This window comes from Psychroserpens sp. S379A (assembly GCF_049800755.1).
Taxonomy (GTDB): Bacteria; Bacteroidota; Bacteroidia; order Flavobacteriales; family Flavobacteriaceae; genus Psychroserpens.
Genome location: NZ_JBNAFQ010000002.1, coordinates 749,727 through 807,397, shown reverse-complemented (window position 1 = coordinate 807,397; position 57,671 = coordinate 749,727). Strand labels below are relative to the sequence as shown.

Here is a 57,671-nt window from a genome sequence, read left to right as displayed (position 1 = left end):
ATACCTCAATCTATTACAATAACAGTTATTATTCGGTTGAACGAGACTTAGTGTCGACGGATTACAAAAAAGTGTCGACGAATGGCTTTACAGATTTTCTAATTCCGCTTGCTTCTTCTTTGGCATGCCTTTAACCACCATATCGTATGAATGGTCAATCAATTCGCAAATGAATTTGGGTTGTAGCTCACCTTTATAAATATATACTGAGTTCCAGTGTTTTTTACTCATATGCCAACCTGCTGTAATACTTTCATATTCTGCTCGTAATTCTTCGGCATAATCTGGATCGCATTTTAAGTTTACATACCCTTCACCAATTTCCCATTTTTCTAAAGGAAAGAGGGCAAACATTTTACCTAACACTTTAAACACAAGTGTATCTTGATCAAAAGGAAAATCATCGGTTACACCTTTTTTACTTAAGCAATATGTTCTAAAATCTTCTATATTCATTTCAACAACTTGTTTTGATTAGCTTCTATTTTTAAAGCCGAATAATCTAAGGTCCAACCAATAGTTTCTACAATAGTTTCAATAAGTAAAATAGATTCTAAGGCTTCCTTTTTTGCAATGTCATACAAGCCACTTTCTGGGACTTTATTCATAATATGATTTTTAGCTTCGTTATGTAACTCCGTTAAATCTGAAGCTTCAAACTTATTGAACATACCATCTTTTTTATCGTAATAATTCAAATCGGTTTCAATAGATAACACTTCGGGTTGCGGAAAATGAAATAATCTAACTGTTTTGGTTTTTGTATCAGATTCTAACTTAATTTTAGACAAGTCAAATCCAACATGCGCTTTGGCATTAATTACAACCAATGCTTTCTTTTTACTCGTTACTAATTTTAAAAAGCGTTCTTTAACATCTTCGTAGTGGTAAATCTCAGCAAAATCACCTTCTACAGTAATAAATTTACAGACTTTTTTAATGCGATCTAATAAAATAACCGATTGCGAATGGGTTCTTTTTTTTATACTGAATTGCCTCACTAAAGTTACAATAGCTAAGGTCACTAATATACTTATGATGACTATAAAAAATGTTTCCATATAATTATGACTTAATCGATAAGATTAGACTTAAAAATTTACGTTTATATTATTAAGCACTTTAAATAATATTGGTTTACTTGGTGAAGCATCATTTTCGAAAGGTGCGATTTGCAGATTCAAAACGTACTCACCATCTTCAACAGTATTTGGCACATAAATCATCTCTGTAATTGTGCAGTCTTTTCTAAGCTTTCCATTAACATTCCAAAACGCTTTATGAGCTTTGAGTTCGCCTTCATCTTTTTCTTTATCGACACTTGGTAAATCGATAAGTAAATGTTTAATTCCTTTTTTAACCAAATAAAATACTGCTTCCTCTTCTAAATAGGTCCAATTGGTATTAGAATATTGCTTGTTCATTTTATCTTGCATGTTAGGCAACGTTCTAATTATAATAGCATCTCGCTTTTTATTGCCTAATGCAAATTGTAATTGCTTTTTTGAAATTACTGTATCATCTCCTAATTGTTCTGCAGCGACTGAAACCACTTCGGCTAAAAAGAAAAATTGTTTTAGGTTTTGATTTATTGAATGAAATGCTTTGGTTATATGTCCAACACATTCGGTATGTGTACCATGAGCATGTGGATTAAACTGAATACTATTAAAGTTTACATCTGCACCTTCAGCAACACTACCAGTCCAACCGTCTAACTGAACAGGTTCAATTTTAGGTTCATCAACATACCATGCATTTACATTTTGTTTAGACGCATGTAAAGGAATTGAAATATCTAAAGGTTTGGTTAAATCTATTTGTAATTTTCTAGAATTGTATTGTATTGTTGTTAGCACTATAAATTAAGTTTAAAAAGTTCTGAAGCAATTCCGTCACATAAAAATTGTCCTTTTTTAGTAACACATAAATGCTCATCATCAATATACAATAAATGTTGATTTATAAAAACTTTGGATTGTTCAATTAGATAATCCTTAAAAACTGTGCCAAAATCTTTTTCTATTTTAGAAAATGAAATTCCCCAAATGGTTCGTAAGCCTGTCATTACATATTCATTGTATTGATCTGTAATGGTTAAGGTTTCGGTTTCTAGAGGAAGGGTTTCACGTTCAATAGCTTTAATATATTTTGAATTGTTAGCCACATTCCAACCACGTTGTTTTCCATTAAATGAATGTGCCGAAGGTCCAATTCCTATATACGATTTGCCTTGCCAATAGGCTGAATTATTTTTACTGAAGTAATCTTCTTTCCCGAAGTTAGATAACTCGTAATGAATAAATCCTTTGGCTTCTAAACTGTCTTTCAAGATATGAAACTGCTCATGAGCTTGCGCATCATCAAGCGCATCAATTAATCCCTTTTTTATAAAACTCTCTAAGGCAGTTTTTGGTTCAACAGTCAATGCATAACTCGAAATATGTGGAATATTAAAAGCCAATGCTGTATCTATATTTTGTTTCCAACGTTCATTGCTTAAACCTGGAATGCCATAAATTAAATCGACTGAAATATTATCGAAATGTTGAGTTGCTTCCTCTAAACATGCTTTAGCTTCACTTGCATTATGTGCACGATTCATGAGTTTTAAGTCATCTTCAAAAAACGATTGAATTCCGATTGATAATCGGTTAATTCCTATGTTTCTATATGAATAGAAAATGGATTTTTCAAAACGACCTCTCGACTGCGCTCGAGGTAACAATTCTGCTTTAATTAAATCATCTGGATTGGCTTCTAGAGTAATTTCTGGAGCCTCAACAACATTATAATTTTCGTAAACCGAATCAATTAAAGTCTTTAATTCTTCATTAGACAATAAAGATGGTGTGCCTCCTCCAAAATATATAGTTTCTACTGTAGTCTTCTTAAATTCATCTTTTCTCAGCTGAATTTCTTTCACTAAAGCATTAACCATTTCATCTCGTTTTTTCAAAGAGGTTGAAAAATGAAAATCGCAATAATGACAGGCTTGCTTACAAAATGGTATGTGAATATAAATGCCGCTCAATTAGGTGTTAGATGATTAGATAGTTAGATGGTTAGATAAATTATTTTTAAAATGTGATTCAATTATTAACAACTCTGTAACTTAATAATAAAAGCTATTTTTTTACACGATCTTCGTTTTGCTTTACAAAACTTGCCCAACCTGAATAACTTTTACCAACTTCAATACGACCTTCGTTATAAAAATGACACACAGCAGCAGCCAAACCATCTGTAGCATCTAAGTTTTTAGGAAGGGTTTTCAATCCTAAAGTACTTTGCAACATTTTTGCGACTTGCTCTTTGCTTGCATTTCCGTTTCCTGTAATGGCCATTTTGATTTTTTTAGGCGAATATTCAGTAATCGGAACTTCACGAGATAAACCTGCTGCCATGGCAACACCTTGTGCTCTACCAAGTTTTAACATACTCTGCACATTTTTTCCGAAGAAAGGAGCTTCAATCGCTATTTCATCTGGATGATAGGTGTCAATTAATTCTACTGTACGTTCAAAAATGAGTTTCAGCTTCAGATAATGATCACTGTATTTTTTTAAATCTAATTCATTTAACTGAAGAAAAGACATTGTTTTTCCTTCAACTTTAATCAATCCAAAACCCATAATTGTGGTTCCAGGATCAATGCCTAATATGATTTTTTCTTTAGTCATGTATTAGCAATAATGGCATCCACTTAAAGAGAATGTAATTCCGAAGGTAATTGTTAACAGGTTTCCGTTAAAGGATCCAAAACCATCAATCACTGGATCAAAATCTTTTCCGAACCCAATAATATATGAGGTATCTGCATATATAGACATGTATTCACTCAAAGCATAATGCACTTCAAGTCCAGCCATCATGTTTAAAAACGATAAGTTATTATCTGAGTAATCTCCTAGTGGTTTTACAAAAGAATAACCTGGACCTGCATGTGCGACCAAACCCATTCGTTGTGGTAAAAAACCAATCATCTCTGTTGGATCATAAACAAATTGCGCATTGATTCTTGTGTAATTGACTTTAAAATCTGGCGAATCTCCATCACTTGAAAATCTGTTAAATCCAAAATCTAATTTGGCTCCAAACTGCTGCTTAAACATATACTGAAAGCCAGCATTAACGGTTGGAAAATTAACCGATTTTGACTCAAACCCTTCTACAAATCCAGATTGAGATGGACTATTTAAGCCAAGAGCAATTTGAGCTTTCCATACATTCGTATCTTTTTGAGCAAAAGAAACTACTGTAAACAATAAGCATACGATAACTAATTTGTGTTTTTGAGTTTTAAAAATGGACATCATATCATTAGAATGGTTTATTTTTACGACAATGCATTTTGGTGGTCTTCCTTACAAAACTAAACAATTCTTTCTTGTACTTATTAAATTAAGTATTGTTGTTGGTGCATTTTATTTTATTTACAAAAAGTTAGTCGAAAACGAAGCATTAGATTTTTCTGATTTTCTTCAGTTTTTAAGAGAAAACCATGTGTTTACATTAAAAAACGTGCTTTTTTTATTGTTTTTAACCATTTTAAACTGGTTTTTTGAAATTTTAAAATGGCAAACTTTAGTGGCAACTATTGAAAAAATAAGCTTCAAAAATGCTCTTGAACAAAGCTTAGGCTCTTTAACAGCATCTTTATTTACTCCAAACCGCATTGGCGAATATGGAGCCAAAGCCATTTACTTTGTTTCTGGAAAACGAAAAAAAATTGTATTCCTAAATTTTCTAAGCAATATGATGCAAATGACTACAACGGTTTTATTTGGCACTATTGGGTTATGGCTATTACATTCAAAATACGATTTGCAAATTGATTATTTCAAAATTTCACGCTTTTTAGTAATCATTTTAATTATTGCTGTATTTACAACATTTGGACTTAAACAGAGTAAATTTAAAATCAAAGGATTTGCGATTGATAAACTGCTTCATTTTTTTAAAGCCATGCCTACTAAAACTAAACTTTTTGGGATGCTGTTATCAATCATGAAGTATGCTGTGTTTTCTTTTCAGTTTTATTATTTGCTACATGTTTTTGGTGTCAATGTGAGCTATTATAATGCCATGATTGTAATTACATCGATGTATTTACTCGCTTCTGTAATTCCTTCGGTATTTATATTTGATGTGATTATAAAAAGTAGCGTTGCTGTGTATTTGTTTTCTGTTGTTGGTGTTAACGATTTTACAACGCTAAGTATTGTAACCATAATGTGGCTGCTTAATTTTGTTTTACCAAGCATCTTCGGAAGTTACCATGTGCTTAACTTTAATTTTCAAAAAGATAATTAATGCTCATCATTACCATCATTATTATTGTTTTATATCTATTTCTCATCGGAAGCTTTGCCGTTGGATTTGATAAAGTTGCGCCTATTGCTTTAGAAGACATTTCGCCTAAAACCAATTTTAGCATTGTTATTCCGTTTCGAAATGAAGCTGAAAATTTGCCTGATTTATTAGATTCTATTTTAACTCTGAATTATCCTAAACATAAATTTGAAATTTTGTTTGTAGATGACCATTCTGAAGATGAATCGATACAACGTATCAGAAGCAAACTAAACAAAACCAACATAGATTTCACGATACTTAACAATGAGGCAGTTTCTGATGCTCCTAAAAAAACAGCCATTACAAAAGCCATATCGAAAGCCAAGTATAATTGGATTGCGACTACAGATGCCGATTGTAAACTACCTAAATACTGGTTAGATGCTTTTGATTGCTTTATTCAAAAAAATGACACAAAATTTATAGTCGCTCCAGTTACTTATCATAATGTTACTTCATTTTTAAAACGGTTTCAGTTACTCGATTTTTTAAGCTTACAAGGTGTTGGGATTGGCAGTTTTGGTTTAAAAAAACCTATGCTTTGCAATGGCGCAAACATTGCTTATTCTAAAGCTTTATTTCTAGAATTAAATGGTTTTGAAGGTAATACTCATATTTCAAGTGGAGATGATATTTTTATGCTCGAAAAAGCAAAGCAAAAATATCCTAAACACATTCATTATTTAAAAAATGAAAACACCATTGTTAAAACATTAGCGCAACCTAATTTTAAAAGTTTGATTTCTCAACGTGTACGTTGGGCTTCAAAAACATCGAGCTACAATAGTCTTTTTGCAAAACTTACAGGAATGATTGTGTTTTTAATGAATGGTTTTCTAGTCTGCGCTCCACTACTTGTATTAGCTAATTTTATAACACTAAAAACTTTGTTGTATACTTTCATTATTAAGTTTTGCATCGACTTCTTATTACTGTTTAAAGCTGCTCGTTTTTTTAATCAAGAGTCCTATTTAGCATCATTTGTTTTTTCAAGTTTTATCTATCCATTCTTTTCTGTTTATGTTGTATTTATATCTGTTTTTAAAGGCTATAAATGGAAAAATCGCAGCTATAACAAATAGTACTTTCTCATTTATTTTTGTTAGCTTTACATGAATTACAACTTAATGTCCTAATGAAAAAGATCATCTATATTTTATGCTTGGTGTTTAGCGTATCATTTCTTCAAGCACAAGAAAATTACACCATTAATGGCGAAACTTTAGAATTAAAAACTGAAGTTGAAGGCAAACTAGATTTACTTTGGAATATTATAGATGGTCAATATCGCTATTTTGTTAGAACCGAAGACAATACCATTACCGAACTAAAAAACACTAAAGCAGATCGAAAATTTCAAGAAGAATATAAAACTTTACTTGAAGAACTCACAAATAATTACGACTCAACAAAACGACTCAACCTTACTTTATTTAGCCTAAAAGAATTTATTGACAACTATAATAGTTCTGTAGATACAACCTATGAGTCTAGTGTAAGTAGAAGTAAATTTCAATTTAGACTTGGTGTTTTTGGAGGTATGACGAACAGTCCGTTTGTTGACAATCCTGATAATAAAACAACACCATTGTTTGGTGCAGAATTAGAAGTATTAGAAGCCAAACGCATTTCGAGACATGCTGTATTTATGCAACTAAAACATGTTTTAGAGCAAGACGATATTAAATATTCTACAACCGAATTATCTTTAGGTTATCGCTTTAGAGTTATTAACAAAGAACGATTTAGTCTTTACGGAAACTGTAAGTTTGCGACACTTAATTTTTCGAGTTCGACTATTGTAAGGGAAATTGATGGTGAAATCACTACCGAAGACGTTAACGAAACAGCTTTTGATGTGCCTTTTATTTTTGGTATTGGAGCAGATATTAATGTGAGTAAAAATAGTTTTATCACTTTAGCTTACAATGAGCTTTTTGCAATATTGATAGATAATCAAGGTAACTTTTCAACCGATTTTTCTATTGGATACAAGTTTAATTTGTAATGCGACTTTCTAATTACAAAACTAACAATCCTGTATTTTCTGAGTTCTTTTGGGACGAGCAACAAAGCTCTAACAAAAAAATGAGTGTTACTGGCATCTTGATTAAATCTCTATGCTGCATACTTACAATTGCTGCTATAACAGCTTATATCTGGAAACTTAATGAAAACGGAATGCCAGTTAAATGGTTTACTCTTGGTGGTATGCTCGCTTCAATTGTTATAAGTATTGTTATTTCTGTTAGACATCATTGGGCTCCAGTTTTGGTTCCAATATATACCATTGCAAAAGGTGTTTTCCTTGGTGGATTTTCTGCATATGCACACGTCCATTTTCCTGAAATGCCTTATCAAGCTATTGGTGTTACTATCGTGACTTTTTTTATCATGCTTCTATTGTACCAAACTAGAGTTATTATTGTGACAAAAAAATTGAGAAGTGTTGTCATTACATCTGCAATAAGTATTATGGCTGTATACTTGATTTCATTAGTATTGAGTTTTTTTGGCATCAAATCTTACATTTGGGGAACGTCTTGGTTTGCTATTATCTTTAATTGTATTGCAGCTATTGTAGCTTCTTTTGCGCTTTTATTAGACTTCGACTACATTGAGCGATATAAACATAAAGCGCCAAAATATAAAGAATGGCTTGCAACTTGGGGACTTTTAGCAACACTTATCTGGCTGTATGTTGAAGTGTTAAGATTGATGCAAAAATTAGCTATTCGATTTTGATAACTACTGGAAAACTAAACTGTGTGGTCACTTGCTGACTTCGTTTTAATGCTGGAAAAATTTTAGGAAGCGAGTCTAAACTTGCGCGTAACAAACTATCTAATTGCGGAATTTGCTGTTTTGTTAAGGCACTACTTTCTATTGAATTTATTGAAAACTGACCTTCTTTATCAATTGTGATTTTTAAATTAATCGTTTCGTTAATAGCTTCGGTAACAACAATGTGGTATTGAGCTAAGTTTGTATTTAAGATATCTCTTAAGGTATGCTCAAAACATTGTTTTTTCGCTTCTTTTTCTAAAGTAGAATCACATGAAATAAACGCAGGATATTCATCAACTTCATTCCAACTAAAGCTTTGCAATTCTTCTTCTAATAAATCTTCGGAATATACTTTTTTCTTGTTGAAATAATCACAAGACATCATATTGATGAACACTAAAAAAACAAGTACACGTTTCATGTTGGTATAACTGAAAGCGAAAAGTACAATTTTTTTAGATATTACAAAGGCTTACTCTTTTTCCTTTAAGAATTTTTCTTCCTTTAATTCTACTATTCGTTGCTTTGCAAAACGAATAAATGGCGATTTAGAATAATCGCTAATAAAATCTTTGTAGGCCTTTATTTTTGAATCAATATCTGCATAATAATGATCTTTGGTCGTTACAATAAAAAACGCTGAAGATAAATTATCTGGATTTTCTTTTAAAGACTGTTTAAATGCATTTATAGCTTCATTGTAACGCTCTTGCCTATTCAATACCATTCCTAATTTTTGATACTCAAAATCTAAAGGTATGTCTTTTAACTTCAAGGCTTTCAGCATATATGTTTCAGCATTTTTATAATCATTAAGTTGCTCGTAATACGTTCCAATCACAAACATTGCATTGGCATCATAAGGATTAAATTTTAAAGCAAGTTTTCGTTGTTCGATAGCCTGTTCATATTCTGATAACTCTGCATAAACAAGACTTAATTTTTCATGTATAAACTCTGAAGATTCTCCTAAATCAATGAGTTTTTGAAACCAAATTTTTGCATCATTATAGTAATCTTGATAATAATAGTTTTGTGCCTTTAAACTAATTAGTTTTACATTAGCAGCATAGCTTTCTAAACCTTTATCGATGTATTGATGTGAAGCTGCATGCTTTCTTTTAATAAGAAAATATTTCGCAATTTTAAATATGGCTTTTTGATGTGTATTATCTAAATCATAAGCCAATCTAAACCGATTCATAGCTGTAGAATCGTTTATTTTTTCGAGAGCCAAACCCATTTCATAATGGTAATTCGGGTTTTGAGAATCAATATTTATCAATTCACTAAAGATTGTAATAGACGCTTCAAACTGCTTTGTTTTTGTCAACAATTTTGCATACTCATATTTAGACAAAGCATCTTCTGGATGTGCTTTTGTATATAGTTTATAATACTGAAGTGCTTGTTGGTAATTGCCAATGGCTACATACGATTTGGCAATATTGTTATAAACTTCATCTTGATTTGAATACGATTTATATGCTGAAATGGCTTTACTATAATTACCATTAAGATATAGACTATCTGCAATAGTTAAAACCGAAGATTGTGCTTCGGTTTTAAAAAATAATATTGCAAACAATACACTAAATACTATTCTCATTAATCTTTTTTATCTGGTGCAACTTGAAACAAAATTGGCAAACTATAAGGAACCGTTACAATTTTACCTTTTTGTAATCCAGGTTTAAATTGAGGTAATAAATTAATGACGCGTATGGCTTCATTTTCTAAATCTGGATGAGGTGCTCTTGCTCTAACTTCAATAACATCACCTTGTGTATCAATTTTAAAAATAACACTAATACGTTGCTTTCCAACTAAACCTAATTGTTTAGCCATGTCTGTATTAAAATTTTTATTGACATGGATTGCTATATTTTCACTCATGCATGCCTTTTGTTCTTCATTGGTAGTTAAATTTTGACAGCCTAGCATTACTGGTACTTGATCGACGACAGCAAATGGCACTTCAATAGATTCTTCAACTTCTATAATTTCAATTTCTTCTTGTAATGCTTTATCGACTTCTTCTTTAAACTCCTTTACACCTGAAGGATCTTGTAGAATTATTTTAGAATTACCATTCATAGAAGCAATCAACAATTTTTTAAAATACGTATCGCGTTCTATCATATCTAATTTATGACGCATTGTTTGTTTTTCTTCTTCAGTCATGTTTCCTAAATCATTGACCAGTAAACGCAATACACCATTTCGACTATTATTCTCCCAAATCTCTTTAGCTTCATTAGTGTGTTTCCAGTCTACATATTCGTCATATGTTCTGCTAAACATTTTTTTCATCGATTCAGAATGTTTAATATCCTCTTGACTGATGTCTTCATCATTTTCAACTTTTCGTTGCATAGAAGTATTAGTGATATATTCAAAATATGCGTTCTGCTTATAATAATCTGATTTTGATAAAATGTACTGCTCTTTATTACCTAAACCGAAATCGAAAATCTTCATAAACCCTTCACCATTTTTGACCATCTCCTGAATCAAGTTATAATATTTCTCCTTTAATGCTTTATCACTTAGTTTAGAATCGTCAACTTGAATGGTCTCTTCTACAACTTCTATTTTTGGTTCTGGTTGTGCATATGATGATGTGTAAATAAGCATTGCACATACCATAGGAAGTAGCAACGCATATTTTATAATATGAATTTGTTTTGACTTTGTTTTACTTAACATAAGAATTCGTTTTTTGATTAAGGATTGTTTAAAGAATGGGTTGACAAATGAGAACTGTTGGGTTTCAAAAACCTGAGCTAGTAAATTATTATAATAGGTTACTTTGTTTTGATGCTTTACTGCTTTAGCATCAGCTATAAACTCATGAAGTTCTGAAATCCTATTTTGATACATATATACTAATGGGTTGAACCAGAATGCAATTCGGAGTAATTCAAAAAAGAGTAAATCTAAAGTATGTTTTTGTTTTACATGAACACTTTCATGTTCTAAAATTGAAGGTTGGTCTTTGGGATGTATTGCTTCGCCTAAAAACACATAATGAAAAAATGAAAATGCCGAAGTACTTTTAAAAAGCGTTACAATAAGCAAATCGTTGCTCCAACGTTTCGGATGTTTATAAAATAAAACCATTAGCTTAACAATCTTATACAACAAGATTAATGATGCTAAACACATACCACTAAACAGTACAATGTTCCAGATTGAAACAGGTTCTGGTTCTATCGAAATTCCTGCAAGATTTGCTATTTCTGGAGTTAAAGTATTTGTTTGCGAGACCTCGCCAATAATTACTTCTGGTAATCGAATAACAAATGCTTCAGGCATTATCGTTTTTATACGTTCTATTTTTATAAAAGGAATTAAAATTGATAATACAGCTGTTATCAAAAGGTAAGCTCTATTCCAATTGAAGAAGGTTTCCTTCCGAAGAAACACATCGTATATGATTAAAAAACCAAGTTGAAATGCAACAACTTGTAATATATAATGTAACATATTATGAGTTGTTTTTATTAATATCTTTTAAGATGGCTTCCATATCTTCAAGGTTAACATCATTTTTCTTTACAAAAAAAGACACCATACTCTTAAAAGAGCCTTGAAAATAATTGTCAACCAAAGTATTTATTGACTGGTTGCTATAATCTTGCTTTTGTACAATAGGGAAATACAAATGACCTTTGCCTTGTTTTTCATAATCAACAAACCCTTTAGATTCTAAAATCCTAACTATTGTTGACACAGTGTTATAAGCGGGTTTGGGTTCTGGCAATTGCGCTATAATATCTTTTACGTTGGCTTTTTGTAGTTGCCAAAGAATTTGCATTATTTCTTCTTCTGCTTTGGTGAGTTGCTTCATAATTCAGTGTTCAGTGTTCAGTGTTCAGTGTTCAGTGTTCAGTGTTCAGTGTTCAGTGTTCAGTGTTCAGTGTTCAGTGTTCAAATATAACTAAAATTTTAGTTTCAACTAATTTTTTAGTTTAATATTGTAACAAAACACATACACTTACGTCTAATTTTATAGAATTTTAATCTTATTATATGGATATATTTTTAACCATACTTGCTGCTTTTTTCATGATTTTAGGAATTATTGGCAGTTTTTTACCTGTCTTACCTGGTCCTTTGACGAGTTGGGTAGGATTACTCATTTTACATCTTACAGATGTTGTACCAATGAATTGGACCTTTTTAATTATCACACTCATTATAGCCATTACAATATGGATTCTTGATTACATCATTCCTGCAATGGGAACAAAACGCTTTGGAGGTAGTAAAGCTGGCATGATTGGAACTTCTTTAGGTTTAATTGTTGGCTTATTATCGCCAATTCCTGGAGGTATTATTATTGGTCCTTTTGTTGGTGCTCTAGTTGGTGAACTAATTAATAAAAGTGAATTTGATAAAGCTCTAAAAGCTGCTTTTGGTTCTTTTTTAGGGTTTTTAGCATCAACATTTATAAAGTTTATTGTGGCATTGGTGTTTTTAGGACTCTTTATTGTAAAAATTATAGAGTATCAAGATGTACTCTTCTAGTCACCACACTATAAAAAGATAAAACCTAACAACTAATGAGAAGAATTGTTAGGTTTTTTTTCTTTGCTATTAATTCAACAAATTACGTTAGAGGGATTAATTAACTTTGTTGACCACACAAATATAAGTTTTGAAATTTACTTTGAGATGCGGAAAAACCGTAAACTTGATGCGGAAAAACCGTACTTTTTAGGTTTTACAAGGGTTTCAAGCTTGTCTTATCTGACAAAAAACCGTAAATAAAACTATTTTTTTTACAAAAACCCTTTTGTTCTGGCTTCCTGAATCAAAGTTTCATCTTTTCCATCTTCAATTGAAAACAACAGTTTGAGTTGCTTTTTTCGTTTTTCGATAGCACTCATAGACAAATTAATATGCTCTGGAAGACTTCTAGTTTTCATTCCTTGAGCTAAGAGGTGTAAAATTTTTCGGTTAACTTCATCGACATAAATTTCATTAATAACCGATTTGTTTAAAAAATTAGTCACAGTACTACTGTAATAAGGAGGATTGATAAGTATATGGTGAAATGCTTCAGCTAATTCGCTAGATGTTAAATCACTTTTTATAAGAAATCCGTCTGGATTTATTTCCTTTACAATGCTATGAATACGATACGATTCATTAAACATGGTAAGTATAATAATCTTAGCATTAGGTAGTATATTCTTAGCTATTTTAGCCAAATCTTCACCAGAAGTGATTCTTCCATCAGACGAAGGTGGTAAGCTAATGTCAAAAAAGCACACATCATAAGGACGTTCGTCGGCAGCTTTTTGCATAAGCAAATTGGCAGCATCACAAGTATTAGCAGTATCGATAACTAATGTTTGGTCTTCCTTTTTTGTTGCCATCAATGTATTTTGGTAACCTTCAATTATGATAGGATGATCGTCAACCATTAAAATATGAATGTGCTGCATTATGGATTGGTTTTATAAGGTATTTCTATATGTATTGTTGTGCCTTTATTTAATTGAGATGAGATATCTACAGTTCCTTGTAAATCATTCACTCTGGCATTAATATTTTTTATTCCTATTCCTTTTTTACTTTTATTAACATCAAATCCTTTACCATCATCTGTAATTGATAATAAAATTACATTATTTTTTAATTCAAAACTAATTCTTACCAATTCAGCATTAGCATGTTTATAAATATTTTGAAGTGATTCTTGAATAATTCGGTAGATATTGATTTTATTTTTATTGGAAACACTTTCCCAGCTCACATCATCTGTAAAATCAAAGTTATATTTAAGTTGATAGGCAGTGGTTTGCTTTTCAATCAATTCGGAAACAATATCCATAAAACCAGAACCTGAAACAAAATCGGTATTTAGATCATGAGAGATTTTTCGAATATCGTCTTCAATGGTTTTTAATTCATTAATATAATTAGATCTATTTTGAATGGCTTCTTTTCCTTCTGAAAAATTTAAACTATCTAGACTTAGACGTGTTCCAAATAAGCGACCTAAAATACCATCATGCATTTCTTGAGAGATTCGTTTTTTCTCATTAGCTCTAGCTTCATCAACTTTATCTTGCTGAGATAACATTAGATTATAAATTTCTTCATTGGCTTTTTGCTGGTCTTTTTCAAATTGAAGCTCTTTATTTTTGGCACGTTGCGTGATAATTATATAGAGTAAAAATAAAGTCACTAAGAGAACCGCTGAGACAATCATTAGCCACATTTTTTGCTGAGAAATACGCTCATTTTCTTCTTCAATCTTATCTGTATCAAATTCAATTCTTGCAAATTTATTATGAACATTGCGCTCTACTTTAAGCAAGCTATCACTTAGTTTAATATGCTCATACAAATATGTCTTTCCTTCTTGACCATCTTTGAGTTTAGACAAAATCCTCAAAGTTTCTAACAATATCTCATTTGATGATATCTCCTTAGCAATTTTATAAGCTTTATTAGCATATTTTAATGAAGAATCTTTCTTCGTGTGAAAATAAAATTTAGACAAATCAATACTTACAGCTAATTTAGTAATATTATCATCTAGACTATCACTAATATGGTAAGCCTCTTTAAACAAACTTTCCATATTATCAATATCATCATCTCCAGCTAAAAACTTGGTAAACGCTAAATTATCAATTACTAAAGGATAAAATGTTGGATCATATTCATGATATTGTTCTTTAATTGAAGCTAAATATGAATATAATTGTAAAGCTTTATCATAGTTTTCGAGTTTTCGGTAAACAAATGCTTTATTATTTAATGAATATATTTCATTGTAAAAACCTTTAGACATCTCAGAAGCAACTTCAATTGCTAGGTTATGGTACTCTAAAGATTTTTCATAATTATCGAGTTTAAGAGAGATTATACCTAATAGGTTATTAAGTATCCAAAGATTGTCAAGATTATCTTCTGTACTAGGTAAATTTTCAAAAATACGAAGAGCTTTAATTGCATTTTCTTCGCTGCCAATATAATCTTTCTCTGTATCTTGAATATCTGCAATATTTAGTAAAATAATAGCCTTCCTTTTTAACTCCTCATCTAAATTGTAGTATTTTAAGGCATTTATGTAGTAATAATACGCACTATCATGCTCTTGATTAGAATGGAAATAAATTGCTAAATTATCGTTAGCAATAGCAATTGAAGTTGAATCATTAATCTTTTGTGCAAGCTCTATATTAGATTTATTAATTTCTAAATATTCATCATACTTCTCTGATGAATAATACAATAAAGAAAGTTGCCTCCTACTTAGTAATATTGTAGAATCAATATTTATTTTTTCTGCAAGCCTGACAGATTCTATACCTAGACGAAGACGTTCCTCTAGTGATAAATTAGATTTTTTTGAGTTTAATCTTAAAGAAATAGCCTTATCTAATTCTCTATTTTTCTTTTGAGCAAAAGATGAAAATGCTATGATGACACATAAAATTAGTACTAAGCTCTTCCTCAAGATTAATCATTTTTGGTTTCTCAATCAAAGTTAGAATAATTTTATTTATTAAATAAAGAAAAGCCCTTATGTTTATAAGGGCTTTAATTTGATATTTATAACTTAGATTAACCGTTTGGTTGTAATTTAGCTTTCTTTTTAGAGTGCGCTAATAAGTCATACTGTTTTTGTGTCTTAAAAGTAGGTTCGTTATTATCTGCTACAGTATCGCTTCTTTGTCCTGAAACTGTTAATAATACTACAGCTAATAATAGAAATGTAATTTTTAGGGTCTTCATGATTTTACTATTTAGGGTTATTAAAATTCTAATTTTGTTAATAATTAAAGCATCAAAAATGCCAGACGAGGGAAGAATGGATTATTAATTTAATTAGGCAAAACAGCCAAAAATTGTAAAAATTTTGAGGGAATTTTAAATGCACAAATGCATTTAAATAATAAAATGGATTAATAAAATTACCTTGATAAGTGATTTAGGGGCTTATGAAGGGCTGTAAACATACTACTTTTTATATCAATTTCATAAAAAAAGACGACGAAAAGCTTAATTTTATCGATTAAATGCAATTTTAATGCTTTTTAATGTTCATTTCTTGTTAATAACTTTAATCTAGATTAGTTGATATTTGGATTAAAAGGTGCAGGATCTTGATTATCTGGAGTGCCATCTAAATCTGAATCTCTTACATCATCTGAAATTACTAATAATTGCCAATGCAATGGCAAATACGTATTCATTACCAAATTATCGTAGTCTGCTGTTGGGCCAGATGCTAAAGTCACAGAAATAAATGTGTTGCCTAAACTTGGCATGAAATGCGTTTGTACAGTTAATAAGGCTGTAAAGTTTCCAAATCTTATCAAACGAGCTCCAGATGTTGTTAAAAATCCAAACTCTGTTGATTGCTGATTTGATGTACAAATTACTTCAGGAGTTGCATTAAAGCCATGAAAAGCCATAACTTGGTTAAGTTCAAACGCGATAACATCATTGATTTGTATTTGACCAACAAATGGACTTGATGGAATATACCTCCATATTACATTATTATCATTTCTAAACACGTTTACACCTATCGTTCCTGTTTGTAAATCTGTTATTTCTTGAGCAGAATACCCTTGAGGCATTGTAAATCCTAAAGCTGGATATTGCGAATGAATGAACTGTTGACCTGGATTAGCAATTGTTGGAATTTGAGCTAAGCCAGTAGGAAGGTTATGAGCACTATCCCAATACACAGCTTGTGGTCCAGCCAAGCCATTACAAATTTGAGAATTAAACTGCTGCAAATTTTGTTGATCATTATTATCGTCATCTTTACTACATGAGCATAATAATGTAATTAATGTGAATAAAAGTATACGATTGATAGTTTTCATAAAGATAGAATTATGGCGTTTATAATACATCGTGACTAAACAAAAATGTCATCCGTTAAGTATTTAATCTTTCCTAATTGTCTTCAATAACAGTTAACCAAATATCCCAAGAACCATTGCTATTAGATATATCACCATCATTTGAATTGGAGCTTCCGATAACAAAAAGACGATTGTCTAAAACAACCACATCTGAAGCACCTTCTGATTCGCTTCCTCCAGCATACAATTCGTCTATTTTAGAGAAATTAGAAGACAGCTTAACAATCCAATAATCGGTTCTGTTTATAACATTACTTGAGGAATATATGTTAGAATTAGAATCGCCAATAATATAAAGTCCAGAATTAGGTAATTCTACTAAGGCTTTTGCAATATCATATCCAGGACCTCCTAAGCTAACTTGAGACGTAATATTAAGAGCGTTATTTAAAGTAAACAACCAAACATCGATTTCACCAAAACTACCACTAGTTACATCATTTCCTGTTCCATTGATGTTAGATAATACCACAAGATTTCCATTATGCAGTTTTTGAATTAATGGAGCGCCATCAGATTCTGGAGAACCATAGGTTCTATCTTCAATCCATCCTCCATTTGCATTGATTTTAAAAATCCAGATATCACCAGGAAGGTAATGATCAACATTTCCATTGGTATCTAATTCCACAGCTACTAATGATCCACCAACTAATAGGTCACCATTATCCATTTCGATAACAGAACTTAATGTTTCATTACCATTAGAACCATATGTACTAGACCATAACAAGTTTCCACTCTCGTTAATTCGGGCAACAATAATATCTGTTGTGGTATTCAAAAAGTTATCCGGAAGCGGTTCGGTAAGTTTAGTTCCAGCAATAATTAAGTCTCCATTAGACGCTTCAATTAAGTCGACAGTTGTATCATTTATATAGTTAGATCCGAGTGTATTACTCCACAAAATATTGCCTTCAGAATCAAGTTTAACAATATACAAATCCATATCCAAGTCATTACCACCAAATTCAGTAAATCCTGCAGCAACAAAATTTCCATCTTGAGTCGCTATAACTTTTTCAAATCCACCAACACCAGAAATTCCTAAATGTTGTTCCCACAAAATCTCAAAATTTTCATCAACACTAACAATGTATGGCTGTTCTTGATTATTAACACCACAAATAATAAAGCCTTCACTATGTTTTACGATATCTATGCCGAACTCATCACCAGCACCACCAATAGAAACTTCATTTATTAAAGTTAAACCATTTAAGTTTTGATTTTCGTCTTCTTGATTATCATCGCTTTTACTACAAGCGAAAAGGAAAGAAATAATTGCTAAAAAAATAATGTATCTAAATGCTTTCATGATAGAAGTTTTATTATCATCGAAGCATGGAAAAATTGTCATCAAAAAAGATTATAAAACAAAAAAGCATCCCGATTTTCTGTTAAGAAAAAAGGAAAGCTTCTCATCGGTAAGCTCTTAATAAGAGACTTACAACTCTAGGATTACTCCTAGAACAACACAACTATTTTCATTGCTTAAAAAAAGCTCTAAAATTTTAGAGCTTCTTTTTTAGCAATTTTTTGCGGTCTGGACGGGACTCGAACCCGCGACCCCCTGCGTGACAGGCAGATATTCTAACCAACTGAACTACCAGACCGTTGCTTTATTGCGAGGGCAAATATACATTCGATTTTTAATATCACAAACCTTTTATTAAAATTTTTGACAAATTTTTTAAATAAATTTTTGCCGCTCTACCATGTAAGTCGTTAATATTTTATCAAACGACTGATTAATGTCTGCTTCAACGTATTTTATTTGATACTGTCCACATTTCAATCTAATGCTCTTAAAGTAATCATTTACAGCGGTTTCATAACCTTCTTTAATCGTATCTGGATACAGATTAATATATTCATTAGTCTCTACATCAATAAATCGTTTTGGCGCATTATCAAAATCAAATTTTAACTCCTTTTCTTTATCAATAACATGAAACAACACTACTTCATGCTTATTATATTTTAAATGTCTTAAAGCTTCAAATAATTTCACATCATCAGTAGAGGTTTGAAACATGTCTGTAAAAAAGAAAATTAAAGAGCGTCTATGGATGTTTTCTGCTATTTGATGTAAGTAGGTATATGTTTCAGTTTGTTTATTCAAAGGTTTTGAAACAACTGTATTACTTAACTGACTTAATAACATTTGATGATGACGTTCACTGCCCTTTTCTGGCGCATAATAATCGTAATCATCACTGTAAATGCTTAAACCAACTGCATCGCGTTGCTTTTTTAATATATGCATCAATGATGCTGAAGCTAAAGCAGAAAATGCAATTTTATTCAGATTTGAAATACTGAAATTCTTCATTTCAGGATAGTGCATTGAACTACTATTATCTACTATAAGATGGCAACGTAAATTGGTTTCATCATCGTAACGCTTCGTGTAAAGCTTATCGGTTTTTGCGTAGAGTTTCCAATCAATATGACGTGTGCTTTCCCCTTGATTGTAAATTTTATGTTCGGCAAATTCAGCAGAAAACCCATGAAACGGACTTTTATGCATTCCAGCTATGAAACCCTCTACAACTTGCTTTGCTAATAGTTCTAGATTTTTAAAACCTCCTGCTTTATTAAGTTCTACTTGTAAATTCATTTTAATAGATATTAGACCGCTTCGCTTTTAAAATTAAGACTTACTGGTACAATGTATAGAAATATTTTCTCTAAATTCTATGACCTTTTATCTAGATGACCTTATCTACAATTCCATAAGCAACAGACTCTTCTGCTCCCATCCAATGATCACGATTAAAATCTTTAATCACCTTGTCAAAATCTTGTCCGCAATTATCAGCCAAAATTTGAGCGCTTAATTCTTTTGTTTTCAAAATTTCCTGAGCTGTAATTTCAATATCACTAGCTTGCCCTCTTGCGCCTCCACTTGGCTGATGAATCATAACTCGAGCATGTGGTTGTATAAAACGTTTTCCTTTGGTACCAACAGACAACAAAATAGAACCCATCGAAGCTGCTAATCCAGTACAAATGGTAGACACATCACTATTTAATGATTTGATACAATCGTACATTGCAAATCCCGATGTTACATAACCTCCTGGACTGTTAATATACAAATGAATGTCTTTGGTCTCCAAAGCATCTAAGTACATCAATCTGTCAATAACATGCTTGGCAGATTTATCGTCAACCATTCCCCAAAGAAACACTTTACGGTCTTCTAGTAATTTACTATCTATTTTATCTTGAGTTTTTGCTTGCTTGCTCATATGTTTTTTACATCTAATGTTAATAATACCTAAAAATAAAAAAAGGTTCACCATAATGGCAAACCTTTTATCATTTCTTTTAGATACTATTCTACAATAAAGAATCTATTGCTTCTGTATACGCATTTTTAGGTGCAACACCTACTTGACGTTGAACCACTTCTCCGTTTTGAAATACCAAAACCGTTGGAATATTACGTACACCATATTTTGCTGCAAACTCTTGGTTAGCATCAACATCTACTTTACCTACGACAGCTTTGCCGTCGTATTCTGTACTGATCTCATCAATGATTGGTCCAACCATTCTACATGGTCCACACCAAGCAGCCCAAAAATCAACCATTACTGGCTTATCACTTTTTAATACTGTTTCTTCAAACGTTGCATCTGTTATTTCTAATGCCATAATTATCTATTATAAATGTGTTTAACTTTAATTTAATACACAAAATTAGTCAAAAATTTTGCCAAACCTTACAATGACAGCATTTGTTTTGATTATGAAGTTATTGAATACTTATATAATCATCTTTGGGGTGTATCACTATGTCGCAAAAGCTCCATAGTGTCAGGCTTTCCGTTATATCTTTTTTTACAAAAAGGATGTCACTTCAATCCTTTACACAATCAAAAAAGCAACCAAAAAGCTGCGTATTAAAATTATTACTGTTATTTTAGCAACCGTAAAGTTGCATATTAATCAAAAAACGAATATTATGAAAGACAGTATCATTAAAGAAAAACTATTTAATCATCCTATTGATAAAGTGTGGAATGCTATTTCAAAAGCCGAAGAAATATCAACGTGGTTCATTCAAGCCGATTTCAAAGCTGAAAAAGGGTATCAGTACACCTTCACTTCTGAACCTAACGAAAAAGGATGCACAACCATTAGCGGAACAGTAAAAGAAGCTAACCCTTATGTATTAGTATATACATGGATTGTTGCTAATACTGAGGTAGAAACCACTGTCACTTGGAAACTTGAACCTGTTGTTGAAGGCACCAAACTTCATCTAGAACATTCAGGAATTTCAAACTATACTGGAGACACAGCTATTGCAATGTTTGAAAGTTTTAATGGAGGCTGGGACAACTGCATCGATGGCTTATTAACTTATCTTAAAGACGAAGTTAATGCAGGATAACATCACCAAATTATTTAAAGCCATTGCAGATCCAACAAGGCGTGAGATATTTCACGCCTTAATTATTGCAAGTTCAACATTGTCGATCTCTCAAATTGCAAATCAGTTTGATATGAGCAGACAAGGCGTTACTAAACATATCAAAACTTTAGAAAAAGCTGGTTTAATTACTTTAAACAACAAAGGTCGCGAACGCTTTTGCTATGCCAATGCAAAACCACTTAGTGAATTAAATAAATGGCTAAAATTCTATGAGCAATTTTGGGATGATTCTTTAGATAATTTAGAAGATTATTTAGACAATAAACCTTCTTAAATTCTCACCTTTTTGTTCTTGAATTGTGGAGCCAAACAAACAACTAATTCAGTTTATAATACACATTTTCATTATCCAATTCGTGCAATAGTTCTTGAGAAATCTTTACTTTCTGTTTTCGGCTAGGTAAGTTCAATTTAATTTCTTCGTCATTGTCATAAATCACAAAATTTAAAGCATGACTCCCTTCATGTATTTTAAATAAACTTTGAAGTCTGGTAATTTGTTCTGCTTTAATTTCTTTAATATTAAGTTGAACCGATAGCTTTTTAGCATAAGTATCCATCACATCATGTAATAACTGAAAGCTATTAAATTGTAATCTCGGATCACTCTTCTTTCCTGTATCACGATTTACCCAACCTTCTCTTACATAACATTTCACATATACAAAACTGTTCTTCACTAAAAAATGTCTAAACTTTAAGTATTCTTCTCCAAAAATTCTAAACTCGTAACTATCTGTATAATCTTCAATCGTAAACAAGGCCCAACCTTTACCCTGTTTACTCACGCGATGCTGAATATCTGTTACAACACCTCCAAAGGTAATTTCTCGGTTAACATAGTTTTCTAACTCATTAAAAAGTGCTAAACTCCCATTACAAAATGTTTTCATTTCGACTTTAAAATCATCTAAGGGATGCCCAGAAATATAAACACCAACCACTTCTTTCTCTTGTGCTAATTTTTCCATTGTTCCCCATTCTTCACAAGGAGGAACAATAGGTTCAGCAATTTGCACTTCACTTGTTGCACCAAACAAACTCACTTGTGCTGAATTCTCATTCTCTTGATGCTTTGCTCCATATTTAATGGCTTTCTCTAAAAATGTAATCCCATCACCATCATCGTGAAAATATTGCGCACGATGTGTATCTCCAAATCCATCAAAACCTCCAGCTAACGCTAAATTTTCAAAGGCTTTTTTATTAGCAGCTCGCAAATCGATTCGTTTTGCTAAATCAAATATCGATTTATAATGACCATCGTCTTTGCGATGTTGCACAATAGTCTTTACAGCACCTTGACCTACACCTTTTATCGCTCCCATTCCAAAACGAACTGCACCATCTTGGTTTACCGAAAATTTGTAATAGGACTCATTTACATCTGGTCCTAAAACATCTAAGCGCATACGCTTACATTCTTCCATAAAGAAAGTCACCTGTTTAATGTCGTTCATGTTATTAGACAATACAGCAGCCATATATTCTGCTGGATAATGCGCTTTGAGATAAGCCGTTTGGTAAGCAATCCATGCATAACAGGTGGAGTGTGATTTATTAAAAGCATAACTTGCAAAAGCCTCCCAATCTTTCCAAACCTTCTCCAAAACTTTAGCATCATGACCATTAGCACTGGCTTGCTCAATAAATTTGGGCTTCATTTTATCCAGTACAGCAATTTGCTTTTTACCCATTGCCTTACGAAGAATATCGGCTTCACCTTTTGTGAAATCGGCTAACTTTTGCGACAATAACATTACTTGCTCTTGATAGACTGTAATTCCGTAGGTTTCTTTGAGGTATTCTTCCATAGCTGGAAGATCATACTCAATAGCTTCGTCACCATGTTTACGACGCGTAAAACTCGGAATGTATTCCATTGGACCAGGACGATACAACGCATTCATTGCAATTAAATCCTCAAAAACTGTTGGCTTCAATTCTCTCAAATGCTTTTGCATTCCTGGAGATTCATATTGAAATACACCAACGGTTTCTCCTTTTTGAAACAACTCATAGGTTTTTTCATCATCTAAAGGAAAGCTTTCTGGATCAAGCTCAATACCATGTTTTGCTTTTACAATTTTAACCGTATCCTTAATTAAGGTTAAGGTTTTTAATCCGAGAAAATCCATCTTCAGCAAACCTGCATCTTCAACAACAGAGTTATCAAACTGCGTCACATACAAATCTGAATCTTTAGCTGTAGCTACTGGAACAAATTTTGTAATATCATCTGGCGTAATAATCACACCACAGGCATGAATTCCAGTATTTCGAACGGAACCTTCAAGCGTTCTTGCCAAGTTAACGGTTTCAGATTCTAAATCACTTCCATCAGCAATATTGAGTAGCTGATTTACTTTTTCTAAATCTTCAGCTCTGAATTTTTTACTCAATTCTTTTTCATCTAAACCAAAAATCTTATTTAGTTTAGACATGGTCGGAATCAACTTAGCAATTCTATCGGCATCAAATAGTGGTAAATCTAAAACTCTGGCAGTATCTCGAATAGAAGATTTTGCTGCCATGGTTCCGTAGGTAATAATTTGTGCCACTTGATTGGCACCATATTTTTCAATCACATACTCCATGACACGACTTCGTCCTTCATCATCAAAATCGATATCGATATCTGGCATACTAATACGATCTGGATTAAGAAAACGCTCAAAAAGTAAATCGTACTTCAACGGATCGATATTGGTTATCCACAAACAATACGCAACTACTGATCCAGCAGCCGAACCACGACCTGGACCAACAGACACATTCATATTTCTAGCCTCGCGAATAAAATCTTCAACGATTAAGAAATAACCTGGATAACCTGTGTTTTCAATAACACTTAGTTCAAAATCCAAGCGTTCAGTAATATCATCAGAAAGCTCTTCACCATAACGTTTTTTTGCACCTTCATAGGTGAGATGTCTTAAATATGCATTTTCACCACGTTTTCCTCCATCGGCTAAATCGGCTTCATCTTTAAATTCTTCAGGAATATCAAACGCTGGTAATAATACATCACGCGCTAACTGAAACGCTTCAACTTTATCAACAACTTCTTGAATATTAGTAATGGCTTCAGGAATATCTCGAAACAAGGCTTTCATTTCTTCCGAAGACTTAAAATAATACTCCTGATTAGGCAAACCATAACGATAACCTCGTCCGCGTCCAATTGGAGTGGCTTGTTTTTCGCCATCTTTTACACACAATAAAATATCGTGTGCATTAGCATCTTCCTGATTACAATAATAGGTATTGTTGGTTGCTATAATTTTGATATCATGCCTTTTAGCCAGTTGAATCAATACTGGATTAACACGATTTTCATCTTCTTGATTGTGTCGCATCAATTCGACATACAAATCGTCACCAAAAGTGTCTTTCCACCAAATCAATGCTTCTTCGGCTTGGTTTTCTCCAACATTTAAGACTTTACTTGGCACTTCACCATAAAGGTTTCCTGTTAAGCAAATGAGGTCTTCTTTGTATTGTTCAATGAGGTCTTTATCAATTCTTGGCAAATAGTAAAATCCGTCAACAAAGGCATGAGACGATAACTTTGCGAGATTGTGATACCCATTTTTATTTTTAGCGATTAAAACAATTTGATAACCATTATCTTTTCGAGATTTATCAGTATGGTCTTCACACACAAAAAACTCACAACCAATAATAGGTTTGATTTCTTTTAAATCTGAAGTTTCGCCTAGTTCAATAGCTTCAGCTAGTTTTGCTTTAACAGATTTGTTATAATTATTTACGGCTTTCACAAAATGAAACGCTCCCATCATATTGGCATGATCGGTTAAGGCTACAGCAGGCATATTTTGTTTAGCTGCCGCATTAACTAAATCTGAAACACTAATGGTAGATTGTAATACTGAAAACTGAGAATGGTTATGAAGATGTACAAAATCGACATCTGCTAAGCCTGAAATATTTTGTTGTATTTCGGCATCTGAAATATCATTAGTTTGAGCCTTTTGAAGTCGCTCATTAATTTTAGCACTTTCCTTCTTGAGATTGATGTGCTTTAGCCCAATTAACTGAATCGTTTGCGGATTCTGGGTATTAAAATTCTGAAAATAATCAGGCTGAACATCGAGTTGTTCTTTTGTGTATTCTCCTAACCGAATCAATTCTAAAAAGCAACGTGTGGTTGCTTCCACATCTGCTGTTGCATTGTGTGCTTCTGCAAAAGGTGTATCAAATAAAAATTGATGTAATTCTGTTAAGGTTGGTAACTTAAACTTTCCGCCTCGACCTCCAGGAATCTTACACAACTCAGCAGTATGTTCTGTACATGTATCTAAAACGGGAAGCTCTTGTAAGTTATTTGCTAAATCTTGTCGAACAAACTCTGCTCCCATGATATTAAGATCAAACTTCACGTTTTGACCAACAACAAATTTGGTTTTAGAAAGTGCAATATTAAACTTCTCTAAAACTTCTTCTAAAGGAACACCTTGCTCTTGAGCTAATTCAGTAGAGATTCCATGAATTTTTTCAGCATCATAAGGAATATTGAAACCTTCAGGTTGTACTAAATAATCTTGATGATCGATACAATTACCCATATCATCATGCAATTGCCATGCAATTTGGATACATCTTGGCCAATTATCAACATCTGTAATTGGAGCATCCCAACGTTTAGGCAAACCAGTAGTTTCGGTATCGAAGATTAAATACATTAGTGTAGAATTGTTTGTTATTTAGCAGTAAAATCTAGCTTATAAAATTACGAAGAAACTCTTCTTTTTTAAAAGGAAGTTATGAACAGTTTTAAACAAAAAAGTCAGCTCAATTGAGCTGACTTAAATTTAAGTTTATATTATCCTAATTATATATTATCTAAATAATCTGGAATACCATCTGTATCTGTATCTACAGCGTCAGAAGGGTCGCCATCCATATTAGGATCTGCATCTTCGTTTGCTGTTAAAATCCCATCACCATCATCATCATTATCTAGATAATCAACATCTCCATCACCATCTGTATCTATAGGATTTCCATCTTCGTCTTTTGCCTCATGTATGGTTAAAACTCCATCACCATCATCATCGTCATCTAAATAATTAGCAATGCCATCACCATCAGAATCGTCATTATCAAGATCTCCATCACCATTAAAATCTTCAAAAAAGTTTGGAACTCCATCACTATCATCATCACCACAATCTAATTCGTCTAATATTAATTGAATGTCTCCATTCGTATCTCCACAAAAATCAATTTGTTCTTGTAAATACAATTGATAATCTAAACAAGCTGAAATGTAATTCCCAATAGTTGCACTATTAAATTCAGCTTCAGCAGTGTTTCTATTATTTACTGCAATCTGACATGGAAAAACACAGGCATTTAAATTATCTATTTCATTTTGTAATGCTCCACCAATATCACCACAATATAGTCTTTGAGTTTCTAAAGCTGCCGCAAGCGCTTCACAAGCCATAATATAATCTGCACTATTCACATAAGTAAGATCAGGTGCAGTTGTAGCATCAAATGCTGCTTGAAGTAATTCTGTTTGTTCTTCAGCATCTACACATGTAAACACCATCGAAGGAAATGATCCTGAAGTTAATGGTACTCTGTAAAATATACCTCCTCCTATTGGATCTTCACCAGTATCATTAGGATTGTCAGGATTTTGCTGCTCTGTTACACCACCAAAGTTAACCACATTTCCATCTTCATCATAAGCATCAAATTCAAACCTTCCTGTAAAAGTATTATTAATAATTTCGTCTAGTTTAATAAAACCATATTCGTTATAAATATCAGAATCAGGTCTGTTATTAGTAGAAAACACTGTTCCATCAGCAGCGATAAATCTACCTTCCATAGATTCAACATCGCCCAAATTATACGTTCCAACAGCAGCCGAAGGTATTCTAAGTATTAATGTTTCTATATTATTTCCTCCAGTAATGGTTAAATACCCATTGCCATCTATAGCAGCATTAAAATATTCAGCACTCCAAAGCACATAATCTTTTGTTCCTTGTATTGCAGGCGTATTAAATTCTACTTCTTCACCACAACTTACAAAAGTGAATACTGTAATAAAAAGTATAGCTAGTCGTTTCATTAGTTTCAATTTTTCTTCCTCTAAAATAAAAATGAGGCACATTTTTTAGGTAAATATAACGTTTTAGAACTTCCAAAAGTATAATAAAATTTCCAAATTACTTAATTTGAAAAAAATGTTCTAATTTAAATAATTGTATTATCTTTGCGCTCTCATTAATAATAGAGGTCGTGAACCTCACTAATTAATTATATATGTCAGTTAAAATTAGATTACAAAGACACGGTAAAAAAGGAAAACCTTATTACTGGATCGTAGCAGCAGATGCGCGTGCTAAAAGAGATGGTAAATTCTTAGAAAAATTAGGAGCTTACAATCCAAACACTAATCCAGCAACTATAGAATTAAATGTTGATGGTGCAGTACAATGGTTACAGAATGGTGCACAACCAACTGATACAGCCAGAGCAATTTTATCTTATAAAGGTGCATTGCTTAAAAACCACTTAGCTGGTGGTATTGCAAAAGGTGCTTTAACAGAAGAGCAAGCAGAAGCTAAATTTAATGCTTGGTTAGAAGAAAAAGCAGCAAAGGTACAAGCTAAAGAAGCAAATTTATCTGAAGCTCAAGCAAAAGCAAAAGCTGAAGCTTTAGCTGCTGAAAAAGCAGTTAATGACGCAAGAATTGCTGCAGCTGCTCCAGTTGTAGAAGAAGCGACTGAAGAAGCTCAAGCAGAAGGTGATGATGCTACTGCTTCAAACGAAGAAGAATAGAAATTTATTTTTATACTTTTAAACTCCGATACAATGTATCGGAGTTTTTTTGTTAATATCCCAAAATATGAAAAAGGAAAATTGTTTCTTTCTTGGTAAAATTGTTAAAAAATACAGCTTCAAAGGTGAGCTATTGGTTAAATTAGATACCGATGAACCTGAACTCTATAAAGACATGGAATCTGTTTTTGTTGAAGTACGACGTAACCTTGTTCCCTTTTTTATTGAATCGTCTCAACTTCATAAATCGGAATTATTACGTATCAAGTTTGAAGATGTAGATACCGAAGAAGATGCAGATGCTTTAATAAAAAGCGAATTGTATTTACCCCTTGAATTCTTACCAAAATTAGACGATGATAAATTTTACTTTCATGAGATTATCGGTTTTAAGGTTGAGGATAAAAACTATGGTCATGTAGGTATTATAAAATCGGTTAACGATTCTACCGCACAATCACTGTTTGAAATAGATAGAAATGGTGTTGAAATTTTAATTCCGATGAATGATGAATTCATTTCCAAAGTAGATAAAGCCAATCAAACCATTTTTGTAAATACTCCTGAAGGACTTATCGATTTGTACCTAGAAGATTAATTTCACGCCTTGTTAAATGAGTTTTAGTAGTATATCATAAATTATGAGATCCTGAATCAAGTTCAGGATAACAAAAAATGAATAAGCCTTTTCAATTCAAACAATTTACAGTAAACCAAGATCAATGTGCCATGAAAATTGGTACAGATGGTGTGTTGTTAGGTGCATGGACGTCGGTTGAAAGTCGTCCTTTTTCAATTTTAGATATTGGAGCTGGCACTGGAATTTTAGCATTAATGTTAGCACAGCGAAGTCAGGCTCAAGTTATTGAAGCCTTAGAAATAGATGATATGACATACGAACAATGTGTTGACAATTTCGAACAGTCTCCTTGGAATGATCGCTTATTTTGCTATCACGCTTCGCTAGAAGAATTTGCCGATGAAATTGAAGACTCATATGATTTAATTATTTGTAATCCGCCTTTCTTTTCTGAAGATTATAAGACCGATAATAAACAACGTGATTTGGCAAGATTTCAAGATGCTATGCCTTTTAAGCATCTTTTAGAAGGTGTTGCCTTCTTACTTTCTGAAAACGGACTCTTTTCAGTAATTATTCCTTTTTCTGAAGAAGAACATTTTAAACATCTAGCCTCGCAAGTACAACTTTTTCCTAAACGAATTACACGTGTAAAAGGCAATCCTACTTCAGAAACTAAACGAAGTCTTCTTGAATTTAGTTTTTTTAAAACTGAAACTGAAACCACTGAAATTACAATTGAAACCTCTCGTCATCAATATACTCAAGATTACATTAATTTGACAAAGGATTTTTATTTGAAAATGTAGTTTTAAGAAAACGATTTCGTTATTTTTGACACATAATTTGTATTTAAAAACAATAAAAATCACCAAATGACTCGAGCTAAGCGACAGCATTTGACAGATTCAAAATAATAAACTTTAGCAAATGAAACCAGATTTATTCGAAGCACCAGATTATTATAACCTAGACGAATTACTTTCCGATGAACATAAACTAGTACGTGATGCTGCCAGAGATTGGGTAAAACGTGATGTTTCACCTATTATTGAAGAGTATGCTCAAAAAGCAGAATTCCCTGAACAAATTATTGGTGGATTAGCCGAAATTGGAGCCTTTGGGCCTTACATTCCTGTAGAATATGGAGGTGCTGGATTAGACCAAATTTCTTACGGACTCATCATGCAAGAAATAGAACGTGGTGATTCTGGTGTAAGAAGTACTGCTTCGGTACAATCGTCTTTAGTGATGTATCCTATTTGGAAATATGGAACCGAAGAACAACGCCAAAAATTCTTACCTAAATTAGCTTCTGGTGAATGGATGGGTTCTTTTGGATTAACCGAACCTGATCATGGTAGTAATCCTGGAGGCATGACCACCAACTTTAAAGATATGGGAGACCATTATCTTTTAAATGGTGCAAAAATGTGGATTTCTAATGCTCCTTTTTGCCAAGTAGCTGTCGTTTGGGCTAAAAATGAAGAAGGTCGTATTCACGGACTAATTGTTGAGCGTGGTATGGAAGGCTTTTCTACTCCAGAAACTCATAACAAATGGTCACTTCGCGCCAGTGCAACTGGAGAATTAATCTTCGATAATGTCAAAGTCCCAAAAGAAAACTTATTGCCAAACAAATCTGGATTAGGCGCTCCACTTGGTTGTTTAGATTCAGCACGTTATGGTATTGCTTGGGGAGCCATTGGAGCAGCAATGGACTGCTACGACACTGCACTTCGTTATAGTAAGGAACGTATCCAATTTGGAAAACCAATCGGTCAGTTTCAATTACAACAGAAAAAACTTGCCGAAATGATTACCGAAATCACCAAAGCACAACTATTAACTTGGCGTTTAGGTGTGTTACGTAATGAAGGAAAAGCAACCTCAGCTCAAATATCTATGGCGAAACGAAATAATGTAGATATGGCAATTAATATTGCTCGCGAAGCTAGACAAATGTTAGGTGGTATGGGAATTACTGGAGAATACAGTATCATGCGTCACTCTATGAATCTTGAAAGTGTAATTACCTACGAAGGAACACATGACATTCATTTACTAATTACTGGATTAGACATTACTGGATTAAATGCTTTCAAGTAAACTCTAAGCATATTTAATTATTCAATTGACATAAATTACAATGTCATTTTGAGCGAAGTCGAAAAATCTCTTTTAAAGATTCTTCATTTCATTCAGAATGACATTTTTTATTTACATTTATTCCATGTCTTCAAAATCGAGATTAGATCGAGCGTATAAAAATGCTAAAGTTGTGCCTTTTAATAACTCTAGTAAATTTGTTTTGTTTAGTGATTGTCATAGAGGAGATAATAGTTTTGCTGATGATTTTGCGAACAACCGCAATATCTACTTTCATGCACTAAAACATTACTACGCTGAAGGATTTAGCTATTGTGAACTTGGCGATGGTGACGAATTATGGGAAAACCTATCCTTTAATTCTATATTAAACGCACATAAAAATGTGTATATGCTTATGAAGCGCTTTCATGAGCAAAATCGATTACATATGATATGGGGAAACCATGATATGGTATATCGAGATCCTAAATATGTTGAAAAGCACTTGTCTACTTATTTTGATCCTAAAATTGGTGAAGATGTTGAGTTGTTTTGTGATCTAAAATATCATGAAGCTGTGGTTTTAAAACATTCAGAAACTAATCAAGAACTTTTTTTAACACATGGTCATCAAGCCGATTGGTGGAATTATTTATTTTGGAAATGGAGTCGATTTATGGTTCGTATTCTATGGAAACCACTAAATGTTATGGGAATTGCCGATCCTACCAGTCCAGCCAAAAACTATAAGGAATTGATTAAAGTTGAACGTCGAACTAAAAAATGGATTGCCGAAAACAACAACTTAATAACAATTGTTGGTCATACACATAGACCTCGATTTCCAGAACCTGGAGACATTGCTTTTTTTAACGATGGTAGTTGCGTGCATCCACGAAGTATTACAGGTATTGAAATTGAAAATGGAGAAATCTCTCTTATTAAATGGCAAATTGCCACGACTGATGATGGTATTTTAAAAATTGTAAGAGTTTTATTAGAAGGCCCTCGAAAAATAGCAGATTATAAAACAGAATAGTTTATTACGAACTTTTTAATTTTGCTTTATTAGCACTTACTTTCATAAGTGAAATTTTTTTCAATACAGTCATTTTATCTTCATAAGTTTTACTTCGTCCTAGTATATCATTACTATTGGGCTCTACAAATTCAAAACACCAACTACCACAGCTTAATTTTTTTAAATTATAGAATAAATCTTTGTGACATTTACTGCGCATTAGGCGAATCATTTGAAAACATTCGACTCTAGAACTAAAAGATTTGCTTGAAAATTCAATTTCATCGTTAAGCTTAAATAGAATTCTATAATCTTTAGGTTTCGATGTGTGTAAAACAAAAACTGCCATAATATAGCTTATGGTAATACCTACGAAAAAAACAACAGGTTGGTTTTTTAATGGTTAACTTTCAGGTGCTAACTCCACTTCCAAACCATCCATTTCAGGTGTGATTTGAATTTGACAACCCAAACGTGAATTCTCTTTTACATAAAAGGCTTCACTAAGCATGGCTTCCTCATCATCTTGCATTTCAGGCAATTCATGGTCTGAATTTACATAACACTGGCACGACGCACACATAGCCATGCCACCACAAATACCAATCGTACCTTCTGGAGCCAACTCGTAAGAGCGAACTACTTCCATAAGGTTCATAGCCATATCTGTTGGCGCTTCAATTGAATGTATTACACCTTCTCTATCTGTTATTTTTATGTTTACATCTTGTTCCATACTATGTTACTATTACCAACGAATTATTGGACAAATAAATATAGAGACTTCTCGACTACGCTCGAAGTGACAATTCATTTTATAAAACTTACTCGATTGCTTTAACTACTGCTTTTGGAGCTTCTTTACGAGTGCCATCAAACCCATCTACTCCAGCAACAGTCGTATATTTCATAACATAACGCTTTCCTGGATTGATGATTTGGTAAGCTGCTTGACACATTAATGTTGCTTCATGAAAACCGCAAAGAATCAACTTTAATTTTCCAGGATATGTATTCACATCACCAATGGCAAAAATGCCAGGAATATTGGTTTGATAATCCAATGAATTATTCACTTTAATGGCATTTTTTTCAATCTCTAAACCCCAATTTGCAATAGGTCCAAGTTTTGGAGATAAGCCAAAGAGTGGCACGAAATGATCACATTCTATTTCAAATTCTTTTTCAATATGTTGTGCTTGTTTTACAACGACTGCCTTTACTTTAGCATCACCAACAATTCCAATTACTTCGGCAGGTGTAATTAAATTAATTTTCCCTTGATTCTTTAATTCCTGTACTTTTTCTACTGAATCTAAATGACCTCTAAATTCATTTCGTCGGTGAATAAGGGTTACTTCGGAAGCCACATCACTTAAAAAGATACTCCAATCTAAAGCTGAATCTCCTCCTCCAGCTATTACAACTTTTTTATCTCTGTACAGCTCTGGGTTTTTAATAATATATTCAACACCTTTATCTTCAAAATCTGAAATGTTATGAATTAAAGGCTTTCTTGGTTCAAAACTTCCTAGACCACCAGCAATAGCAACTACAGGTGCCTGATGTTTTGTTCCTTTATTAGTCGTTACAATGAACGTGCCATCGTCTTGTTTCTCTATCGTATCTGCACGTTCGCCTAATGTAAATCCAGGTTCAAACTGCTTGCATTGTTCTAACAGTTTATCGGTTAAATCGCCAGCTAGAATTTCTGGATATGCTGGAATATCATAAATGGGTTTTTTAGGATAAATTTCAGAGCATTGTCCACCAGGTTGTGGCAAAGCATCAATAAGGTGGCATTTTAATTTTAGCAGACCAGCTTCAAACACAGTAAACAATCCAGTTGGTCCAGCACCTATGATGAGTATATCAGTTTTAATCATATATAAATTCCCACAATTGTGAGTCTCATTTTAATTTGACTTTGAATACACAAAGTTCCTGTTTTTAACGTTAGCTTTCTATGACATTTGTCATTTTGCGTGAAGCCTGCCTGTCGGCAGACAGGGATTGAGGTTTTGTTGGAGCTCTTTTTTCTTTTTTTTAGAGATTCTTCGACAAGTTCAGAATGACAAGTAAAAAAGCGACTACCGAAAGCCTGACCCTTGTGGTCACGCCCAACTACACTTCAATATTAATAACTTTCTCTATTTGAGGCGCATATTTTTTAATGGTCATTTCTACACCAGATTTGAGTGTCATTTGATTCACACTACAACCAACACAAGCGCCTTGTAATTGCACCTTAACTAATTTATCATTTTCAATGGACAACAAAGAAATATCTCCACCATCGCTTTGCAGAAAAGGACGAATTTCTTCTAATGCTTTTTCGACATTAAGTCTTAGTTCTTCTGTACTCATAATCATTTCTTTACTGCTGAACAACCAGCCATAGTAGTTATTTTTATCGCTTCAGTTGGTGGCAAATTATCGTTTCGTCTTACCACTTCTTCAACAACATTTTGAGTTAATTTTTCAAAGGCATCCTCTAAAGGTGTTGCAGTTTGTAATGCTGCAGGACGACCAATATCACCTGCTTCTCTTATACTTTGAACCAGTGGTAATTCGCCTAAAACTCTAACATTTAAATCTTCAGCAAGGTTTTGAGCGCCTTGTTTTCCGAAGATATAATATTTATTATCTGGAAGCTCTTCTGGCGTAAAATAAGCCATATTTTCGATAATCCCTAACACAGGCACGTTGATACTATCTTGTTGAAACATTGCTACACCTTTTTTGGCATCAGCTAAAGCTACATTTTGAGGTGTACTCACAACTACAGCTCCAGTAATTGGAAGTGATTGCATAATGCTTAAATGAATATCTCCTGTTCCTGGAGGTAAATCTAATAATAAGAAATCGAGTTCTCCCCAAGCTGCATCAAAAATCATTTGATTTAATGCTTTAGCTGCCATTGGACCTCTCCAAACCACAGCTTGATCTGGTTTTGTAAAAAAACCAATCGATAATAATTTTACGCCATAGTTTTCTACTGGTCGCATTTTAGATTTGCCGTCAACATTTACTGCTAAAGGTCGCTCTAATTCGACATCGAACATAATTGGCATTGATGGTCCATAAATATCGGCATCTAAAACACCTACTTTAAATCCCATTTTTGCCAAAGTAACTGCAAGGTTAGCGGTTACAGTAGATTTCCCTACACCTCCTTTTCCTGAAGCGACTGCAATGATATTTTGAATGCCAGGAATTGGTTTGCCTTTAATCACATTAGTTTCAGATTTTTTAGGTGCATCAACTTTGACATTGACTTTAATCTTAGCCTTTTCGTAAACCTTATCGTGAATGGTTTTAAGGATATCGACTTCAGTTTTCTTTTTAGCTTGAAGACTAGGATTTTTTATGGTGATATCAACAATCACTTCATCAGCAAAAGTAACCACATTAGTCACTGCTCCACTCTCAACCATGTTTTGTCCTTCGCCTGGAACCGTTATAGTTTCAAGCGCTTTAAGTATATCTTGTTTATTTAATTTCATAAATTTTAGATTCAAGATTTCAGAATCAAGAATCAAGACATATCATATCTTAGTGTCCTGTTTCTATTTATATTCATTCTAAATGCAAAGGTACGTATTAAAGCTTGAAGTATAAAAGTAGAAGCTTGAAGTTTTTTATGGTGCTATTATTAGTTTCTATAAGTAATAACACCTATAATTCCGTTGATGGATCCCAAAACACAGAAGCTAAATCTTGTATTTGATTATTGATAACTGTAATACCTTCACTTTCTAGAAGTTGTTGCATAAGGTTGGTGCCATCAAAATGGTGCTTTCCTGTAAGTAATCCTTTTCGATTTACTACACGATGTGCTGGTACATCTTTTCCGCCAGAGCTATTCATAGCATAACCAACCATTCTGGCACTTCGCTTGGCACCTAAGTAATTTGCAATGGCTCCATAACTGGTCACTCTTCCGTAAGGGATTAATCGTGCAACGTCGTAAACCTTATCAAAAAAACTAAGTGTTTCGGGTTTCATCTTATAAGTCCATTAAAATATTAACTAAAGTAATGATAGCCACTATTCCTGTAATAATTCCAATACTTTTATTCATATTTTTTTGAGAAGTGAATTTTTTATTATTGATTTTATCAAAAAAGAAAATGTATATATACAACATCACAAAAGTACCAGTAGCTGCACCAGAACAGTAGGTTAACATACTCATAGGATCAAAAGTAAACCATCCAAAGCCTGCAATAGAAATGGTCATATAGGCTTGATACGGAATAGGAAACACATTAATAGCAGATAAAAACACCCCTTGTATAAAACGACTTTGCTTACTTTTAGTATGAGAGTCTATATTTGGTTTAGGCGAAGACTTAGCTATAAACAAAAAGTAAATAGCGATAAGTATAAAAATAACAAGAGCAACTTGCCTTAATATTTCAACTGTGTGTTGATGGTTACTCAAATAACGAGCAAACATGGCAGCAATATAGGTTTGCAAAAACACAATAAAACACACACCTATTGAAAATATAATACCTCTATTATAACCTTCTTTTAAGCTAATTTTTGCAGCAGTCATATTCAATAATCCAGGAGGAGCGACACCAACAATAGCAATAATTAATCCTAGAAAAAAAATAACAGTGATATTCAAAATCTATTTTATTTTAAACCTAATATACGTAATTGGTTTGTTATGCTCTAAATATTGTGATTCATAAAAGGTTTGAACACTCGTCACATCTTCAGGGCTTCCCTCTTGTTTATACACATTATGATTAGCATAAAGCACATCATGACCTTCACCATGAAGCAAGCCAAGGGTATAGCCATGCATAAATTCGCTATCGGTTTTTAAGTTGACAATACCATCAGGTTTTAGAATGGTTTTATAACGCTTTAAAAACTGAGAGTTGGTCATTCTATGCTTTGTGCGCTTGTACTTAATTTGCGGATCTGGAAACGTGATCCAAATTTCATCCACTTCATTTTCTGCAAAGGCTAAGTCTATCAATTCTATTTGTGTTCTTAAAAATCCTACATTAGGAATATTGTCTTCAATAGCTGTTTTTGCGCCACGCCAAAACCTAGCTCCTTTTATATCAATACCAACAAAATTAGTATTAGGATACTTTTTAGCTAATGCTACCGAATATTCACCTTTACCACAACCCAATTCTAAAACCAAAGGGTTTTCATTTTTAAAGAATGTTGTTCTCCACTGTCCTTTTAATTGAAAATTGTCATTTACCAATTCCTCTCTTGATGGTTGAACCACATTGTCAAAGGTTTCGTTTTCTTTAAAACGCTTTAATTTATTTTTACTTCCCACAATTTATTTAATGTTTTGGCAAAATTAAGGAAACATATTAGTATTATCTTTGTTTTTAAGCATTCTATTAAACCAGAACACTGTAATCAACTTAATACATGCACAATCAACCAAAGAAAAGAATTTTAGTTGCGCCATTAAATTGGGGTTTAGGTCATGCTACTAGATGTATTCCGTTGATAAATGCACTAATTGCAAATACATTTGAACCTGTAATTGCAAGTGATGGCATAGCTTTAAAGTTATTACAAAAAGAATTTCCAGATTTGGAAACCATTGAATTGCCTTCGTATAATATAGCATATTCAAAAAAAGCACAGTTTTTCAAGTTGAAAATACTTCAGAATTCTCCTAAACTTATTAAAGCGATAAATGCTGAAAAGAAAGTAACTAAGACGATTGTTAAAACCCATCGAATTGATGGTATTCTTTCAGATAATAGATTTGGTGTTTATAGTAAGCATATCCCTTGTGTATTTATGACACATCAATTAAAAGTGTTAAGCGGAAGCACAACTTGGCTAAGCACAAAAATGCATCAAAACATCATTAAACGCTTTGACGAATGTTGGGTTCCAGATAATTTAGGTGACGATAGTTTGAGTGGTGAATTAGGTCAATCTGATGGTATTGGCATTCCAATAAAATATATTGGTCCGTTGAGTCGCCTTAAAAAATCAGAGCATACAATAAAATACGACCTCATGGTTTTGCTTTCTGGTCCTGAACCTCAACGAACGCTATTGCAAAACTTACTTTTAAAGGAACTTGAAACCTATAAAGGCTCTGCGCTAGTTGTAAAAGGTGTTATTGATGGAGAATCTAAAGTCTCTAAAAGCAACAATATTACTAACTATAATTATATGACTAGCAATGCTTTAGAAAAGGCCTTAAATGAAAGCAATATTATTTTGTCAAGATCAGGATATACTACAGTAATGGATTTAGCTAAATTAGAAAAAAAGGCATTTTTTATTCCAACTCCAGGTCAGTTTGAACAAGAATATATTGCCAAACGATTAGATCAACTTGGTTATGTTCCTAGTTGTAACCAAAATGATTTTAAAATTGAAATGTTAGATACTGTTAAGAACTACAAGGGTTTAACATTAACAGAATACAGTACAAATTACAAGAAACTATTCAACCTTTTCAAGGGTAAATGAGAACTCACTACCAACACCTAAATCACTTTCGACATAAATTTTTTCGTCATGAGCTTCAATAATGTGTTTCACAATTGAAAGTCCTAAACCAGAACCACCTTCTTTTCTAGAACCACTTTTATCTACTCTAAAAAAGCGTTCAAAAAGACGAGGTAAATTTTCTTTAGAAATACCTTCACCATTATCTGTTACACGAACAATGACTTTATTTTTGATAAGGTTTTCAATACTAATTTCTGTAGTTCCTTTTTCTCTTCCGTATTTTATAGAATTTACTACAAGATTTGTCAATACTTGCTGGATACGTTCTTTATCTGCTTTAACTATGATAGGCGAATTGTAATCCATGTCAAAAGTTAATGTGATTTTCTTTTTTGCTGCTTTCATTTCCAACAAATCAAAAACACTTTCAACCAATTCAATAATATTGAATGTTTCAATATTTAACCTTAAATCACCAACTTCTAATTTGGTAATCATATCTAAATCTTTAACAATATAGATCAAACGCTCTAAACCTTTGTTTGCTCTATTTAAGTATTTTTCGCTAACATTTTTGTCATTAATTGCACCATCAAGCAGTGTTAACAAATAGCCTTGAACTGTAAATAATGGTGTTTTGAGCTCGTGAGACACATTTCCTAAAAACTCTTTTCGATATTCTTCTCGTACCTTTAAAGTTTCTATCTCCATTTTTTTATCACGAGCATACTTATCAATTTCTTGAGTAAGCGTTGCCATGTCTGTTGTAATAGGCTGTTTACGTAAAGTTGTAGATTCTAAAAGTGTTAAATCGTCATAAATCTTTTTAACACGTCTGTAAATAAATCGCTCCACTCTGTATTGAATGACTATAAAAGAAATAAAGAATGTAACTAGAGCAAAAGTTAAAAGATATAGAAAATTAATAGAATGTAGCACATACAAAAAAACACTCGATAAGAGCGTTAAAAAAGTAGTTACGTATAATGAAGTTTTAAAAGCAAACTTATACGTTTTTTTTATTTTGTTTTGCATCAATCTACAAACTTATAACCAACGCCTTTAACGGTTTTGAAGCTTTTATCTCCAATTTTTTCTCGAAGTTTTCTAATGTGGACATCTATAGTACGTCCTCCTACAACAACTTCATTTCCCCAAACTTTATCTAGAATTTCTTCACGTTTAAAGACCTTACCTGGTTTTGTTGCTAACAAAGATAATAATTCGAATTCTTTTCGAGGTAAAATGATTTCTTTTCCTTTTAAGGATATTTTATATTCTTCTCTATTAATAACTAAGTTTCCAACTTTTAAAATACTATCAGAAGCATCTTCTTCTTTAAGTCGCCTTAGTAATGCTTTTACTTTACTAACTAATACTTTAGGTTTTATTGGTTTGGTGATATAATCGTCTGCTCCTGCATCAAAACCAGCCATTTGTGAATAATCTTCACCTCTAGCAGTTAAAAATGTAATTACAGTATTGCTCAATTCTGGAATCTTCCTAATCTGTTCGCAAGCTTCAATGCCATCCATTTCAGGCATCATGACATCTAATATGATTAATTGAGGTTTTTCTTTTTTTGCAGCTTTTACACCTTTTAAACCATTTTCGGCAGTGATTACTTGATAGCCTTCAGCAGATAAATTATAGCCAACAATCTCTAATATATCTGGTTCATCATCTACCAATAAAATTTTAATATCTCTTTTTTTCATAATTAAGTTAATTCTTAAGACTCAAAAAAACTATGTAAAGATAGGATTAATAACAAAACCTTATAAACTACAAATTAATTAATAACATTAAGTTAACCTAAGAAATCTAAACTATAACAATCTATGCTTGTACTAGAGTTTATCATTTTTAAACCTGAGGAGGTAAGTCTTTTAAGTTTAAACAACTAATTCTTAACAGTGATGATTAATATGCCGAAAAATTATATCCTTGTCATTTTAGTATCTAGTTCGATAAACATAAGTCATGTTCAATTAAAAAAGGTTAGGCAAACCTTCATTATCTAGCGAAGGTTTACACATGTTTACAAATCACGTTAAAGATGATAAAATCTACATAACTACCAAAAAACAATTTACTCAAAACCATTGAAATTTATGATGCTTTAGGCAAACAAATTATTACAACTTCTATACAAAGTAAATCGCTAGCCATCTCTAAATTATCTTTAGGAAGAGACATTCTTAAAATAAAAGAGTAGAAAATCTCTAAACTAAAAAATTGGTTGTTAAGTAATTATAATCAAATATTATCATATTGTAAAATAGTGGTTTATCACTCTAATTATTAGTGAAAACCCTTAAATCTTGCTATATTTGTCATTGCAATATTTTTATTTTCAATCTAATTACAATAATTATGAAAAAACTTTACTTTTTAATGGTAACTTTATTAGTTACTTCTTTGTCATTTGGGCAAGACCTAGTTATTACTGGAATAATAGATGGACCTCTTCCTGGTGGATTTCCTAAAGGACTTGAGTTATACGTTATAAATGATATAGCTGATTTAAGTGTTTATGGGATCGAACGTGCTGGAAATGGAGGTACTTCAACAGGTACACAAACCTATACGTTTCCTGCTGATGCTTATACTGCTGGAGATTTTATTTACATTTCACCTGAAACTCCTTATTTCACCCAATATTTAGGTATTGCACCAACTTATGAACTTACAGGTGGTGAATTAAACAATAATGGTGACGATGTAGTTATCTTATATGGTAATGGATCAGTGATTGATGCTATGGGTGTTGATGGTGTCGATGGCTCAGGAGAAGCTTGGGAATACCTTGATGGTTGGGCTTACAGAATTGATGGTCAAGGACCAAGCGCAGCTTTTGATGAAACAGAATGGAATTATAGTGGAATTAATGCTTTAGATGGTTGTGACCTTGGTGACGATACTGGAACAAATGCTGGTTGTGCTTCTGTATTTCCTATTGGAACTTACTCTCCAACCGTAAATACAAATCCAACAATTACCATTACATCTCCAAATAATGGTCAAGCTCTAGCAGATGGTACAACAAGTGTTGATTTAACAATCAATGTTCAAAACTTTAATATTGGTGCTACAACTGGTGGTTTTGATGGTCATATTCACTGGACTCTTGATAGTGGTAGTGGTCCAGTTGCACAACCAATGAAATTTGATACAGATCCTGAAGCTATTTCAGTAACTGATGGAGGAACTTATACTGTGTATATGGAATTAGTAGACAATATGCATCAACCTATTGCTCCTGCTGTAAATACTACAGTAACTTTTAGTGTACTATTCCCTTGTGATATTCAAATAGGAACAATTACTGAAACTTGTGATGCTATTACGCCTGCTACTGATGACACATACAGTGTAACCATCGATTATACAGGTGGAGCTACTACAACTTACACAATTGATACGGGTGGAATTGGAACATTAGGAGGTGATGATCCAACTAGTGTTGCAGATGGTACAATTACTATCTCAGATATTCCTGAAGGAACAGATTTTTCAGTATCATTTACAGGAGATTCAGCAAACAGTGGCTGTGATTTCTCAAGAAATATTAATAGCCCTAATTGTGACCCTCAATTAGTATTACCTCAATATGAGTCATTTACTTATGCTGATGGTCCTTTAGTAGGAAATAGTGAATGGGCTTCTACAGGTGGAAATGCTGGAGACTTTTTAGTAGCTTCTGGTCAAGCTGTAGTTCAACATGGAGCACCAAGTGAAGATGTTAACTTACCTTTTACTTCTGTAACTGGTGATTTATACTATGCTTTTGACATGACTGTTCCTGCTCTTGCTGCACCAATTGGTGATGGTGGTGGAACCGATTTTGAATACTTTGCACATTTTAAAACTGATGGATTTGGTTTCATAGCTAAACTTGATATTGTTGCTCCAACTGGTGGTGGAGATTACACATTAGGTATTGGTAGTACATCAAGTACAGCAGATGCCACTTGGGCTTCTGATTTATCTTATGACACAACATATCGTGTTACTGTAAGATATAACCAAGACACAAATATTGCTGAACTTTGGGTTGATGCTTCTTCTGAATCTGATACGTCAATATTAGGAGCTGACGAAAGTGACCCTGGATCTACTGTTGCTGCATTTGCTTTTAGACAATCTGATTCTTCTGACAATGAAGGGATTTTAGTTGATAATTTAGCTATTACTCAAACTTTTGCTGAAACGTTATCTAATGATGAGTTTACAATTGCAAATGAGTTTAAAGTATATCCTAATCCAACTACAACTGGATTTGTAAACATTGTAAGTGCAAATAACGAAGCGGTTTCTGTAGCTGTTTATGATGTTTTAGGGAAAGAAGTTATTAATTCGGCTTTAACTAACAATCAATTAAACGTTTCAGGATTAAATTCTGGTGTTTACATTATGAAAATTTCTCAAAATAATGCAAGCGTTACTAAAAAGTTAATCATCAAGTAACAACTCTTGTATTATAACATACTAAAAGCGTTGCCTTAATTGGTAGCGCTTTTGCTTTTTATTTACTTTTGCTTTTATGATAAATCAACAAGATATTTTTTCAATTGCTTCAGAAGAAAGCTTCACTGAAGTCGCCTTGAAGGTCTTTAAGTTTCAGTTTGAAAACAATCCTGTGTATCGTTCATTTTGCGATTTATTATATAAGCATCCTAGTGATATAACATGTGTTGAGGACATTCCCTTTTTACCGATTCAATTTTTTAAAAGTCATCAGGTTTTAAGTTCTACTTCTAACATTCAAACCACTTTTACCAGTAGTGGAACCACAGGAAGCACTACTAGTAAACATCACATTACTAACTTAAATCTTTATAAAGAAAGCTTCAGAAAAGGGTTTCAACAATTTTATGGCAACATAGAAGATTATGTGATTCTTGCACTTTTACCGAGTTATTTAGAACGCCAAGGCTCTTCTTTAGTTTACATGGTGAATGATATGATTACACAATCTAAGCATCCTGAAAGTGGCTTTTATTTAGATAATATTTCAGAATTAAAAGAACAGCTTATTAGTTTAGATTCAAACGGACAAAAAGTATTGCTTATTGGTGTGTCTTTTGCGCTTTTAGATTTGGTTGAAGCGTATAAATTTCAGCTCAAACATACTATAGTTATGGAAACTGGTGGCATGAAAGGAAGACGAAAAGAAATTATTAGAGATGAGCTTCACTCGATTCTAAAAAAAGGATTTGGAGTAGATTCAATTCATAGCGAGTATGGCATGACAGAACTGCTCAGTCAAGCGTATTCTAAAGGCAATGGCATTTTTAAATGCCCAAATTGGATGAAAGTTTTGACTAGAGATCCTGAAGATGCGCTCACACTTCAAAAACGACAAAAAACTGGTGGTATTAATATTATTGACTTAGCAAACCTAAATTCTTGTTCGTTTATTGCTACTCAAGATTTAGGACGAGTTGCTACAAACAATTCTTTTGAAATTATTGGTCGTTTTGATGCTAGCGATGTAAGAGGCTGTAATTTGATGGTTTTGTAAAATTAATTGTAAGGTCTAAAACTAAAGTTCGACTATTCATTGAGAAGCTAAGATTTTTATACACCTTATACTTCTATGAAAAAGAAAGATTAGCTTCTAAATAGTTGGTTGGTTTATGAAAAACGCTTCATATTAATGAAGCGTTTTTCTATTTAATTCTGTTTTTTAAACTAAGACACTTTAATAATATAAGTGTTCTTCTTTCCTTTATTAAGAATAATATACTTGTCATTAATTAAATCGTCTTCAGATAATTGGTAATCTTCCTTTACCTTTTCTTTATTAACTGAAACCGCATTTTCTTTTAGCGCACGACGAGCTTCACTATTTGAGGCTAAGAAATTTGTTTTTGCAGCTAAAGCTCCAATCATATCTGTTTGAGATAATTCTTCTTTAGAAATTTTGGCTTGAGGCACACCTTCAAAAACGTCTAAGAATGTTTTTTCATCTAAGGTCTTAATATCTGTTTTAAAGGTTTTACTAAACAAAATATTAGATGCTTTTTCAGCATTTTCAAAATCAGATTTAGAATGTACCATTGTCGTTATTTCTTCAGCCAAACGTTTCTGTAACATTCTTTGATGTGGTGCTTCTTGATGTGCAGAAACAATAGTTTTTACATCATCTTCTGTTAAGAATGTAAAGATTTTGATATATTTTTCGGCATCTTCATCACTTGAGTTTAACCAATATTGGTAAAACTTATATGGTGAAGTACGATTGGCATCTAACCAAACATTTCCGCCTTCTGATTTTCCAAATTTAGAACCATCACTTTTGGTAATTAACGGACAAGTAATCGCGAAGCCTTTACCTTGTGCAATACGACGTATTAATTCGGTTCCAGTTGTAATATTTCCCCATTGATCACTTCCTCCCATTTGAATGGTACAATTGTTTTCTCGGTACAAATGCAAGAAATCATAGCCTTGAACGAGTTGATATGTAAACTCAGTAAACGACATTCCATCTGTAGATTCTGAAGAAAGTCTGTTCTTTACAGAATCTTTAGCCATCATATAGTTAACAGTAATATGCTTCCCTACATCGCGAATAAATTCAAGAAATGAAAACTCTTTCATCCAATCGTAATTATTCACTAATTCAGCTGAATTTGGCGCATCACTATCAAAATCTAAAAAGTGAGCCAATTGTTTTTTTATTGATTCCTGATTATGACGCAGTGTTTTTTCATCTAATAAATTACGCTCACTAGATTTTCCTGAAGGGTCACCAATCATTCCTGTTGCACCTCCAACCAAAGCAAAAGGTTTGTGTCCACAACGTTGATAATGAGCCAACAACATGATAGGCACAAGGTTTCCTATATGCAATGAATCTGCAGTAGGATCGAACCCAACATACGCAGAACGCATCGCTTCCATTAAATGATCTTCTGCTCCAGGCATTGTATCATGTATCATACCTCTCCATTGTAACTCTTCAACAAAATTCTTTATCATAATAAGTGTTTCTAAATATTGCGCAAAGATAGATGTATACCACAAAAGAAAAAAGACTAATTTTACAAAATGATTTTAGTTACTGGAGGCACAGGATTAGTCGGTTCACACTTATTGTATCAACTTGTTAGCGAAAACAAACAGGTTAAAGCTATATATAGGCGAGCTCATACTCTAGAGCGCATAAAACATGTGTTTTCTTATTACACTAAAAATCATAAAGAACTCTTCAATAAAATTGAATGGATTGAAGCCGATTTAAATAATATTCCAGCTTTAGAATTAGCCTTTAAAGATGTTGCATATGTATATCATTGTGCTGCATTTGTGAGTTTTGAACCCAATAAATATTATCAACTTAGAAATATAAATATTGAAGGTACAGCAAATATTGTCAATCTTTGTATTTCAAATAAGGTCAAAAAACTTTGTTATGTCAGCTCAATAGCTGCCATTGGTAACGAAGCAAATTCTGACCATTTAATTACTGAAAGTACTGAATGGAATCCTGAAGCAGACAATAGTGTATATGCCATTACCAAATATGGTGCAGAAATGGAAGTTTGGCGAGGCACACAAGAAGGTATTCCTGCTGTAATTGTTAATCCAGGAATTATTTTAGGTCCAGGTTATTGGAAAGGTGGTAGTAGTGGAAATTTGTTTAGACTCATTCATAAAGGCTTAACGTATCGCACTTCGGGAACAACTGGATATGTTTCTGTTTGGGATGTTTGTGATATTATGAATAAGTTAATGCACAGTGACATTATAAATGAACGCTACATTTTGATTTCTGAAAATTTATCATTTAATGAATTTCAAAAAAAAGTAGCTAAAGCCTTAAATGTAAAGCCACCAAAAAAGGAAGCTGGTCGACTTATGTTAGAAATTGCTTGGCGTTTAGACTGGTTAGTAAGTAAGTTGTTTGGTAAACGCAGAAAGCTTTCAAAGCAATTGGCTAAATCGATTAGAACTAAAACCGTTTATGACAACTCAAAAATTAAAGATGCTTTACAAATAGAATTTAATAGTATTGATAGTGCTATAGATCAAGTTTCAAAATATTATTTAAACGATAATACTAAACTTTAGTTTTGTTTAGCTTTTATCGGTTTTTTGACTTTCTTTTTCGGCTTTAAAGTATCTATAGCTCTTTTTATGGAGTCTCTTTGTTTCTTTTTTTCAGCTTCCTCTTTATCAATCTCTTTTTGATATTTTTCTTTTTGTGTTTTTATCCTTGTTTCAACCTTATCAATAATATCTTCATACTCATTAATATTGAAAGCATAATATTCGTTACTGTTTACAAATTGAAGGCTATCTATATTATGTTTCTTATATATATAGACATCTGGAGTGACATTATTATTTTCTAATTTACGCTTATTAGTTACTTTAGCAGCATTAAACACATAAACATCAAAGAGAATATCTACCATTTTCTCTTTGGCTATGAGATTATCAGGTTTTTTAGGTTTCTCGATTTTATTACAAGCAACACAAAACCCAAAGATGATTATTATAAGATATATTCGTTTTATCATCTGTTAAAAGTTAATCGTTTTCCAGCTTTAACATCGAGAACTTTAAAATTATTGTAAGCAAGAGTTCCGTTTACAAATGTATGTGTAATTCTAGATTTAAAAGTTGTGCCTTCAAAAGGCGACCAACCGCATTTATATAATATATTATCCTTATTAACAGTCCAAGGACTATTGATGTCAACAATCACTAAATCGGCAAAGTAGCCAGGTTTGATATAACCTCGTTTTTCAACCTCAAAAAGAATAGAAGGGTTATGACACATTTTTTCAGCAATTTTCTCTAACGAAATTTTCCCTTTATGGTACATTTCTATCATAGCAACAAGTGCATGCTGAACCAATGGTCCTCCAGAAGGTGCTTTAGTGTACACATTATCTTTTTCTTCTAACGTATGAGGTGCATGATCTGTTGCAATCACATCAATTCTGTCATCTAAAAGCGCTTCCAAAAGTTGGTCTCTATCTTTTGCTGTTTTGACGGCTGGATTCCATTTAATATGAGTTCCTTTTTTATCGTAATCTTCGTCACTAAACCACAAATGATGAATACAGACTTCGGCTGTAATTTTTTTATCTTTTAAAGGAATTTTATTTGAAAACAGATTGGTTTCTTTTCCAGTTGATAAATGAAACACATGCAATCGTGCTCCCGTTTTTTTGGCAAGTTCTATAGCTTTTGAAGACGATAAATAACAAGCTTCTTCACTTCTAATAATAGGATGTTTACTTATTGGAATATCCTCACCATATTGATCTATATGCTCCTGAAGGTTTTTTCTAATAGTACCTTCATCTTCACAATGCACAGAAATTACCATATTGGTACTACTGAAGATTTTTTCTAATACTTTTGGGTTGTCAACCAACATATTTCCTGTAGAAGAACCCAAAAATAATTTTAAACCTGCAACAGCTGTTGAATCTACTTTTAAAATTTCATCTAAATTATCATTGGTACCACCAAACATAAACGAATAATTGGCATGAGAAGTTTTTGAAGCAATATCAAACTTTTTCTCTAACGCTTCTACAGTTGTTGTTTGCGGATTGGTATTTGGCATTTCAACAAACGACGTGATACCTCCTGCAATAGCAGCTCTAGATTCAGTTTCTATAGTTGCTTTGTGTGTTAAACCTGGTTCTCTAAAATGAACTTGATCATCAATTACTCCAGGAAATACATAATTGCCTTCAACATCGATTACAACAACATCTGCAGACTTAGCACTTATGGAGCTTGATACTTCTTTAATACAATCATTTTCAATTAAAATGTCACCTTCAACAATTGTACCTTCGTTAACAATTTTGGCATTTTTAATTAATGTAGTTTGCGGTTTCATGTATGGTAATGTGATCTTCTATTTATTAAATATACTTTTCAATTTCATATTGATAACTCCAAAAATAGCTTCAGAAATAATACTACCACTCATTTTTGATTTTCCTTTGGTTCTATCTGTAAAAATAACGGGAACTTCAACAATTTTAAATTCTTTCAAATAGGCTTTAAATTTCATTTCAATTTGAAACGCATAACCTACAAATTTAATGTCGTCTAAATTAATAGTTTCTAAAACCTTCCGATGATAACATACATAACCTGCTGTAGTATCATGAATTTTCATTTGAGTTACTAATCTCACATACTTTGACGCAAAGTAAGAGAGTAGCAAACGTTTCATGTCCCAATTTACAACATTAACATTGTTATTAATGTAACGAGAACCTATAGACATATCTGCTCCTCTATTGGCACAAGCATTATATAAACGAATAAGGTCATTTGGATTATGAGAAAAATCGGCATCCATTTCAAAAATATAATCATAGTGCCTTTTTAAACACCATTTAAAACCAGCGATATATGCTGAACCTAAACCTGTTTTTTCTGCTCGAGGTAACAAAAAAAGTTGGTCTTTAAATTCCTCTTGTAGTGCTTTAACTTTTAATCCTGTTAAATCTGGAGAATTATCGTCAACTACCAAGATGTCAAAAGCCTTGTCTTTAGAAAACACAGCTCTAATGATAGCTTCAATATTTTCTATCTCATTATACGTTGGAATAATGACAATGGCATCTCTCATTAAATTACAATTGACTGGACTTTTTAATCAACTATCACAAAAGTAAGTTTTTAAACGGTTTTTTAAACAGTAAAAATCATAAACAATGTTAATCTTAATAAATCTCTAAAAAGTAATGAAATGCAAAGTAATCCCACATCAAAATTTCTTTATAATTTTACCACATGCTCAGAGAAGTCATTTCTAACGATTGGTTTACCGTTTTTCTAGTTTTAGGATTATCCTTTATTGTGTTATGTAAATTTTTGTTTGCATCTCGATTTAACGATTTTGTTACTGTAATTGGCAATTCTAAATATTTAAAAATCTATGCTAGAGATCAAAAATTTATTGATGGCTTTGATGCCTTATTGTTTCTCAATTTAATCATTTCGGTATCAATCTTCTTATATCTTGCCTACACATCGTTGGTAAATCCGTCTGAATTTGATTTAACTCAGTTTTTTAAACTAATTTTTGGAATAGGCGTACTTTTTTTAATCAAAGTCTTGTTAGAACGATTAATAGGAAGCATTTTCGAAATAGATTCATTAATAGATTCTTATTTATTTCAAAAAACGACTTATAAAAACTATACAGGGTTTATCTTATTACCCATTAACTGTTTATTGATTTATACAATATCTCCAACAAAACATGTAATATATGCATGCTTTATTTTGATTGTTTTAATTAATCTTCTTGGTTTTATAAGCACTTTTAAAAATCATCAAAAGTTATTATTAAACAATTTATTCTATTTTATTTTGTATCTTTGCGCTCTTGAAATTGGACCCTATCTAATTTTATTTAAGTTAATTAAAGATTTCAACGCTTAAAATACTTTAATGAATATGACGAAAGTAAAAACAATTTTAGTATCTCAACCAGAGCCTAAAATAGAGAATTCTCCTTACTTTGATCTTCAAGAAAAGCAAAAAGTAAAAATAGATTTCAGACCATTTATTCATGTTGAAGGAGTAGAAGCTAAAGACATAAGACAACAAAAAGTTGATCTTTCAAACTATACAGCTATAATACTTACTAGTAGAAACTCTGTTGACCATTTTTTTAGAGTTGCTGAAGAAATGCGATTTAAGGTTCCTGATTCTATGAAATATTTCTGTCAATCTGAAGCTGTTGCATACTACTTGCAAAAGTATGTGGTTTATAGAAAACGTAAAATTTATGTTGGTAAACGTACATTTGCAGATTTATCGCCATTAATAAAAAAGTATAAAGACGAAAGCTTCTTATTGCCTACAACAGACAAACTAAAACCTGAAGTTCCTAGAATTTTAGACGATTTAGGTGTAAAGTGGAAACAAGCTACATTTTACAAAACGGTTATTAGTGACTTATCAGATTTGGCTAATGTGTATTATGACATTTTAGTATTCTTTAGTCCATCAGGTATCGAATCTTTATTTCATAACTTCCCTGAGTTTAAGCAAAATAACACACGTATAGCTGTGTTTGGAAATACAACTATTAAAGCTGTTGAATCTCATGGCTTACGCGTTGATATTGCTGCTCCAACGCCTGAAACACCATCAATGACAATGGCTCTTGAAAAATACATAGAAAAGACTAACAAAGGGAAATAAAACTTCTTTTTAGAATTAAATAAAAAAGCGATTTCAAATTCAAATCGCTTTTTTATGTTTACTATATTTCCATTTTATTTTAATGGTCCACCATTCATAATCTCATCGTTAGCATATTCCTCAAACTTCTTAAAGTTCTCTCTAAACGTTTGCGACAATTTATGTGCAGTTTCATAATATCCTTCATCATTATTCCAAGTTGCTCTCGGACTTAACACTTCGTCTGGAACATTAGGACAAGTTTTTGGTTGTTGAACTCCAAACACTGAATGAATATGATAATTACCTTTGTTAGCTTCCTCTAAACTACCATTCATTGCTGCGGTAATCATCGCTCTTGTATACTTCAATTTCATTCTTGAACCAACACCATAAGGACCACCAGTCCATCCAGTATTTACTAACCACACATTCACTCCAGCTTCTTGCATTTTCTTACTTAGCATTTCAGCGTATGCTGTTGGATGTAATGGCATAAATGGTTCTCCAAAACATGCAGAAAATGAAGGTACAGGCTCTGTAATTCCTGCTTCTGTTCCTGCTACTTTTGCAGTGTAACCTGAAATAAAGTGGTAAGCTGCTTGTCCTGGAGTTAATTTTGATATTGGAGGCAATACACCAAACGCATCACAGGTTAAGAAAAATATGTTTTTCGGGTTTCCAGCAAATGAAGGCTGTTGTATATTATCAATATGGTAAATAGGATAGCTTACACGTGTGTTTTGAGTAATAGTGCTATCCATAAAGTCTACTTCACCATTATCTTTGAAAATAACATTTTCTAAAATAGCACCTGGTTTAATCGCTCTGTAAATGTCTGGTTCTTTTTCTTCAGTAAGATCAATTACTTTAGCGTAACATCCACCTTCAAAATTGAAGATACTATTTTCAGCAGTCCATCCATGCTCATCATCTCCAATAAGCTTACGATTAGGATCTGCAGACAATGTTGTTTTTCCTGTTCCAGATAATCCGAAGAAAATAGCTGTATCACCATCTTTACCTACATTAGCAGAACAGTGCATTGGCAATACATTCTTATCTACAGGTAAAATCATGTTTAAAGCAGAAAAAATACCTTTCTTAATTTCTCCTGTATAAGCAGAACCTCCAACTAAAGCTATCTTTTTTGTGAAGTTTAAAATAGAGAAATTACCTTGTCTTAATCCGTACTTTTCAGGCTCAGAGCATTCATATCCTGGAGCACAAAGTACCAACCATTCCTCTTCAAAATTTTCAAGCTCTTCTGCACTAGGTCTTAAGAACATATTGTAGACAAACATATTAGACCATGGATATTCTGTAACGGTTCTAACATTCATCTTATATTTAGGATCAGCACAAACATAGCCATCTCTAACAAAAATTTCCTTTCCGCTAAGATAATTTTCAATTTCAGATTGTAAATAATCGAAATTATCAGGTGAAATTGGTTTATTAGTTTTTCCCCACCATACCCTATCTGCAGTATAATCGTCTTTTACTAAAAAGCGATCTTGAGGTGAACGACCTGTATACTTACCTGTGTTAATCGCAAGTGTTCCATTATTCGTTTCTTTCCCCATGCCTTTTTCAATAGCAATTTCTTGCAGTTTTTCTGGAGGCATTTGATAGTGTACAGTCGCGTTCTTAATGTTGTAATTATCTAACGCAATCGTTTTCGTTGTTTGTGTATGGTTTACCATAATTTGTTTATGTTGTTTAGACTGCAAAATTAAACAATATTTTAAAGTAGCCCCTTTTATTTATGAATTATCAGCATTCATTTTTAAAAAGTTTATCAACAATACAAGCCAAGCCAATATTAAAAACAATCCTCCTATTGGAGTTATAAATCCAATAGTTTTGAAATCAAATGCAGTTAAGACGTTTGTCGCCAGTCCATATATAGAACCCGAAAAGAAAACTATTCCAATACAAACTAAGTAAAAAATGATACGTTTCACTTTGTGGTTTATGCCTTTAATGTTTCCTACCATAAGAAGAAAAAACGCATGATACATTTGATATCGCACACCTGTTTCAAAAGTTTGTTGAGATGCTATTGAAATTAGAGGTTTCAAACCATGAGCAGCAAAAGCTCCTAATATAATTGCCAACATTCCTATAAATGTTGCAGTAATAAAAATAATCTTATTCATATAATTGAAAAATTGGTTTTAATAACCCTTAGTATTTAGTAAATTCGTATTTAAATTTCTTTGAAGCTTATTAAAGATATTAAATAGGAACTTTTTCTTTTTCGCTTCAAAGAATTTCACATAACAAAATTACTCAACAAAAATCATTATGCGAAAAATTTTAGTCATTGGTGCAGGAAAATCTGCATCATTCCTTATAAAATATTTATTAGAAAAATCTTCTGAAGAAAACCTTCACATTATTGTTGGAGATATCGACATACAAAATGCTAAAAAACTTATAAATGGTCATGAAAATGGTCAGGCTATTAATTTGGATATCTTCAGTAATCATTCTAGGCAAGAGGCTATCGAAAATGCCGATATCGTCGTTTCTATGCTTCCTGCACGTTATCATATTGAAGTAGCCAAAGATTGTATCACCTTCGGAAAACATATGGTTACCGCATCATATGTAAGCAAGGAAATGGAAGAGCTAGATAAAGCTGCTAAAAACAAAGGCCTCGTTTTTATGAATGAAATCGGTGTCGATCCTGGAATTGACCACATGAGTGCTATGAAAGTGATTGATGAGATACGAGCTAAAGGTGGAAAAATGATTTTATTTGAATCGTTTACTGGTGGACTTGTTGCTCCTGAAAGTGATAACAACTTATGGAATTATAAATTTACTTGGAACCCAAGAAATGTAGTTTTGGCTGGACAAGGAAGTGCAGCAAAATTCTTACAAGAAGGCACTTACAAATACATTCCTTATAATCGCTTATTTAGACGTACCGAATTTTTAGAAATTGACGGTTATGGTCGTTTTGAAGCTTATGCCAACAGAGATTCTTTAAAATATCAAAGTGCCTATGGTATGGAAGATATTAAAACCTTATATCGTGGCACCATGCGTCGTGTTGGTTTTAGTCGTGCTTGGAATATTTTTGTTCAACTCGGAATGACATCAGACGATTATACAATTGAGGACAGTGAAAACATGAGCTATCGTGATTTTATAAATGCCTTTTTACCTTATAGTCATACCGATTCTGTAGAATTAAAATTTAGGCATGCATTAAAAATTGATCAGGATGATATCGTTTGGGATAAACTTGAAGAACTGGACATTTTTAACGACACAAAAAAAGTAGAGCTTAAAAATGCTACTCCAGCTCAAATCCTTCAAAAGATTTTAATGGATAGCTGGACTTTGCAAGATGACGACAAAGATATGATTGTGATGTATCATAAATTTGGTTACAAACTAAATGATAAAATGCATCAAATCGATTCTACAATGGTTGCCATTGGAGATGACAGAACCTACACAGCAATGTCAAAAACCGTAGGCTTACCCGTTGCCATGGCGACTCTAGCTATTTTAAATGAAAAAATAACAACACCTGGAGTTCAAATTCCAATTTACAAAGAAGTATATGAGCCTATTTTAAATGAACTGGAAGGCTTCGGAATTAAATTTTCTGAAAAGGAAGTGCCATATTTAGGATATAATCCTTTAAACATCTAACCTTATTTCTTAGCAAACACAATGAAAACTGTAAACCAAAAGATACAAATTGATGGTATTGATAAAAAAATACTACGAGCCTTAATGGCAGATGCTAGAACTCCTATTTTAGAAATAGCACGTCAAGTTGGAATTTCGGGAGCAGCTATTCATCAACGTTTACGAAAACTTGAAAAATCAAAATTAATTTCAGGTTCCAAATTTGTGATTAATCCAAAAGTTTTAGGCTATACCACTATGGCTTTTATTGGTGTGTTTTTAGATAAAGCAGTAAGTAATCCTGAAGCTGTAAAGCAATTAAAGAAAATTCCTGAAGTTTTAGAATGTCATTACACTACTGGAAATTGGAGTATTTTTATTAAAGTTTTATGTAAAGACAATGAACATTTGATGCAAGTTCTTAATCACGATATACAATCGATTACAGGTGTTTCTAGAACGGAAACGTTTATTTCATTAAATCAACAGATCGATCGGCAAATTAAGATATAAAAAAAAGCATCCAATCATGGATGCTTTTTTTGTTAAGAATAATTACTGTTAATCTCTTCCACCAAACACCTGAAGTGCCCAATACAACAAAGATGCTAATGCTCCAATAGCAGCAACTAAATACGTTCTAGCTGCCCATTTTAAAGCATCTTCAGAACCTTTATATTCTTCTGGAGTAACGACATTTTTATTTTTTAACCACGCTAAAGCTCTGTTACTTGCATCATACTCAACAGGCAAAGTGATAAAACTGAACAAGGTCGCAAATCCCATAAATACCAAACCAGCAACTGCAACCCAATAGCCTAAACCAACTCCTGCAGCAGCACCTAAAACCAAGCCACCAATAACAAGCCATTGTGACATTCCAGATGTGACACTTACAATTGGCACTAATGCCGAACGCATTCCTAAAGCGCTATATGCCTGAGCATGTTGCACAGCGTGACCAACTTCGTGAGCTGCAACTGCAGCAGCAGCTGCATTTCTCTGACTGTAAACAGCTTCGCTTAAATTAACTGTTTTATTTTTCGGATTGTAATGATCTGTTAATTGGCCACGTACAGAAATCACCTCAACGTCAGAAATACCATGATCTGCCAACATTTTCTCTGCAATCTCCTTTCCGCTCATTCCATTTCTAAGTTGCGCCTTTGAGTATTTGGCAAACTTTCGTTTTAATTGATTACTTACTAACCAGCTTACCAAAGCAATAGCTCCAATAAGTACGTAGTATCCCATCATTCCATTCATAATATTTAAAATTAAATTAGTTAGCATAAAGATAACAAAAAGTGCGCCAACTTAAGTCTAGGAAATTTTGTCAGTTTATTCTCAATAGCTCTGAAAATTTTGTCAAAGCACAATTCGCTCGAACTGACGCTAATGACTCAATTACATAAACCCTTTCTATTTGAAAAACTTAATCTCTTGTCACTTCGAGTGGTTTTCGAAGTATGAGAAAATTGTATCGAGAAGTCAACTCTTATCAAAACTAAAGGTCAATAGTTCTACTAATCGAAATACAACTCGCCAAGACAAATCACAGAAACTATTCAATAGCTAAAGTCACTTCAGCAACCTTTTCTAATTCAAAAATGATAAGCAATTGTTCAGGTTTCTCATCAAAAAAACTTGGAGGTGTTCCTAGTTTATACACAAACGCATCTTTGTCTTTCGATAGGATTGTATTGGGTTTCCCTAACATAAGTACAACCTCATCTTTAGTTTTATCGATTAGTAGTTGTGACTCAATGATATCATCAACCATTTGGTAACGCTCTAAAGGTTCAGCTTGCCAGCTATCTGCATCAAAGCGTTTTTCAAACAACCAAATTAAAGACATGCTTACAATCAAAGCCATTAAAAGAAATAAGCCAATTTTTTTGATTCTTTTAAGCTTTGAGACTTGCATGTGTTATCCTACTATATTCACAATTTTTCCTGGAACTACAATCACTTTTTTAGGTGTACGACCATCGAGTTGTGCAATGGTTTTTTCATGAGCCATCACTGTTTTTTCAATGTCCTCTTTGCTCATGTCTAATGGCAATTCTAAAGTAAAACGCATTTTACCATTAAACGAAATCGGGTATTTTTTACTGCTTTCTACCAAATGTTTTTCTTCAAACACTGGAAAAGCAGCTGTTGAAATTGATTCAGAATTTCCTAATTGTTCCCAAAGTTCTTCAGCAATATGAGGTGCATAAGGCGATATTAAAATCAATAATGGTTCAAGTATGGCTTTACTTGTACATTTTTGAGCAGTTAATTCGTTAACAGCAATCATAAAGGTAGATACCGAAGTGTTGAACGAGAAATTCTCAATATCCTCTTCTACTTTTTTAATCGTTTTATGAAGTGTTTTTAAGTTATCTTTTGAAGGCTCAGCATCATTAACTTTTAAGCCATTATCATCAATATAGAGTTTCCACAATTTTTTTAAGAAACCATGCACACCTGTGATTCCAGCAGTATTCCAAGGTTTTGCTTGTTCTAAAGGTCCCAAAAACATTTCGTATAATCTCAGACTGTCCGCTCCATATTGTTCGCAAATATGGTCTGGATTAACAACGTTGTATTTAGACTTAGACATTTTTTCGACATCTCTTTCAACCACAACAATATCATCTATAAATTTAGCATGTTTGAACTCTGGTCTCCAATTTCTGAACTTAGAAATATCTAACTCGTCAGAAGAATTTACAAAGTTCACATCTACATGTATTTTAGTAAATGTCGGTGTGTTTGTTCCAGACACATCCTGTATTCGTTTTAATACTTCTTCGTGTTTTTCAGAATCATGAAAATCGTCCACTGTTGTTTTAGACAAAAACACATCTTGTCTTTCATTAACTCTATAAACAAACGCACTAGTCCCTAAAATCATGCCTTGGTTAATGAGTTTTTTAAAGGGTTCGTCCACACCAACAAAACCTCTATCGTTTAAAAACTTTACCCAAAAACGTGAATACAATAAATGTCCTGTAGCATGTTCGCTTCCTCCAATATATAAATCGACATTTTCCCAATACTTCAACGCATCTTCACTAGCAAAGGCTTCACCTCTATTGGCTGCTTCTTCCATATACCTAAACATATACCAAGAGCTTCCTGCCCAACCTGGCATGGTGTTGAGTTCTAGAGGATACACACCATTATCATTGTGAGATTCCGAATCAAGTTCGGAATGACATTCGTTTTCGTCATGCTGAACTTGTTTCAGCATCTCATTAGAAACAACTTTATTAGTCTTAGTACACCACGCCCAAACCTCAGCACGACCTAAAGGCGGTTCGCCTTCTTCGGTTGGTAAATACTTTTCCACTTCTGGTA

The 57,671-nt window shown here is 32.6% G+C and carries 59 protein-coding genes and 1 tRNA gene (1 of these 60 only partly in view); 20 read left to right on the top strand and 40 right to left on the bottom strand.

Annotated elements, in window-relative coordinates:
* Positions 1-87: 87 nt before the first annotated feature.
* From ACP15M_RS08410 to ACP15M_RS08385, 6 genes are all read right to left on the bottom strand, one after another.
* On the bottom strand, positions 88-456 hold the full coding sequence (locus ACP15M_RS08410) for an MmcQ/YjbR family DNA-binding protein (RefSeq protein ID WP_425076748.1): 369 nt from the start codon (positions 454-456) through the stop codon (positions 88-90).
* Entirely contained in the window at positions 453-1,061 is a 609-nt protein-coding gene (locus ACP15M_RS08405) for a DUF4230 domain-containing protein (protein ID WP_425076747.1), read from the bottom strand. Before ACP15M_RS08405 ends, ACP15M_RS08410 begins: the two co-directional genes overlap by 4 nt.
* Before the next feature lie 30 nt (positions 1,062-1,091).
* Complete coding sequence (locus ACP15M_RS08400) at positions 1,092-1,859, bottom strand: cyclase family protein (RefSeq protein ID WP_425076746.1); 768 nt, start codon at positions 1,857-1,859, stop codon at positions 1,092-1,094.
* Complete coding sequence (hemW, locus tag ACP15M_RS08395) at positions 1,859-3,034, bottom strand: radical SAM family heme chaperone HemW (protein WP_425076745.1); 1,176 nt, start codon at positions 3,032-3,034, stop codon at positions 1,859-1,861. Before hemW ends, ACP15M_RS08400 begins: the two co-directional genes overlap by 1 nt.
* 94 nt (positions 3,035-3,128) lie before the next feature.
* Positions 3,129-3,683 (bottom strand): crossover junction endodeoxyribonuclease RuvC, encoded by a 555-nt coding sequence (ruvC, locus tag ACP15M_RS08390; RefSeq protein ID WP_425076744.1) that lies wholly within the window; start codon positions 3,681-3,683, stop codon positions 3,129-3,131.
* Positions 3,684-3,686: 3 nt separating this feature from the next.
* Positions 3,687-4,319 carry an outer membrane beta-barrel protein gene (locus tag ACP15M_RS08385; protein ID WP_425076743.1) on the bottom strand — a complete coding sequence of 211 codons (633 nt, stop codon included), beginning with the start codon at positions 4,317-4,319 and terminating at the stop codon, positions 3,687-3,689.
* Between ACP15M_RS08385 and ACP15M_RS08380 the strand changes: the two genes are divergently transcribed.
* From ACP15M_RS08380 to ACP15M_RS08365, 4 genes are read left to right on the top strand one after another with little or no spacing between them, the layout of a single operon-like run.
* Positions 4,309-5,316 carry a lysylphosphatidylglycerol synthase domain-containing protein gene (locus ACP15M_RS08380; RefSeq protein WP_425076742.1) on the top strand — a complete coding sequence of 336 codons (1,008 nt, stop codon included), beginning with the start codon at positions 4,309-4,311 and terminating at the stop codon, positions 5,314-5,316. The two genes, ACP15M_RS08385 and ACP15M_RS08380, sit on opposite strands and share 11 nt — an antisense overlap.
* Positions 5,316-6,440 (top strand): glycosyltransferase family 2 protein, encoded by a 1,125-nt coding sequence (locus ACP15M_RS08375; RefSeq protein WP_425076741.1) that lies wholly within the window; start codon positions 5,316-5,318, stop codon positions 6,438-6,440. The genes ACP15M_RS08380 and ACP15M_RS08375 overlap by 1 nt, the downstream gene beginning before the upstream one ends.
* A gap of 53 nt (positions 6,441-6,493) precedes the next feature.
* Positions 6,494-7,366, top strand: coding sequence for a hypothetical protein (locus tag ACP15M_RS08370; RefSeq protein ID WP_425076740.1), 873 nt, complete (start codon positions 6,494-6,496; stop codon positions 7,364-7,366).
* Positions 7,366-8,103: a Bax inhibitor-1/YccA family protein gene (locus tag ACP15M_RS08365; protein WP_425076739.1), complete on the top strand. Its 738-nt coding sequence runs from the start codon at positions 7,366-7,368 to the stop codon at positions 8,101-8,103. Before ACP15M_RS08370 ends, ACP15M_RS08365 begins: the two co-directional genes overlap by 1 nt.
* Here ACP15M_RS08365 and ACP15M_RS08360 read toward each other — a convergent pair.
* From ACP15M_RS08360 to ACP15M_RS08345, 4 genes are read right to left on the bottom strand one after another with little or no spacing between them, the layout of a single operon-like run.
* The gene (locus ACP15M_RS08360; RefSeq protein ID WP_425076738.1) at positions 8,090-8,566 is read right to left on the bottom strand and encodes a hypothetical protein; all 477 of its coding nucleotides are present in this window, start codon (positions 8,564-8,566) and stop codon (positions 8,090-8,092) included. The two genes, ACP15M_RS08365 and ACP15M_RS08360, sit on opposite strands and share 14 nt — an antisense overlap.
* Positions 8,567-8,617: 51 nt before the next feature.
* Positions 8,618-9,754, bottom strand: coding sequence for a tetratricopeptide repeat protein (locus ACP15M_RS08355; RefSeq protein WP_425076737.1), 1,137 nt, complete (start codon positions 9,752-9,754; stop codon positions 8,618-8,620).
* The gene (locus ACP15M_RS08350; protein ID WP_425076736.1) at positions 9,754-11,634 is read right to left on the bottom strand and encodes a M56 family metallopeptidase; all 1,881 of its coding nucleotides are present in this window, start codon (positions 11,632-11,634) and stop codon (positions 9,754-9,756) included. Before ACP15M_RS08350 ends, ACP15M_RS08355 begins: the two co-directional genes overlap by 1 nt.
* A 1-nt stretch (position 11,635) precedes the next feature.
* Positions 11,636-11,998 (bottom strand): BlaI/MecI/CopY family transcriptional regulator, encoded by a 363-nt coding sequence (locus ACP15M_RS08345; RefSeq protein ID WP_425076735.1) that lies wholly within the window; start codon positions 11,996-11,998, stop codon positions 11,636-11,638.
* A 182-nt stretch (positions 11,999-12,180) separates the two neighbouring features.
* Between ACP15M_RS08345 and ACP15M_RS08340 the strand changes: the two genes are divergently transcribed.
* Positions 12,181-12,678: a DUF456 domain-containing protein gene (locus tag ACP15M_RS08340; protein WP_425076734.1), complete on the top strand. Its 498-nt coding sequence runs from the start codon at positions 12,181-12,183 to the stop codon at positions 12,676-12,678.
* Between the two features lie 254 nt (positions 12,679-12,932).
* Here ACP15M_RS08340 and ACP15M_RS08335 read toward each other — a convergent pair whose 3' ends face one another.
* The 9 genes from ACP15M_RS08335 to trxA form a co-directional block, all read right to left on the bottom strand.
* Entirely contained in the window at positions 12,933-13,601 is a 669-nt protein-coding gene (locus ACP15M_RS08335; RefSeq protein WP_425076733.1) for a response regulator, read from the bottom strand.
* Positions 13,601-15,628 (bottom strand): tetratricopeptide repeat-containing sensor histidine kinase, encoded by a 2,028-nt coding sequence (locus ACP15M_RS08330; RefSeq protein ID WP_425076732.1) that lies wholly within the window; start codon positions 15,626-15,628, stop codon positions 13,601-13,603. The genes ACP15M_RS08335 and ACP15M_RS08330 overlap by 1 nt, the downstream gene beginning before the upstream one ends.
* A 107-nt stretch (positions 15,629-15,735) precedes the next feature.
* A complete protein-coding gene (locus ACP15M_RS08325; protein WP_425076731.1) occupies positions 15,736-15,906 on the bottom strand; it encodes a hypothetical protein in 171 nt (56 codons plus the stop codon).
* Positions 15,907-16,244: 338 nt separating this feature from the next.
* Positions 16,245-17,009, bottom strand: coding sequence for a hypothetical protein (locus ACP15M_RS08320; RefSeq protein WP_425076730.1), 765 nt, complete (start codon positions 17,007-17,009; stop codon positions 16,245-16,247).
* A gap of 73 nt (positions 17,010-17,082) precedes the next feature.
* Positions 17,083-18,369 (bottom strand): hypothetical protein, encoded by a 1,287-nt coding sequence (locus ACP15M_RS08315; RefSeq protein ID WP_425076729.1) that lies wholly within the window; start codon positions 18,367-18,369, stop codon positions 17,083-17,085.
* Positions 18,370-18,593: 224 nt separating this feature from the next.
* A tRNA-Asp gene (locus ACP15M_RS08310) sits at positions 18,594-18,667 on the bottom strand.
* Positions 18,668-18,744: 77 nt separating this feature from the next.
* Positions 18,745-19,674, bottom strand: coding sequence for a DUF58 domain-containing protein (locus ACP15M_RS08305; protein WP_425076728.1), 930 nt, complete (start codon positions 19,672-19,674; stop codon positions 18,745-18,747).
* Positions 19,675-19,765: 91 nt separating this feature from the next.
* Positions 19,766-20,308, bottom strand: a complete 543-nt coding sequence (locus ACP15M_RS08300) for a ClpP family protease (RefSeq protein ID WP_425076727.1) — start codon at positions 20,306-20,308, stop codon at positions 19,766-19,768.
* 91 nt (positions 20,309-20,399) lie between these two features.
* Complete coding sequence (gene trxA, locus ACP15M_RS08295) at positions 20,400-20,717, bottom strand: thioredoxin (protein WP_425076726.1); 318 nt, start codon at positions 20,715-20,717, stop codon at positions 20,400-20,402.
* A gap of 310 nt (positions 20,718-21,027) precedes the next feature.
* On the opposite strand from trxA, the gene ACP15M_RS08290 reads away from it, so the two are divergent.
* The gene (locus tag ACP15M_RS08290) at positions 21,028-21,459 is read left to right on the top strand and encodes an SRPBCC family protein (RefSeq protein ID WP_425076725.1); all 432 of its coding nucleotides are present in this window, start codon (positions 21,028-21,030) and stop codon (positions 21,457-21,459) included.
* Positions 21,449-21,775 (top strand): ArsR/SmtB family transcription factor, encoded by a 327-nt coding sequence (locus tag ACP15M_RS08285; protein ID WP_425076724.1) that lies wholly within the window; start codon positions 21,449-21,451, stop codon positions 21,773-21,775. Before ACP15M_RS08290 ends, ACP15M_RS08285 begins: the two co-directional genes overlap by 11 nt.
* A 43-nt stretch (positions 21,776-21,818) precedes the next feature.
* On the opposite strand, the gene dnaE is transcribed toward ACP15M_RS08285, so the two are convergent.
* Positions 21,819-26,207: a DNA polymerase III subunit alpha gene (dnaE, locus tag ACP15M_RS08280; RefSeq protein ID WP_425076723.1), complete on the bottom strand. Its 4,389-nt coding sequence runs from the start codon at positions 26,205-26,207 to the stop codon at positions 21,819-21,821.
* Positions 26,208-26,356: 149 nt separating this feature from the next.
* Positions 26,357-27,613 (bottom strand): DUF6252 family protein, encoded by a 1,257-nt coding sequence (locus tag ACP15M_RS08275; protein ID WP_425076722.1) that lies wholly within the window; start codon positions 27,611-27,613, stop codon positions 26,357-26,359.
* Between the two features lie 194 nt (positions 27,614-27,807).
* Here ACP15M_RS08275 and ACP15M_RS08270 point away from each other — a divergent pair, with 194 nt between their 5' ends.
* The 5 genes from ACP15M_RS08270 (at position 27,808) to ACP15M_RS08250 (ending at position 32,036) form a co-directional block, all read left to right on the top strand.
* The gene (locus ACP15M_RS08270) at positions 27,808-28,326 is read left to right on the top strand and encodes a 30S ribosomal protein S16 (protein WP_425076721.1); all 519 of its coding nucleotides are present in this window, start codon (positions 27,808-27,810) and stop codon (positions 28,324-28,326) included.
* A 67-nt stretch (positions 28,327-28,393) separates the two neighbouring features.
* Entirely contained in the window at positions 28,394-28,924 is a 531-nt protein-coding gene (gene rimM, locus ACP15M_RS08265; protein WP_425076720.1) for a ribosome maturation factor RimM, read from the top strand.
* Between the two features lie 77 nt (positions 28,925-29,001).
* The gene (locus ACP15M_RS08260) at positions 29,002-29,715 is read left to right on the top strand and encodes a tRNA1(Val) (adenine(37)-N6)-methyltransferase (RefSeq protein ID WP_425076719.1); all 714 of its coding nucleotides are present in this window, start codon (positions 29,002-29,004) and stop codon (positions 29,713-29,715) included.
* Between the two features lie 121 nt (positions 29,716-29,836).
* On the top strand, positions 29,837-31,015 hold the full coding sequence (locus ACP15M_RS08255) for an acyl-CoA dehydrogenase family protein (protein ID WP_425076718.1): 1,179 nt from the start codon (positions 29,837-29,839) through the stop codon (positions 31,013-31,015).
* Between the two features lie 124 nt (positions 31,016-31,139).
* The gene (locus ACP15M_RS08250; RefSeq protein WP_425076886.1) at positions 31,140-32,036 is read left to right on the top strand and encodes a serine/threonine protein phosphatase; all 897 of its coding nucleotides are present in this window, start codon (positions 31,140-31,142) and stop codon (positions 32,034-32,036) included.
* A 4-nt stretch (positions 32,037-32,040) separates the two neighbouring features.
* Here the strand turns inward: ACP15M_RS08250 and ACP15M_RS08245 are convergent, their stop codons facing one another.
* From ACP15M_RS08245 to trmB, 8 genes are all read right to left on the bottom strand, one after another.
* Positions 32,041-32,367, bottom strand: a complete 327-nt coding sequence (locus ACP15M_RS08245) for a hypothetical protein (protein ID WP_425076717.1) — start codon at positions 32,365-32,367, stop codon at positions 32,041-32,043.
* Positions 32,368-32,421: 54 nt separating this feature from the next.
* Positions 32,422-32,754, bottom strand: a complete 333-nt coding sequence (locus tag ACP15M_RS08240) for a ferredoxin (RefSeq protein ID WP_425076716.1) — start codon at positions 32,752-32,754, stop codon at positions 32,422-32,424.
* Between the two features lie 88 nt (positions 32,755-32,842).
* A complete protein-coding gene (locus ACP15M_RS08235) occupies positions 32,843-33,904 on the bottom strand; it encodes an NAD(P)/FAD-dependent oxidoreductase (protein ID WP_425076715.1) in 1,062 nt (353 codons plus the stop codon).
* Between the two features lie 238 nt (positions 33,905-34,142).
* Positions 34,143-34,385, bottom strand: coding sequence for a NifU family protein (locus tag ACP15M_RS08230; RefSeq protein ID WP_425076714.1), 243 nt, complete (start codon positions 34,383-34,385; stop codon positions 34,143-34,145).
* A gap of 2 nt (positions 34,386-34,387) precedes the next feature.
* On the bottom strand, positions 34,388-35,524 hold the full coding sequence (locus ACP15M_RS08225; RefSeq protein ID WP_425076713.1) for a P-loop NTPase: 1,137 nt from the start codon (positions 35,522-35,524) through the stop codon (positions 34,388-34,390).
* 172 nt (positions 35,525-35,696) lie between these two features.
* Positions 35,697-36,026 (bottom strand): MGMT family protein, encoded by a 330-nt coding sequence (locus ACP15M_RS08220; protein WP_425076712.1) that lies wholly within the window; start codon positions 36,024-36,026, stop codon positions 35,697-35,699.
* A 1-nt stretch (position 36,027) separates the two neighbouring features.
* Complete coding sequence (locus tag ACP15M_RS08215; protein WP_425076711.1) at positions 36,028-36,657, bottom strand: LysE family transporter; 630 nt, start codon at positions 36,655-36,657, stop codon at positions 36,028-36,030.
* Between the two features lie 3 nt (positions 36,658-36,660).
* Complete coding sequence (gene trmB, locus ACP15M_RS08210) at positions 36,661-37,335, bottom strand: tRNA (guanosine(46)-N7)-methyltransferase TrmB (RefSeq protein ID WP_425076710.1); 675 nt, start codon at positions 37,333-37,335, stop codon at positions 36,661-36,663.
* 98 nt (positions 37,336-37,433) lie between these two features.
* On the opposite strand from trmB, the gene ACP15M_RS08205 reads away from it, so the two are divergent.
* Entirely contained in the window at positions 37,434-38,501 is a 1,068-nt protein-coding gene (locus ACP15M_RS08205; protein WP_425076709.1) for a glycosyltransferase, read from the top strand.
* Here the strand turns inward: ACP15M_RS08205 and ACP15M_RS08200 are convergent.
* Together ACP15M_RS08200 and ACP15M_RS08195 are read right to left on the bottom strand one after the other, a co-directional pair.
* Positions 38,475-39,518, bottom strand: coding sequence for a sensor histidine kinase (locus ACP15M_RS08200; protein ID WP_425076708.1), 1,044 nt, complete (start codon positions 39,516-39,518; stop codon positions 38,475-38,477). The genes ACP15M_RS08205 and ACP15M_RS08200 overlap by 27 nt on opposite strands.
* Positions 39,518-40,201, bottom strand: coding sequence for a response regulator transcription factor (locus ACP15M_RS08195; protein WP_425076707.1), 684 nt, complete (start codon positions 40,199-40,201; stop codon positions 39,518-39,520). The genes ACP15M_RS08200 and ACP15M_RS08195 overlap by 1 nt, the downstream gene beginning before the upstream one ends.
* A 658-nt stretch (positions 40,202-40,859) precedes the next feature.
* Here ACP15M_RS08195 and ACP15M_RS08190 point away from each other — a divergent pair.
* Together ACP15M_RS08190 and ACP15M_RS08185 are read left to right on the top strand one after the other, a co-directional pair.
* Positions 40,860-42,953 (top strand): T9SS type A sorting domain-containing protein, encoded by a 2,094-nt coding sequence (locus ACP15M_RS08190; protein WP_425076706.1) that lies wholly within the window; start codon positions 40,860-40,862, stop codon positions 42,951-42,953.
* A gap of 76 nt (positions 42,954-43,029) precedes the next feature.
* A complete protein-coding gene (locus tag ACP15M_RS08185) occupies positions 43,030-44,010 on the top strand; it encodes an acyl transferase (protein ID WP_425076705.1) in 981 nt (326 codons plus the stop codon).
* 170 nt (positions 44,011-44,180) lie between these two features.
* On the opposite strand, the gene tyrS is transcribed toward ACP15M_RS08185, so the two are convergent.
* Positions 44,181-45,473 (bottom strand): tyrosine--tRNA ligase, encoded by a 1,293-nt coding sequence (gene tyrS, locus ACP15M_RS08180; RefSeq protein ID WP_425076704.1) that lies wholly within the window; start codon positions 45,471-45,473, stop codon positions 44,181-44,183.
* Between the two features lie 69 nt (positions 45,474-45,542).
* Here tyrS and ACP15M_RS08175 point away from each other — a divergent pair, with 69 nt between their 5' ends.
* Positions 45,543-46,565: an NAD-dependent epimerase/dehydratase family protein gene (locus ACP15M_RS08175; RefSeq protein ID WP_425076703.1), complete on the top strand. Its 1,023-nt coding sequence runs from the start codon at positions 45,543-45,545 to the stop codon at positions 46,563-46,565.
* Here the strand turns inward: ACP15M_RS08175 and ACP15M_RS08170 are convergent.
* The 3 genes from ACP15M_RS08170 to ACP15M_RS08160 are packed head-to-tail and all read right to left on the bottom strand — an operon-like array spanning position 46,562 to position 49,104.
* Positions 46,562-47,017: a DUF4296 domain-containing protein gene (locus ACP15M_RS08170; protein ID WP_425076702.1), complete on the bottom strand. Its 456-nt coding sequence runs from the start codon at positions 47,015-47,017 to the stop codon at positions 46,562-46,564. The two genes, ACP15M_RS08175 and ACP15M_RS08170, sit on opposite strands and share 4 nt — an antisense overlap.
* Positions 47,014-48,360, bottom strand: a complete 1,347-nt coding sequence (locus ACP15M_RS08165) for a dihydroorotase (protein WP_425076701.1) — start codon at positions 48,358-48,360, stop codon at positions 47,014-47,016. Before ACP15M_RS08165 ends, ACP15M_RS08170 begins: the two co-directional genes overlap by 4 nt.
* Positions 48,361-48,378: 18 nt before the next feature.
* Entirely contained in the window at positions 48,379-49,104 is a 726-nt protein-coding gene (locus ACP15M_RS08160) for a polyprenol monophosphomannose synthase (protein WP_425076700.1), read from the bottom strand.
* A 164-nt stretch (positions 49,105-49,268) separates the two neighbouring features.
* Between ACP15M_RS08160 and ACP15M_RS08155 the strand changes: the two genes are divergently transcribed.
* Both ACP15M_RS08155 and ACP15M_RS08150 read left to right on the top strand, forming a co-directional pair.
* A complete protein-coding gene (locus ACP15M_RS08155; protein ID WP_425076699.1) occupies positions 49,269-49,922 on the top strand; it encodes a DUF4271 domain-containing protein in 654 nt (217 codons plus the stop codon).
* Between the two features lie 15 nt (positions 49,923-49,937).
* Positions 49,938-50,690 carry a uroporphyrinogen-III synthase gene (locus ACP15M_RS08150; protein ID WP_425076698.1) on the top strand — a complete coding sequence of 251 codons (753 nt, stop codon included), beginning with the start codon at positions 49,938-49,940 and terminating at the stop codon, positions 50,688-50,690.
* Positions 50,691-50,764: 74 nt separating this feature from the next.
* On the opposite strand, the gene pckA is transcribed toward ACP15M_RS08150, so the two are convergent.
* Both pckA and ACP15M_RS08140 read right to left on the bottom strand, forming a co-directional pair.
* Positions 50,765-52,375 carry a phosphoenolpyruvate carboxykinase (ATP) gene (pckA, locus tag ACP15M_RS08145; RefSeq protein WP_425076697.1) on the bottom strand — a complete coding sequence of 537 codons (1,611 nt, stop codon included), beginning with the start codon at positions 52,373-52,375 and terminating at the stop codon, positions 50,765-50,767.
* A 60-nt stretch (positions 52,376-52,435) separates the two neighbouring features.
* Positions 52,436-52,831 carry a DUF423 domain-containing protein gene (locus tag ACP15M_RS08140; RefSeq protein ID WP_425076696.1) on the bottom strand — a complete coding sequence of 132 codons (396 nt, stop codon included), beginning with the start codon at positions 52,829-52,831 and terminating at the stop codon, positions 52,436-52,438.
* A 148-nt stretch (positions 52,832-52,979) separates the two neighbouring features.
* Here ACP15M_RS08140 and ACP15M_RS08135 point away from each other — a divergent pair, with 148 nt between their 5' ends.
* A complete protein-coding gene (locus ACP15M_RS08135) occupies positions 52,980-54,344 on the top strand; it encodes a saccharopine dehydrogenase family protein (protein ID WP_425076695.1) in 1,365 nt (454 codons plus the stop codon).
* Between the two features lie 21 nt (positions 54,345-54,365).
* The gene (locus ACP15M_RS08130) at positions 54,366-54,836 is read left to right on the top strand and encodes an Lrp/AsnC ligand binding domain-containing protein (RefSeq protein ID WP_425076694.1); all 471 of its coding nucleotides are present in this window, start codon (positions 54,366-54,368) and stop codon (positions 54,834-54,836) included.
* 48 nt (positions 54,837-54,884) lie between these two features.
* Here ACP15M_RS08130 and ACP15M_RS08125 read toward each other — a convergent pair whose 3' ends face one another.
* The 3 genes from ACP15M_RS08125 to ACP15M_RS08115 form a co-directional block, all read right to left on the bottom strand.
* Positions 54,885-55,580: a zinc metallopeptidase gene (locus ACP15M_RS08125; protein WP_425076693.1), complete on the bottom strand. Its 696-nt coding sequence runs from the start codon at positions 55,578-55,580 to the stop codon at positions 54,885-54,887.
* 307 nt (positions 55,581-55,887) lie between these two features.
* Positions 55,888-56,250 (bottom strand): hypothetical protein, encoded by a 363-nt coding sequence (locus ACP15M_RS08120; protein ID WP_425076692.1) that lies wholly within the window; start codon positions 56,248-56,250, stop codon positions 55,888-55,890.
* Between the two features lie 3 nt (positions 56,251-56,253).
* Positions 56,254-57,671: the 3' end of a leucine--tRNA ligase gene (locus ACP15M_RS08115; protein ID WP_425076691.1), read on the bottom strand. Its footprint extends 1,552 nt past the window's final position; 1,418 of the gene's 2,970 nt are visible here — the last part of the coding sequence; its start codon lies beyond the right edge, outside the window; the stop codon is at positions 56,254-56,256.

What these genes read in the sequence shown, in the direction of transcription:
- ACP15M_RS08410 (WP_425076748.1), bottom strand. Translation starts at nt 456, where the DNA reads ATGAATATAGAAGATTTTAGAACATATTGCTTAAGTAAAAAAGGTGTA.
- ACP15M_RS08405 (WP_425076747.1), bottom strand. Translation starts at nt 1,061, where the DNA reads ATGGAAACATTTTTTATAGTCATCATAAGTATATTAGTGACCTTAGCT.
- ruvC (WP_425076744.1), bottom strand. Translation starts at nt 3,683, where the DNA reads ATGACTAAAGAAAAAATCATATTAGGCATTGATCCTGGAACCACAATT.
- ACP15M_RS08380 (WP_425076742.1), top strand. Translation starts at nt 4,309, where the DNA reads ATGGACATCATATCATTAGAATGGTTTATTTTTACGACAATGCATTTT.
- ACP15M_RS08385 (WP_425076743.1), bottom strand. Translation starts at nt 4,319, where the DNA reads ATGATGTCCATTTTTAAAACTCAAAAACACAAATTAGTTATCGTATGC.
- ACP15M_RS08375 (WP_425076741.1), top strand. Translation starts at nt 5,316, where the DNA reads ATGCTCATCATTACCATCATTATTATTGTTTTATATCTATTTCTCATC.
- ACP15M_RS08370 (WP_425076740.1), top strand. Translation starts at nt 6,494, where the DNA reads ATGAAAAAGATCATCTATATTTTATGCTTGGTGTTTAGCGTATCATTT.
- ACP15M_RS08365 (WP_425076739.1), top strand. Translation starts at nt 7,366, where the DNA reads ATGCGACTTTCTAATTACAAAACTAACAATCCTGTATTTTCTGAGTTC.
- ACP15M_RS08360 (WP_425076738.1), bottom strand. Translation starts at nt 8,566, where the DNA reads ATGAAACGTGTACTTGTTTTTTTAGTGTTCATCAATATGATGTCTTGT.
- ACP15M_RS08355 (WP_425076737.1), bottom strand. Translation starts at nt 9,754, where the DNA reads ATGAGAATAGTATTTAGTGTATTGTTTGCAATATTATTTTTTAAAACC.
- ACP15M_RS08350 (WP_425076736.1), bottom strand. Translation starts at nt 11,634, where the DNA reads ATGTTACATTATATATTACAAGTTGTTGCATTTCAACTTGGTTTTTTA.
- ACP15M_RS08345 (WP_425076735.1), bottom strand. Translation starts at nt 11,998, where the DNA reads ATGAAGCAACTCACCAAAGCAGAAGAAGAAATAATGCAAATTCTTTGG.
- ACP15M_RS08340 (WP_425076734.1), top strand. Translation starts at nt 12,181, where the DNA reads ATGGATATATTTTTAACCATACTTGCTGCTTTTTTCATGATTTTAGGA.
- ACP15M_RS08335 (WP_425076733.1), bottom strand. Translation starts at nt 13,601, where the DNA reads ATGCAGCACATTCATATTTTAATGGTTGACGATCATCCTATCATAATT.
- ACP15M_RS08325 (WP_425076731.1), bottom strand. Translation starts at nt 15,906, where the DNA reads ATGAAGACCCTAAAAATTACATTTCTATTATTAGCTGTAGTATTATTA.
- ACP15M_RS08320 (WP_425076730.1), bottom strand. Translation starts at nt 17,009, where the DNA reads ATGAAAACTATCAATCGTATACTTTTATTCACATTAATTACATTATTA.
- ACP15M_RS08315 (WP_425076729.1), bottom strand. Translation starts at nt 18,369, where the DNA reads ATGAAAGCATTTAGATACATTATTTTTTTAGCAATTATTTCTTTCCTT.
- ACP15M_RS08305 (WP_425076728.1), bottom strand. Translation starts at nt 19,674, where the DNA reads ATGAATTTACAAGTAGAACTTAATAAAGCAGGAGGTTTTAAAAATCTA.
- ACP15M_RS08300 (WP_425076727.1), bottom strand. Translation starts at nt 20,308, where the DNA reads ATGAGCAAGCAAGCAAAAACTCAAGATAAAATAGATAGTAAATTACTA.
- trxA (WP_425076726.1), bottom strand. Translation starts at nt 20,717, where the DNA reads ATGGCATTAGAAATAACAGATGCAACGTTTGAAGAAACAGTATTAAAA.
- ACP15M_RS08290 (WP_425076725.1), top strand. Translation starts at nt 21,028, where the DNA reads ATGAAAGACAGTATCATTAAAGAAAAACTATTTAATCATCCTATTGAT.
- ACP15M_RS08285 (WP_425076724.1), top strand. Translation starts at nt 21,449, where the DNA reads ATGCAGGATAACATCACCAAATTATTTAAAGCCATTGCAGATCCAACA.
- dnaE (WP_425076723.1), bottom strand. Translation starts at nt 26,207, where the DNA reads ATGTATTTAATCTTCGATACCGAAACTACTGGTTTGCCTAAACGTTGG.
- ACP15M_RS08275 (WP_425076722.1), bottom strand. Translation starts at nt 27,613, where the DNA reads ATGAAACGACTAGCTATACTTTTTATTACAGTATTCACTTTTGTAAGT.
- ACP15M_RS08270 (WP_425076721.1), top strand. Translation starts at nt 27,808, where the DNA reads ATGTCAGTTAAAATTAGATTACAAAGACACGGTAAAAAAGGAAAACCT.
- rimM (WP_425076720.1), top strand. Translation starts at nt 28,394, where the DNA reads ATGAAAAAGGAAAATTGTTTCTTTCTTGGTAAAATTGTTAAAAAATAC.
- ACP15M_RS08260 (WP_425076719.1), top strand. Translation starts at nt 29,002, where the DNA reads ATGAATAAGCCTTTTCAATTCAAACAATTTACAGTAAACCAAGATCAA.
- ACP15M_RS08255 (WP_425076718.1), top strand. Translation starts at nt 29,837, where the DNA reads ATGAAACCAGATTTATTCGAAGCACCAGATTATTATAACCTAGACGAA.
- ACP15M_RS08250 (WP_425076886.1), top strand. Translation starts at nt 31,140, where the DNA reads ATGTCTTCAAAATCGAGATTAGATCGAGCGTATAAAAATGCTAAAGTT.
- ACP15M_RS08245 (WP_425076717.1), bottom strand. Translation starts at nt 32,367, where the DNA reads ATGGCAGTTTTTGTTTTACACACATCGAAACCTAAAGATTATAGAATT.
- ACP15M_RS08240 (WP_425076716.1), bottom strand. Translation starts at nt 32,754, where the DNA reads ATGGAACAAGATGTAAACATAAAAATAACAGATAGAGAAGGTGTAATA.
- ACP15M_RS08235 (WP_425076715.1), bottom strand. Translation starts at nt 33,904, where the DNA reads ATGATTAAAACTGATATACTCATCATAGGTGCTGGACCAACTGGATTG.
- ACP15M_RS08230 (WP_425076714.1), bottom strand. Translation starts at nt 34,385, where the DNA reads ATGAGTACAGAAGAACTAAGACTTAATGTCGAAAAAGCATTAGAAGAA.
- ACP15M_RS08225 (WP_425076713.1), bottom strand. Translation starts at nt 35,524, where the DNA reads ATGAAATTAAATAAACAAGATATACTTAAAGCGCTTGAAACTATAACG.
- ACP15M_RS08220 (WP_425076712.1), bottom strand. Translation starts at nt 36,026, where the DNA reads ATGAAACCCGAAACACTTAGTTTTTTTGATAAGGTTTACGACGTTGCA.
- ACP15M_RS08205 (WP_425076709.1), top strand. Translation starts at nt 37,434, where the DNA reads ATGCACAATCAACCAAAGAAAAGAATTTTAGTTGCGCCATTAAATTGG.
- ACP15M_RS08200 (WP_425076708.1), bottom strand. Translation starts at nt 39,518, where the DNA reads ATGCAAAACAAAATAAAAAAAACGTATAAGTTTGCTTTTAAAACTTCA.
- ACP15M_RS08195 (WP_425076707.1), bottom strand. Translation starts at nt 40,201, where the DNA reads ATGAAAAAAAGAGATATTAAAATTTTATTGGTAGATGATGAACCAGAT.
- ACP15M_RS08190 (WP_425076706.1), top strand. Translation starts at nt 40,860, where the DNA reads ATGAAAAAACTTTACTTTTTAATGGTAACTTTATTAGTTACTTCTTTG.
- ACP15M_RS08185 (WP_425076705.1), top strand. Translation starts at nt 43,030, where the DNA reads ATGATAAATCAACAAGATATTTTTTCAATTGCTTCAGAAGAAAGCTTC.
- tyrS (WP_425076704.1), bottom strand. Translation starts at nt 45,473, where the DNA reads ATGATAAAGAATTTTGTTGAAGAGTTACAATGGAGAGGTATGATACAT.
- ACP15M_RS08175 (WP_425076703.1), top strand. Translation starts at nt 45,543, where the DNA reads ATGATTTTAGTTACTGGAGGCACAGGATTAGTCGGTTCACACTTATTG.
- ACP15M_RS08170 (WP_425076702.1), bottom strand. Translation starts at nt 47,017, where the DNA reads ATGATAAAACGAATATATCTTATAATAATCATCTTTGGGTTTTGTGTT.
- ACP15M_RS08165 (WP_425076701.1), bottom strand. Translation starts at nt 48,360, where the DNA reads ATGAAACCGCAAACTACATTAATTAAAAATGCCAAAATTGTTAACGAA.
- ACP15M_RS08160 (WP_425076700.1), bottom strand. Translation starts at nt 49,104, where the DNA reads ATGAGAGATGCCATTGTCATTATTCCAACGTATAATGAGATAGAAAAT.
- ACP15M_RS08155 (WP_425076699.1), top strand. Translation starts at nt 49,269, where the DNA reads ATGCTCAGAGAAGTCATTTCTAACGATTGGTTTACCGTTTTTCTAGTT.
- ACP15M_RS08150 (WP_425076698.1), top strand. Translation starts at nt 49,938, where the DNA reads ATGACGAAAGTAAAAACAATTTTAGTATCTCAACCAGAGCCTAAAATA.
- pckA (WP_425076697.1), bottom strand. Translation starts at nt 52,375, where the DNA reads ATGGTAAACCATACACAAACAACGAAAACGATTGCGTTAGATAATTAC.
- ACP15M_RS08140 (WP_425076696.1), bottom strand. Translation starts at nt 52,831, where the DNA reads ATGAATAAGATTATTTTTATTACTGCAACATTTATAGGAATGTTGGCA.
- ACP15M_RS08135 (WP_425076695.1), top strand. Translation starts at nt 52,980, where the DNA reads ATGCGAAAAATTTTAGTCATTGGTGCAGGAAAATCTGCATCATTCCTT.
- ACP15M_RS08130 (WP_425076694.1), top strand. Translation starts at nt 54,366, where the DNA reads ATGAAAACTGTAAACCAAAAGATACAAATTGATGGTATTGATAAAAAA.
- ACP15M_RS08125 (WP_425076693.1), bottom strand. Translation starts at nt 55,580, where the DNA reads ATGATGGGATACTACGTACTTATTGGAGCTATTGCTTTGGTAAGCTGG.
- ACP15M_RS08120 (WP_425076692.1), bottom strand. Translation starts at nt 56,250, where the DNA reads ATGCAAGTCTCAAAGCTTAAAAGAATCAAAAAAATTGGCTTATTTCTT.